A 57671-nucleotide genomic window follows, 5' to 3' on the forward strand; every position below is an offset into this window, starting at 1 on the left:
GCCGCAGTGGCGGGTCGACCTGATCCCGTCGTACAAGGCGCACCGGGTCGCCGAGGAGCACGAGGGCGGGCCGGACGAGGAGGAGGTGCCGGACACGCTCTCCCCGCAGGTGCCGGTCATCGAGGCCGTCCTGGACGCGCTCGGCATCGCACGCGTCGGCGTCGAGGGGTACGAGGCCGACGACGTGATCGGTACGTTCACCGCACGCGCCGACGGCCCGGTCGACATCGTCACCGGCGACCGCGACCTGTACCAGCTGGTCGACGACACGCGCGGGGTGCGGGTGCTGTACCCGCTCAAGGGCGTCGGCACGCTGCAGCTCACCGACGAGGCGGTGCTGCGCGAGAAGTACGGCGTCGACGGCGGCGGGTACGCGGATCTGGCGCTGCTGCGCGGCGACCCGAGCGACGGACTGCCCGGCGTGCCCGGCATCGGCGAGAAGACTGCGGCCAAGCTGCTGGCCGAGTTCGGCGACCTGGCCGGGATCATGGCCGCGGTCGACGACCCGAGGGCGAAGTTCACGCCGGCCCAGCGCAAGCGCCTGACCGAGGCCCGACCGTATCTCGCCGTGGCGCCGAAGGTCGTCCGAGTCGCGGGCGACGTGCCGCTGCCGGACGTCGACACGAAGCTGCCGCACACCCCGCGCGACCCGGCGGGACTGGACGCGCTGTCGGTGCGCTGGGGACTGGGCGGCTCGCTCCAGCGGCTGCTCACCACGCTGACCGCGTAAGCATTGTTGTTGTCCTTCACACAGAGAGCGGTGCTAACTTAGGTAAACCTAAGATGTGAGCGTGGGAGGCCCTCATGGCAGAACGTCCGGCACGCAAGCCGCGGAAGCCCCATTCCGCCCAGGTCGTGCGCACCGAGCGGCTGACCCCTCATATGCAGCGTGTGGTCCTGGGCGGGGAGGGTCTGGCCGGCTTCGGCGCGGACACCTGCACCGACCACTATGTGAAGCTGCTGTTCGGCGCCGAGGGCGTGACGTATCCGGAGCCCTTCGACATCCAGCGGATCCGGGACGAGTTCCCGCCCGAGCACTGGCCGGTGACCCGGACGTACACGGTGCGTGCCTGGGATGCCGAACACCTGGAGATGACCCTGGACTTCGTGGTGCACGGCGACGAGGGGCTGGCCGCGCCGTGGGCGTTGCGGACCCGACCGGGCGACACCGTGCGGTTCATGGGTCCCGGCGGCGCCTACGCGCCCGACGCGAGCGCCGACTGGCATCTGTTCGCCGGTGACGAGAGCGCGCTGCCCGCGATCGCCCGCTCTCTGGAGTCGCTGCCCGAGGGCGCCGTGGCGCACGCCTTCGTCGAGGTGTCCGGTCCCGAGGAGGAGCAGAAGATCGACTCCGATGTCCCGGTCGTCTGGCTGCACCGCGGGGACCGCCCGGTCGGCGCGGCATTGGTCGAGGCCGTACGGGCGCTGGAGTTCCCGGCGGGCCGGGTGCACGCGTTCGTGCACGGCGAGGCGGGCTTCGTGAAGGAGCTGCGTCATCTGCTGCGGGTCGAACGTGCGATCCCGCGCGAGGATCTGTCGATCTCCGGCTACTGGCGGCTCGGTCACAACGAGGACGGCTGGCAGGCCTCCAAGCGTGACTGGAACGCGCGCATCGAGGCGGAGCAGGAGGGCGGCGCGGCCGCTGCCGCGTGAGACGCCGGGAAGCGGCGGCACCCACGAGGGTGCCGCCGCTTCGTCGTTCACGCGCACGGCCGCCGGGTCACACCGACCGCTGGTAGGTCCGGAACGTGCGGATCGACAGCCATACGGCGGCCACCGCCAGCGCGAGCAGGCCCCCGCCGCGGGTGAGTACGGCGCCCCAGTCGGGGTGCTCGGACAGCGCCGAACGGCCCGCGACCATCGCCCAGTCGAGCGGGTTGAAGTCCGCGACGTGCCGGATCCAGCCTGGCATCTGGGACGGCGCCATGAAGGCGCTGGAGAGGAACGTGAGCGGCAGCAGCAGGAAGGTGTTGATGCCGATGATCGACTCACGTTCGCGCACCAGCATGCCCAGCGCGTTGGACAGCGCCCCGAACACCGTGCCGAGCAGCACCGAGGCGAGGACCAGGACCACGATGCCGACGACCCCACCCGGGTAGTCGGCGCCGCCGAGGAGGCCGAGCAGCACGATGATCACCGACTGCAGTGCGGTGACCAGGCCGTTGTGGACGACGTTGCCGTTCATCAGCGCGGCCCGGCTGACCGGGGTGGTCAGGAAGCGGTTGAGGGTGCCGCGCTGGATCTCCTCCAACGTGCCCATGCCCGCCCACATGTTGGAGCTCAGCGCGCTCATCACGACCACGCCCGGCACCAGGTAGTCGAGGTAGGAGGTGGTGCCGAAACCGCCGAGCTCGACGACCTTCTTGAACAGGGCGCCGAACAGGAACAGCCAGATGACCGGCTGGATCAGGGTGATGACCGCGTAGGCGGGCTGGCGGGCGAACACCAGCAGCTGACGTTGCGTCATGTACCAGGTCTGGGCAGGGGCGTTGCTGCTCATCGGGCACCTCCGGCGAGGGCGAGGGAGTCGGCACTGTCGGCGGTGGCCTCGGCTTCGGCCTCGGCGTAACGGCGGCCCGCGTAGCGGAGGTAGACGTCGTCGAGCGAGGGGCGGGCGACGGTGGCCGAGGCGACGCCGACCCCGGCGCGTTCGAGTGCGGCGAGCAGCGCGGGCATCGCGGCGGCGCCGTCGTCGGCGCGGGCGCTGATCCGGCGCCCGTCCATGAGCACTTCGTGCACGCCCGGCAGCCCGGTCAGCGTGCCGTCGAGCAGCGTGCGGCCGGCTTCGCCGAGCGGCGCGCGCAGCTCCAGGTGGACGGCGTCGCCGCGGAGTTCACCCTTGAGGGAGTCCGGGGTGCCGGTGACGACCACGCGACCGCGGTCGACGATGGCGATGCGCTCGGCGAGCCGGTCGGCCTCCTCCAGATAGTGCGTGGTGAGCAGGATGGTCAGGCCCTCGTCGCCGGCCAGTCGGCCGATCTCGTCCCACATCGCCGTACGGGCCTCGGGGTCGAGGCCGGTGGTCGGCTCGTCGAGGAAGAGCACCTCGGGCCGGTGCACCAGACCGAGGGCCACGTCGAGGCGGCGCCGCATACCGCCGGAGTAGACCTTGACCGGGCGCTTCGCGGCGTCGGCGAGTGCGAAGCGGTCCAGCAGTTCGTCGACCCGACGGCTGAGTGCGCCGCCTTGCAGGCCGTAGAGCCTGCCCTGCAGTCGAAGGTTCTCGCGGCCGGTGGCGACGGGGTCGGCGCCCGAGTTCTGGGCGACCACGCCGATCGCGCGGCGCACCCGGTCGGGGTGGCGCAGCACGTCGTGGCCGGCGACGGTGGCGGTGCCCGAGTCCGGGCGGGCCAGGGTGGTGAGGATCTTGACGGTGGTGGACTTTCCGGCCCCGTTCGGGCCGAGGAGTCCGAAGACGGTGCCCGGTTCGACGGTGACGTCCATGCCGTTCAGGGCGGTGACGTCGCCGGGGTAGGTCTTGATCAGCTGGCGCGCCTCCACTGCGGGCGCACGGGTGTTCATGACGACTGCTCTCCTGGGATCGAGCTGGTGAATGACAGCTGATCCACCTGAAGAGCGCCGGGCTATCCTGGGTGTGCCGCACCTCGATGGCCCGGAGCCCCCTCAGGGTGGATCCGACTCGGGGTTGGAGACCCCGGCAGGGCTGCTGGAACAGCCCGCCGGGGTCATTTCCTGTCAGGTGAACTCCGGTGGCAGCTCCCCCGTTTCATGGAAGTTCCGCCATGCGGCAAGCTCGGGGAGCGCGCCCTTCCTGAGCTCCTGCAGGAAGCCGCGGACCCACTCCGCCTGAGCCTCGACCATGTGCAACTGGTACTCGGTCTCGACGAGGAAGAGCCGCGGCAGCGTCTCGTACAGCTTCTCCAGCGCTCCGCGCCCGCTGGCCGCCTGCACCTCCAGGGCACCGAGCCGCTCCTCGAGGAGCCGCACCACCTCGTCGGGGTGCAGCGCACCCATCAGCGACAGGGCGGACTCGAAGATCGGGTACTCCTTCACCGGGACGGCGACGATGTCCGACAGCCACTCGGTCATCTCCTCACGGCCGGCCTCGGTGAGCCCGTACACGGTGCGCTCGGGGCGGTTGCCCTGCCGCTCCACGTCGGTGACCTCGACGAAGCCGTGCTTCTCGAGGCTCTGCACGACCGTGTAGAGGGAGCCGTAGTTGATCTTCGTGCTGGTGTCCTTGCCCTGACGGCGCAGGGTCTGGGCGATCTCGTACGGATGCATCGGCTTCTGCCAGAGGGTCACCATCACGGCGAGCGCCAGAGGGTTGCTGAGCTTGCGGCGCCGTATCGCCATGACCATCACCTCGCTTCCGAATATCCGTGCACGAACATATCGCGACTCACGCGGTGAGCACAACAGGCACGACATATCGCGATCGAGTGGCTGCGACAAGAGCGTGAGGACTTGGGTCCGGCGCGGACACGGCCGTGTGACGCGGGTGAAACAGCCCCTCCCTAATTTCTGTCACCCGACAGGAATCACGCGCCGAAGGCAGGTGCCCTCGTGACGACCACCGATGACCGCTCCCTGGAGGAGTTCGGCTACCGCCAGGAACTGCATCGCAGTCTGGGCCGGTACGCCTCGTTCGCCGCCGGGTTCTCCTTCATCTCCGTACTGACGACCGTCTTCCAGTTCTTCGCCTTCGGGTACTCCTTCGGCGGACCCGTCTTCTTCTGGGCCTGGCCCGCCGTGCTGATCGGGCAGTTGCTGGTCGCCGCCTGCTTCGCGGAGCTGGCCGGGCGCTATCCGATCTCGGGCGCGATCTACCAGTGGTCCTCGCGCCTGTCGAACGCCACCTTCGGCTGGTTCACCGGCTGGATCATGGTGATCGGCCAGATCGTGGTGGTCGCGGCGGCGGCCCTGGCCCTGCAGATGGTGCTGCCCGCGCTCTGGTCCGGCTTCCAGCTCGTCGGCGACGACCCCTCCCCCGTCTCCGCCGACGGCGCCGCCAACGCGGCGGTGCTCGGCGTCGTCCTGCTCGTGCTGACGACCCTGGTGAACATCCTCGACAACCGGGTGATGTCCGTGATCAACCGAGTCGGCGTGACCGCCGAGATCATCGGCGCGGCCCTGATCATCGTGCTGCTGCTGACCCACTCGAAGCGCTCCCCCGGCATCACCTTCCACACCGGAACCGCCGCCCAGAGTGGGCTGTTCGGCGCGCTGCTGGTGGGCTCGTTCACGGCGGCCTACGTGATGATCGGCTTCGACAGCGCGGGCGAGATGAGTGAGGAGACCCTGAGCCCCCGGCGTACGGCGCCGCGCACCATCCTCACCGCGCTCGGCGCCGCGGGCCTGCTCGGCGGCCTCGTCGTCCTCGGCGGACTGCTCGCCGCGCCCAGCCTGACCGACGGGCACCTGGCGGTCGACGGGCTCAGCTACGTCCTGACCAGCAGGCTCGGCGACGGGGTGGGCCGGGTGCTGCTCGCCGACGTGGTGGTGGCGATCGCCGTCGCGACGCTCGCGATCCAGACGGCCGCCTCCCGGATGCTCTTCTCCATGGCCCGCGACGGCCGCCTTCCCTTCGCCCCTCGCCTGGCCCGAGTGAACCCGCGCACCGGCATGCCCAGTGCCCCGGCGGTGGTCGTCGGCGTCCTCGCAGCGGCCCTGCTGCTGCTCAACTTCGCCTCGCCTGAGGCATTCCTGGCCATCGGCACCACCTGCATCGTGATGCTGTATCTGGCGTACGCCATGGTCACCGGCCCGCTCCTGTTCCGGCGGCTGCGCGGCGAGTTCACGACCGACGGCACCGACGAGAGCGGCGCCCGCCTCTTCTCCCTCGGCCGCTGGGGCGTCCCGGTCAACGCGCTCGCCCTCCTGTACGGCCTGTTCATGACGGTCGACCTGGCCTGGCCGCGGGCCGCGGTGTACGACCCGGCGGGCGGGCACTGGTACTTCCAGTGGTTCACCGTGCTGTTCCTGGCGGTGACGCTCGCGGCCGGGGTGGCGTACCGGGCCCGCCTCGCGCGCACGGCGCCGGTCGCGGTCGAGGCTCCGGAGGCGGTGCCGGCGTAGTCAGCGCCTACGCTGGGCCTGATGAGGCGCAGGAACTTCCCACCCTCCCCGCTCCCCCAGCGCGACGGGGTGGACGCGGTGCGGGTGCGGCTGCCCGCCGAGGGCCCGTGGACGACCGTGCGCGAGCATCTCGTGGCGCGGTTGTCCGGGGCCGGGCCCGGGGTGGTCGACGGGATGTTCGACTCGGGTCTGATCGTCGGGGGCGACGGGCTGGCGGTGGCGCCGGACGCGCCGTACGTGCCGGGGATGTTCGTGTGGTTCCACCGGGAGCGGGCCGCCGAGGTGCCGGTACCCTTCCCGCTGGAGGTCGTGTACCGCGACGCGCATCTCGTCGTCGCCGACAAGCCGCACTTCCTCGCCACCACCCCACGCGGCGGCCACATCACCGAGACGGCCCTGGCCCGGCTGCGCCGGGAACTGGACCTCCCCGCACTGTCCGCCGCGCACCGTCTGGACCGGCTGACGGCCGGGCTGGTGATGTTCACGGTACGGCCCGAGGAGCGCGGCGCGTACCAGACGCTGTTCAGCGACCGGCGGGTACGCAAGGAGTACGAGGCCGTCGCCCCGTACGATCCCTCGCTCGCCCTGCCCCGGACCCTGCGCAGCCGGATTGTGAAGGAGCGTGGGGTACTGGCCGCCCGGGAGGTCGAGGGCGAGCCGAACGCGGTGACCCGGGTCGAACTGGCCGAGCACCGGGAGCGGGACGGGCTCGGCCGTTACCAGCTGGTCCCGTACACCGGGCAGACCCATCAATTGCGGGTGCATCTGAACGCGCTGGGCGTGCCGATCCTCGGCGACCCCCTGTACCCGGAGGTCACCGGCCCCGTGCCGGCCGGTGACTTCCGGCGTCCGCTCCAACTGCTGGCGCGGAGGCTGGAGTTCACCGATCCGGTCACGGGGGTCGAGCACAGGTTCCGCAGCGGGCGGGAGCTGGAGGCCTGGTCCTCGTACCCGGAGTGGGCCGGCGCTCAGTGACCGAACCACCAGCGGCGCAGGCGCTGCCAGACGCCCAGCGGGCGGGCCGGTTCGGCCGCCGCGGGGGACTCGGGTGCCACCGGCTGCGCCTGGGCGGCGGCTGCGGGGGCGGCGGGCTGCGGGCGGTGGGTGCCGACCTGCCAGGTGGCGCGCTGGTGCGGGATCGGGGCATGGCTGGGCTTGTGGTTCACGTCCTGCTGCGGCTTCGGCTCGAAGCGCACCGGCAGCTCCACGAGATGGCGTGAGGCGATCGAGGCCCGCCACTCCAACTCGTCTTCATCGCAGTCGAGTTGCACGTCCGGCAGCCGCATCAGCAGCGCGTCGACGCCGACGTCGGCGATGGCGCGCCCGATGTCCTGTCCGGGGCACTCGTGCGGACCGCCGCCGAAGGACAGATGGGACCGGTTGCCCTGCATGCCGGCGGTCAGGTCGGGGCGCACCCGCGGATCGATGTTGCCCGGCGCCGGCGCGAACAGCAGTCCGTCGCCTTTGCGGATGCGCCGACCGCCCAACTCGGTGTCCTGCTTGGCGAAGTAGCCGAAGATGGTGCTGAACGGCGGCTCGTTCCAGAGGGACTGCTCGACCGCCTCCGGCACCGTCATCTGGCCGCCGTTGAGCTGGGCGCGGAAACCCGGCTCGGTGAGGACCATGCGCAGCGCGTTGGCGAGGAGGTTCGCGGTGCTCTCGTAGGCGGCGATGAGCACGAGCCTGAGGTGCTGGCCGATCTCGTCGTCGCTGAGCCGTGCCGGGTGGTTGATGAGATGGCTGGCGAAGTCCTCCTCGGGCCGGGCCCGGCGGCCGGCGGTGAGCCGCATCAGAGCGCCCATGATGTACTCGTTGCTGGCGATCGCGGTCTCGGTGCCCTTGAGCATGTCGCGCGCGGCCTGCACGATCCGGTCGTTGTACTCCTCGGGCATGCCGAGGATCTCGCACATCACCGCCATCGGCAGGTGCTCGGCGAACTGGGAGACTAGATCGGCCTCGCCCGCCTCGCAGAAGTCGTTGACCAGGCGCTGGGTGTAGCGGCCGATGTGCCGGCGGACGCCGCGGTGGTCGATGGTGGAGATGGCGCCGGTGACCGCGGCCCGCAGCCGCTGGTGCTCGTCGCCCTCGGCGTGCGCGCAGATGGGCTGCCAGGCGATGTGCGGCATGAGCGGATGGTCGGGCTTGACCATGCCCTCGAGCAGCGGGGTCCAGATGCGGCTGTCCTTGGTGAACTGCGAGGGGGTGCGCACCATGTGCAGGTTCTCGGTGTGCCCCAGGACCACCCACATCGGCACGTCGTCGTGCAGCAGCACGGGTGCCACGGGGCCGTGTTCCTCCCGCAGCCTCTCGTACAGGCCGCCCAGGTCCTGCGCGTCGGGGCCGTAGAGCCGGTGCAGTCCCCCGGGTCCCGCGGCGTGTGCCGGGCAGCCGGGGGGCGGGGCGAGCGCGGGATCGTGCGAACCGGTCGGGGAGTGGGGTTCAGGCGTCACAGTGGTCGCTCCGAAACTGAAGTATGTCCGAAGGGAGAAATTCCGAAGGAGGAAAAGGGGGGCGCGGGATCAGGTGAGCGCGCCGGTCATGGCGAGCGTGTGCAGGAAGCGCATCAGGGTCATCAGCACATCGCGGCTGGAGGACCGGCGGCGTGCGTCGCACTCGACGATGGGGATGTCCGGTGCGAGGTCGAGCGCCGTACGCAGTTCTTCGATGGGGTAACGGGGAGCGTCCGGAAAGGAGTTGATGGCGACGGCGAAGGGCACGCCACGCTCCTCGAGACGCCCTATGACGTCGAAGCTGACCTCCAGGCGCCGGGTGTCGACCAGGACGACCGCGCCCAGCGCCCCCTCGAACAGCCCGTTCCACAGGAACCAGAAGCGCTCCTGGCCGGGGGTGCCGAAGAGGTAGAGCACCAGCTTGTCCGTGATGCTGATACGGCCGAAGTCCATCGCCACGGTGGTGGCGGTCTTGGAGTCGGAGCCGTAGTTGTCGTCGACACCGACGCCGGCCTGCGTCATGGTCTCCTCGGTGGTCAGCGGCCTGATCTCGCTGACCGAACCGACCATGGTCGTCTTGCCGACCCCGAAGCCGCCCACAATCACGATCTTCACCGCGGCCTGCGCCGTCTGCGGAAGATGGTCCTCGGTCCGCGGGCCCGGGATGGTGTCAGAGCTTTTGAAGTCCATGCATCACCGCTTCGAGGAGGGAACGGTCGGGGAGCGCCTGGCGGACGATCGGGGCGCGCGCCTGCACCAGTCCGGCCGTGATCAGCTCGGTGATCAGTACCGTCATCGCGCTGAACGGCAGGCTCAGATAGGCGGAGAGTTCGGCCACCGACAGGGGGGAGGTGCACAGCCGGAGCAGCGTCGTCTGTTCGGGGGTGACGGAGGGCGGTGAGTCGGCGCGTGCCACGATCAAGGTCACGAGGTCGAGTTCCGCGCGGGCACCGTCGGGGCCGGTGATGACGTAGAGCCGTTCGGGGTTCTTGGTCCGGCGCTGCTCTTCGCCGGCCGGTTCGGCGGCCTTCGGGGGCGGGGGCGGCGCGGGCGGTTCCTGACTGGGGTGTCGCCGTTTGCGTTGCGGAGGAGTCATACGGTCTGCCCGTTCCGCCGCGGCGGTGAGGTGAGATGGGCGCCGATCCGGACGACGAGGTCGCGCATCCGGCCGCTCATCCGGCCGGGTTCGCAGACGACGTCGGCGAGGACTGCGAGATAGGCGTTGGCGCCGGCGGCCATGAGGTAGAAGTAGCCGCCGTTGATCTCGATGACGACCAATTTCATCTCGCCATCGCTGCCCGGAAGTTCGGAGGCCACTGCGCCCGCCAGGCTCTGCACTCCGGCGCAGGCCGCGGCGAGGCGGTCGGCGGAGTCGGGGTCGCCGCCGTAACGGGCGATACGCAGGCCGTCGGCGGAGAGCACCACGATCATCTCGATGCCCGGGACGCCGTCGGCGAGCTCCTTGAGCATCCAGTCGAAGTTGGCTCGTTGCTGGATCACTTGGCGTCCCCCTCGTCGTCGGCCTCGGTGCCGGCGGGCTCGTTGATGAGGTGCATGTAGGCAGTGGGGTTCTTCGTGAAGTCGGTGGGGTCCGCGGCCGGGTTGCCCTCCTTGAGGCCCTCCCAGAACGCCTCGACCCACAGGCCGGGTTCACGGTCCTTCAGCTTCTGGCGCTCCGGGTCGATCTCGGGCTCGGGTTCGGGCTTGGCTTGCGACCAGATGGTCGGCCTGCCCTCGCGCTCGGCCTTCTCGATGGCGGCCTGTTCGGCGATCCGCTGGCTGAGCGGGATCTTCATCTTGCTGCGACGCTGCGGCAGACCGTTCGCCGTCCACTCGGTGACCTCGGGGACGTCGTCCTCCATGGAGATCCCGGCCGGGATGCGCGGACTGGTGGGGCGGCGCTTCTTGGGCGGGCGCTTGGGGCCTTCGAGGGCGCCGAGCTCGGCCTTCGGCACGGCGGTGGCGCCGATGCCGTGGGCGAGTCCGGGAGCGGGTTCCGTGGTCATCATGCTGCTCGGCACGATGAGGACGGCCCGGACGCCGCCGTACGCCGAAGCACGCAGCGAGACCTGCATGTTGTACGTCGAGCAGAGCCGGCCGACGACCGCGAGGCCGAGGCGCGGGCTCTCGCCGAGGTCCTCCAGGTCGACGCCTGCCTTGGCGCGTTCCAGCATGCCCTCGACCCGGGCGCGGGCCTCCTCGCTGAGGCTGACGCCGCCGTCCTCGATCTCGATGGCGACGCCGGTCTGCACCTCGGTGGCGGTGACGTGCACCTTGGTCTGCGGGGGCGAGTACCGGGTGGCGTTGTCGAGGAGCTCGGCCGCGGCGTGGATGACCGGCTCGACCATGGTGCCCTTGATGTTGATCTTGGCGATGGAGGCCAGCTCGATGCGCCGGTACTCCAGGATCCGGGACATGGCACCGCGCAGCACGCTGTACAGGGCCACGGGGTTGGGCCACTGACGGCCGGGGCGGCCGCCGCCGATGACGGAGATGGAGTCCGCCAGGCGACCGATCAGCGCGGTGCCGTGGTCGATGCGGAGCAGGTCGTCGAAGACCTCGGGGTTGCGGCCGTGGTCCTCCTCCATCTCCCTGAGTTCCTTGGCCTGCTGGTGGACGATGGCCTGGACGCGCTGGGCGATGTTGACGAAGGAGCGCTGCGCGGCGTCGCGCATGGACTCCTCGTCGTCGATGATCTTCAGGACCTTGCGCAGCAGGTCGCGCTGCGAGTCGGGGATGTGGCGCAGTTCGGGGTCGGAGTCGATGACGGCGTGAACCACCTCGAGGGGCGATTCGCCGCCGCGCAGCCGGTACAACGCGGTCGGCACGATCTCCGCTGCGAACCGGACGATCCCCTCGTCGTGGGCGGCGATACGCCGCTCCAGATACTCGGTGTGACGGGCGCGCTCGGCCCGCTCGGCCTGGAGCCGGCGGCCGCGTCGTACCGCTTCCGCCGCCGTCACGGTCACCAGCAGCGTGGCGACGGCTCCGCACCAGACGACCGCGGCCCGGGCCGGCCCGGTCACCAGGGCGACGGCGGCCCCGGTCGCGGCGGTCATCACGATGGCCGGCAGCAACAACGCGCGTGCGTAAGGAAGTTCACGGCCACCGGGAGGCGATTGCACACTCACCATGTATGCCCTCTGAGACGTATCGGCTGGGTGTCGGGGTGCTCGTGGGGGGAAGAGTCATGGAGCTGTCGGGATCTTCCGCATGTTTGGGAACAAGCGCATGAATACATCTCAACTCGGTGCGCTGCGGGCGAGCTTAGTCCGACCGGAACATCGCCGTGTCATATTCCGCAAGCACCTGAAATGGCCCTGGGACAGGAGTACTCTCGGCCCCATTTGCACGCTGGGACATCATTCGTACACGATGGGTGATGGCGTACGGGTGTGCGAACACCACTCACCGTGACGGGCGAACGGGGTGACGGACCAGGCTCGGGGAGTGGGGTTCAGGTGCCCGCGATGCGCAGCGCCGCGTCGGCGGTGGAGCGGGCGAACTCCGAGACGGGGCGCTGCGGATCGGAGCGGTGCACGAGGATGACGCCTTCGATCAGCCCGAAGACCAGATCCGTCCGCACGTCCAGCTCGCTCTTGGCGAGCGCCCCGCCCGCCGCCGTCGCCGCGAGCAACTGCCGGTAGGCGTCCTTCAGTTCGGCGCGCACGGCATGGAACCCGGCGAACCGCTCGGTGCGCACCTCGGGCAGCAGATACAGGCCCCCCAGATTGTGCGGCCCCCCGCACAGCAGCTCGACGTCGGTCCGGCACAGCTCCCACAGCCGGTCCTCGGCCGGGGTCGCATCGTCCGCGAGGAGCTCACGGGCGCAGGTCAGCGACGGCGTGACGGTGGACTCCAGCAGCTCGGCGAGCAGTTCCTCCTTGCCGGAAACGTAGTGGTACATGGACGCCTGCCGCATCCCGGCACGCTCGGCGACGGCCCGGGTTGTCGTGGCGGCGTAGCCACGGGTGGTGAACAACTCCGCGGCGGCGACGAGCAGTTCGGCGCGCGGCTCGAGTCCGCTGTCGGGCCGCTGCGCGGCCCGCGGCCGGCCGACCCTGCGGCCACTGCTCGTCCCCATGCGTTCGATCCTCGCACACGGCGTCGTACGGCGATCTCCGTGAGGGCTCGGTAACCGGGCGGCAACGCCGGGGCAACGGCACCGACCCGGCCCGCCCCTAATTTCTGTCGCGCGACAGAAATAGTCGCACGGCGGAAATGGCGGAACGGCGTCGGAGGTCCAGGGATGGCGACAGCGACCACGTACGGAGCGCGTGCCCATGCACGGGCCCAGGAGGGCACGCGCGCGGAGGCGATGCCCGTCGTACCGGCACGGGAGTGGCCCGCGCCGCCCTGCGAGGCCGGACATCTGGTCTGGGCGGAGTCGGTGGCGGGCGGCAACTACACGCACCGCGTCCTGGCCCGCGGCACCGAACTGCGCCTGACCGACCTCAGCGGCGACGCCTGCGCCCATCTGCTCCTGTACGCCGCCGACCGGCCCTGGGAGCGTCTGAACGTCGCCGACACCGTCAAGGTGCAGTGGAACGCCTACCTCGGCGAGGGCCAGCTGCTGCTGTCCGACCAGGGCCGGGTGCTCGCGACCCTGGTCGCCGACACCTCCGGACGGCACGACGCGCTGTGCGGCACCTCCACCCTCGTCCGCAATACCGAGCGTTACGGCGACGGAACCCCGCAGTCCGCCTCCCCCGCCGGCCGCGAGCTGTTCAAGCTGGCCGCCGCCAAGAACGGACTGGAGCCCAGGGACCTGCCCCCGTCGCTCTCCTTCTTCCAGGGCGTCGAGGTCCGCGACGACGGCTCGCTGGACTTCACCGGCTCGGCCGGACCCGGCGGCAGCGTCACACTCCGCGCCGAACAGGACGTGACTGTCCTCGTCGCCAACGTGCCACATCCCGCCGATCCACGCACCGCCTACGTCAGCACCCCGCTGGAGGTCCTCGCGTGGCGCGCCGCCCCGACCGCCCCCGGCGACCCGCTGTGGGAGGCCACGCCCGAGGGCCGCCGCGCCTTCCTGAACACCGCCGAATTCCTCGCCGCGAGGGGGCTCGCATGAGCACGAGCACGCACACGACCGTCGTTCCCGCACGCGCAGCCTGGTCGTCCGTCGTCCGCGAGGGCGACACGCTCACCATCACCGATCTGCACGGCAACCAGGCCGTCGACTTTCTCGTGTACGACGCCCACGACACCTCGGTCCGCTACAGCGCCCCCGACACCATCCACGCACAGGGCGGCATCTTCCTGACCACGGGCAGCGTGCTGCTGTCCAACGAGCACACCCCGCTGATGACGGTGACCGAGGACGAGGTCGGCCGGCACGACACCGTCGGCGGTGCCTGCTCCAAGGAGTCGAACACACTCCGGTACGGCCATCACACCTGGTCGCAGCACGCCTGCGTGGACAACTTCCTCGCGGAGGGCGCCAAGTGGGGCCTGGGCAAACGCGACCTCGTTTCCAACATCAACTGGTACATGAACGTGCCTGTCGAGAAGGACGGCACCCTCGGCATCGTCGACGGCATCTCCGCGCCTGGTCTGAAGTTGACCCTGCGCGCCGAACGCGAAGTCCTCGTCCTGGTCTCCAACTGCCCGCAGATCAACAACCCCTGCAACGGCTTCGAGCCGACGGCGGTGGAGATGACGATCACCGGGACGGGTGCATGAGCTTCGACACGCTGCTCGTCGCCAACCGGGGCGAGATCGCCGTCCGGATCATCCGCACCGCCCGCGCACTCGGCCTGCGCACGGTCGCCGTCTACTCCGATCCCGACCGCTCCGCACCCCACGTACGGCTCGCGGACGAGGCGGTACGGCTCGGCCCGGCACCCGCGAAGGAGTCGTACCTCGACGCCGATCTCGTCCTGAAGGCGGCCAAGGACACGGCCGCGGGCGCGATCCACCCCGGTTACGGTTTCCTGTCCGAGGACGCGGCCTTCGCGCGGCGCTGCGAGGACGCCGGGATCGTGTTCGTCGGGCCGACGCCCGAGCAACTGGAGCTGTTCGGCGCGAAGCACACGGCGCGGGCGGCGGCCGAGGCCGCCGGGGTGCCGCTGGCGCCGGGCACCGGGCTGCTGTCCTCGGTCGAGGAGGCACGCGCGGCGGCCGCGCGCATCGGCTACCCGGTGATGCTCAAGGCCACCGGCGGAGGCGGCGGCATCGGTATGTCGGCATGTCACTCCGTCGATGAACTGACAGAGGCCTGGGAGCGGGTGCAGCGCGTGGCCGCCGCCTCCTTCTCCTTGGCCGGGCTGTTCCTGGAACGGCTAGTGGAGCACGCCCGCCATGTCGAGGTGCAGGTCTTCGGCGACGGCGCGGGCCGGGTCGTCACCTTCGGCGACCGCGACTGCTCCCTGCAGCGCCGCAACCAGAAGGTGGTCGAGGAGGCTCCGGCACCGGGCCTGCCCTTCCACATCCGCGAGCAACTGGCCGTGTCTGCCCGCGAGTTGTGCGCCTCGATCGACTACCGGTCCGCGGGCACGGTCGAGTTCGTGTATGACGCCACCCGCGAGGAGGCCTACTTCCTCGAGGTCAACACCCGTCTCCAGGTGGAGCATCCGGTCACCGAGGAGATCCACGGCGTCGACCTGGTCGCCTGGATGCTGCGTCTGGCCCGCGGTGAGACGGACGTCGTCCGCGACCCCGGCAACCCGCGCGGCCACGCCGTCGAGGCCCGCCTCTACGCCGAGGACCCCTCACGCGAACACCGGCCAAGCGCCGGGCTGTTGACGCGGGTGGAGTTCCCGGAGGGGGTACGCGTGGACGGCTGGGTGGAGACCGGCACCGAGGTGACGACGTCGTACGACCCGATGCTCGCGAAGGTGATCGCCCACGGCACCGACCGGGCCGACGCGCTGCGCCGCCTGGACGAGGCGCTGGCCCGCACCCGCGTCGACGGCATCGAGACGAACCTGGGACTGGTCCGCGCAGCCCTGGCCCAGCCCGAGTTCCGTACCGCCGCCCACTCCACGGCGACCCTCGCCGACGTCACCGACCCGACCCCGCGCATCGAGGTCGTCTCCGGCGGCACGCTCACCACGGTCCAGGACTGGCCCGGCCGTACCGGCCACTGGCAGGTCGGGGTCCCTCCGTGCGGCCCGATGGACGACCTGTCCTTCCGGCTCGGCAACCGCGCCCTGGGCAACCCCGAGGACGCCCCCGGTCTCGAATGCACGCTCCAGGGACCGTCGTTGAGGTTCACCCACGCCACGACCGTGTGCGTGACCGGCGCCCCGGCCCCCGTCACCGTCGACGGCACGCCGGTCGTGCAGTGGGAGCCGGTGACCGTCCCGGCAGGCTCGGTGCTGGCGCTCGGCGCCCCGGTCGAGCACGGCCTGCGGACGTACGTCCTCTTCGCGGGCGGCGGCCTGGACGTGCCGGCGTTCCTGGGCAGCGCGAGCACCTTCACCCTGGGCCGTTTCGGCGGACACGGCGGCCGGGCGCTGCGCTCGGGCGACGTCCTGCACGGCGGGACGGTCACCGAGGGCACCCCCGTACCGGCGCCCCCCGGATTCACCTCCGTCTGGCACATCGGCGCCGTCGAAGGCCCTCACGCCGCACCGGAGTTCTTCACCGAGGACGACATCCGCGACTTCTACGCGGCCGACTGGAAGGTCCACTTCAACTCGGCGCGCACCGGAGTCCGCCTGGTCGGCCCAAAGCCCCGCTGGGCGCGCACCGACGGCGGCGAGGCGGGCCTGCACCCCTCGAACATCCACGACACCCCCTACTCGGTCGGCGCCGTCGACTACACCGGCGACATGCCGGTCCTCCTCGGCCCGGACGGCCCCTCGCTCGGCGGCTTCGTCTGCCCGGCGACCGTGCTGAGCGGCGAGCGCTGGAAACTCGGCCAGTTGCGCCCGGGCGACACCGTGCGGTTCGTCCCGGTGGACGTGACGGGCGCGCCGCGCGCGGAGATCGTCGACGGCGGTGTGCTCGCCCGGGACGGCGACGTGACGTACCGCCGCAGCGGCGACGACAACCTGCTCGTCGAGTTCGGCCCGATGCAACTGGACCTGGCCCTGCGCATGCGCGTCCACGCCCTGATGGAGGCGGTGACGGCGGCGGACCTCGCCGGTGTCACGGACCTCACGCCGGGCATCCGCTCCCTGCAGATCCAGACGAACCCGCGGGTGCTCCCCCAGCACGAACTCCTGGATGCGGTACAGCAGATCACGGCAGCCCTCCCACCCACCGACGCCCTGGTCGTCCCCTCCCGCACGGTCCACCTCCCCCTGTCCTGGGACGACCCGGCCACCCGCGAGGCGATCGCCCGCTACATGGCCGGCGTCCGCGACGACGCCCCGTGGTGCCCGTGGAACATCGAGTTCATCCGCCGGATCAACGGACTGGAGTCGCCGGAGGACGTCCACCGCACGGTCTTCGACGCCGAGTATCTGGTCCTGGGCCTGGGCGACGTCTATCTCGGCGCCCCCGTGGCCACCCCGCTCGACCCGCGCCACCGCCTGGTCACCACCAAGTACAACCCGGCCCGCACCTGGACCGCCGAGAACTCCGTCGGCATCGGCGGGGCGTACCTCTGCATCTACGGCATGGAGGGCCCCGGCGGCTACCAGTTCGTGGGCCGTACCACCCAGGTGTGGTCGCCATGGCAGCAGCGCGGCGCCTTCGAACCGGGCGCGCCCTGGCTGCTGCGCTTCTTCGACCGCATCAGGTGGTACCCGGTGTCGGCGGACGAACTCCTCGACCTGCGCGCCGACATCATCTCCGGCCGCTTCGTGCCCCGCATCGAGGAGGGCACCTTCTCGCTCGCCGAGTACGAAGCCTTCCTCGCCGAACACGTCGCGTCCATAGCGGAGTTCAGGGCCCGGCAGGGGACGGCGTTCGCCGCGGAGCGGGACGCCTGGGAGGCGGCGGGCGAGTTCGCGCGGGCGGAGGTGGCGGCGGCGCCCGCGGCGACACCGGCCGAGGTGACGGTCCCCGAGGGCGGGCACCTGGTCGAGGCCGAGTTCGCCGCCTCGGTGTGGCAGGTGAACGTCTCACCGGGCGACGAGGTGCGGGCCGGCCAGCCCCTGCTCGCGCTGGAGGCGATGAAGATGGAGTCCAGGGTGCACGCGCCGGTCGCGGGCGTGGTCACGCAGATCCTGGCGAGCCCCGGCGACCAGGTCGAGGCGGGCACGGCCCTGATCGTCCTGGCACCGGCAGCGGCCTGAGAGCGCTGCGCACGTCGCGAGCGCACACTGAAAGTCGAGGAGCACGTATGACCACCACCGTCTCCCGGGTGCGGGCCGCGTACGCGCGGATCGAAGCCGTGGACCGCCCCGAGATCTGGATCGACCTCCGCCCACAGGAGGAGGCCGAAGCCGAGGCACGGGCGATCGACGCCCGCGTGGCCGCCGGGGAGCACCTCCCGCTCGCGGGACGCCTGCTCGCCGCGAAGGGCAACATCGACGTGTACGGCCTTCCGACGACCGCGGGCTGCCCGGCGTACGCGTACGACCCCGAGGCCGACGCACCGGTGGTCGCCCGCCTCCGCGCGGCGGGGGCGCTCGTCCTCGGCACGACCAACCTCGACCAGTTCGCCACGGGCCTGGTCGGCACCCGCTCCCCGTACGGCGCGGTCCGCAGCGCGCACGACCCGGAGCGGATCAGCGGCGGCTCCAGCTCCGGCTCGGCGGTCGCCGTGGCGCTAGGCCTCGTCGACCTGGCCCTGGGCACCGACACCGCGGGCTCGGGCCGGGTCCCGGCCGCCTTCAACGGCATCGTCGGCCTCAAGCCCACCCGCGGCCTGGTCCCGACATCCGGGGTGGTCCCGGCCTGCGCCTCGATCGACTGCCTGACGGTGTTCGCCCGCACCCTGCCCGAGGCCGAGCAGGCCCTGTCCTTCATGGCATCACCGCCCGTCCGCACCCTGCCCGCCCTCCCCCAGCGCACCCCCGGCCCCTGGCGCATCGCGGTACCGCCGCTCTCCCAGCTCGGCGAACTGGACGAGGGCTGGGCCGAGGCGTACGAGACGGCGGTGGCGCACCTGACCGAGGCCGGCGCCTCACTACGCGAGATCGACCTGACCCCCTTCACGGAGGCGGCCTCGATGCTCTACGAGGGCGCGTTCGTGGCCGAGCGCTACACGGCCGTAGGAAGCTTTATCGACAAGTTGCTCTCAGCAGGCGGTGACGGCCTCGACCCCACGGTCGCCGGCATCATCACCCGCGCCCGGGACATCCCGGCCCACCGCCTCTTCGCCGACCAGGACCGACTGGCCACCCTGCGCACCCGGGCCCTCACCGAACTGTCCGACGCGGACGCCCTCCTCCTCCCCACCACCCCGGGTCACCCCACCCTCACGGAGGTAGCCGGCGATCCCCTGGGCGCCAACGCCCGCCTGGGCCGCTTCACCAACTCCACGAACCTCTTCGACCTGGCCGCGGTGGCCATCCCGGCGGGCGAGGTGAACGGCCTCCCGTTCGGCGTGATGCTGATGGGCCCGGCGTTCACGGACGACCACCTGACCCGAATCGCCGCCCTGCTGCAACCCCGGACCCGCCTGGCGGTAGTGGGAGCCCACCTGACGGGCGAGCCTCTGAACCCCCAACTACTCGCACTCGGCGCCCACTTGGACCGCACGACGACCACGGCTCCCGTGTACCGCCTGCACGCCCTGCAAACGACCCCACCGAAACCGGGCCTGGTGCACGTCGGCGAGGGCGGAGCCGAGATCGAGACAGAGGTGTGGTGCCTACCGGCGGAGGGCCTGGGCAAGTTGCTGACGGCTCTCCCCCGCCCGATGACCCTGGGCACGGTGGAACTGACGGACGGCACCCGGGTCCCAGGCTTCCTGTGCGAACCGGAAGCCCTGAAAATGGCGGAAGACATCACACTGTACGGCAGCTGGCGGAGCTACTTGAAGCACCGCTCAGCTGCAACTCACCCCACAGACGAGTAGGCCACCACACCCCGCAGCAACTGATCAACCGCCTTACGCGCAGCCTTCCCCACAGTCGAGCCCTCGGCAGCAGTACCGGCGGCAGCAATCTGCCCGAGCACATCAATCACCTGCTTGCACCACCGCACAAAGTCCCCCGCAGGCATCTCCGCCTCACGCAGCACCTCGTCCAGCCCCTTCCCACTGGCCCACTGGTACGCGGCCCAGGCGAAGCCGAGGTCCGGCTCACGCTGCCCGACTCCCTCGGTCTGCGTGATCCGGAAGTCCTCCTCCAGAGCGTCCAGCCGCCCCCAGATCCGCACCATCTCACCGAGCGCGGCCTTGGCCTTGCCCGAGGGCAGCTTGGGTGCCATCGCGTCGTCACCCACCCGCGACTCGTACACCAACGCGGAGACGCACGCGGCGAGTTCGGCGGGACCGAGCCCCTCCCACACCCGCTCGCGCAGGCATTCACTCGCCAGCAGGTCCAGCTCGCCGTACAGCCGGGCGAGCCGCTTGCCGTCCTCGGTGACCTCGTCGCCGCGCAGATAGTCCAGCTCGGTCAGCAGCGCGACGATCCGGTCGAAGGTTCGCGCGATGGTGTTCGTACGGCCCTCGATACGGCGCTCCAGCTGCGAGGTGTCCCGCATCAGCCGGTGGTAGCGCTCGGCCCAACGGGCGTGGTCCTCACGGTCGTTGCACCCGTGGCACGGATGCGCCCGGATCGCCGTGCGCAGCCGCGCGATCTCGCGGTCGTCGGCGGCCTGCGAGCGCTTCTTGCGGGCCCGCTCCGGCGGGATGTGCCCGGCCTTGGTGCGCAGCGCGGAGGCGAGGTCGCGACGGGACTGCGGGGAGCGGGGGTTGAACGTCTTCGGGATGCGCATTCGCTCCAGCGGTTCGACCGGCACCGGGAAATCTATCGCCCCCAGCCGCTTGACCTGCCGTTCGACGGTGAGGACCAGCGGACGGGGCCCGTCGTGGTACTCCATGCCGCGGTGGCCGTTGGAGCGGCCGGCGGGCAGACCCGGGTCCAGCACCAGTGCCAGACCGGCGTACTTGCCCGTCGGCACGTGGATGACGTCGCCCGGCTTCAGCTTCTCCAGGGCGACCGCGGCCTCGGCACGCCGCTGGTTCGCGCCCTGCCGGGCCAACTCGGTCTCGCGGTCCTTGAGTTCGCGGCGCAGTCGCGCGTACTCCTCGAAGTCGCCGAGGTGGCAGGTCATGGAGTCCTTGTAGCCCTCCAGGCCCTCCTCGTTGCGCTGCACCTGCCGGGAGATGCCGACGACGGACCGGTCGGCCTGGAACTGCGCGAAGGACGTCTCGAGCAGCTCGCGCGAGCGGTGCCGACCGAACTGGTCGACCAGGTTGACCGCCATGTTGTACGACGGCTTGAAGCTGGAGCGCAGCGGATAGGTGCGCGTGCCCGCGAGACCCGCGAGGTGCTCGGGGCTCAGCGCCCGCTGCCACAGCACCACGGCATGACCCTCGACATCGATGCCACGCCGGCCCGCACGACCGGTGAGCTGGGTGTACTCGCCGGGCGTGATGTCGGCGTGCTGCTCGCCGTTCCACTTGACGAGCTTCTCCAGCACCACGGAACGCGCGGGCATGTTGATGCCCAGCGCGAGCGTCTCCGTGGCGAAGACGGCCTTCACCAGGCCCCGCACGAAGAGTTCCTCGACGACCTCCTTGAACGTCGGCAGCATGCCGGCGTGGTGGGCGGCGATACCGCGCTCGAGGCCCTCCAGCCACTCGTAGTAGCCGAGGACGTGCAGGTCCTCGGGCGGGATGGAGGCGGTGCGCTCCTCGACGAGGGCGCGCACCTGTTCGCGCGCCTCCTCGTCGTTGAGGCGCAATCCGGCGTACAGGCACTGCTGGACGGCGGCCTCGCAGCCGGCGCGGCTGAAGATGAAGGTGATGGCGGGCAGCAGGCCCTCGGAGTCGAGCCGCTCGATGACCTCGGGGCGGCCCGGGGTCCACACCCGGGAGCGCTGCCGGCGCTCGCGCTCACGGTCGGCCTCGCGCATGGCGCGGCCGCGTCTGCGGTCCTGGTAGGAGGGCCGGGTGGCCTCCATCCTGGCGAGGCGGGTGAGGTCGGGGTTGACGGCCTTCTTCTGGCCCTCGCCCTCCTCGAAGAGGTCGTACATCCGGCGTCCCGCGAGCACGTGCTGGAACAGCGGCACGGGCCGGTGCTCGGAGACGATCACCTCGGTGTCGCCGCGGACGGTGTCGAGCCAGTCGCCGAACTCCTCGGCGTTCGACACGGTCGCCGACAGTGACACCAGGGTCACGGACTCGGGCAGGTGGATGATCACTTCCTCCCAGACGGCGCCGCGGAAGCGGTCGGAGAGGTAGTGCACCTCGTCCATCACCACGTACCCGAGGCCGAGGAGGGTCTGGGAGCCGGCGTACAGCATGTTCCGCAGCACCTCGGTGGTCATCACGACCACCGGGGCCTCGGAGTTGACGCTGTTGTCTCCGGTGAGGAGGCCGACCTTGTCCGTGCCGTAGCGGCGGCACAGGTCGGCGTACTTCTGGTTCGACAGCGCCTTGATGGGTGTCGTGTAGAAGCACTTCTTGCCCTGCTGGAGAGCGAGGTGGACGGCGAACTCGCCCACGATCGTCTTGCCGGAGCCCGTGGGGGCGGCCACCAGCACGCCCTTGCCGGCCTCGAGTGCCTGGCAGGCCTCGATCTGGAAGGGGTCGAGGCCGAAGTCGTACATCTCGCGGAAGGACGCGAGCGCGGTGGCCTGCTCGGCAGCCCGCAGACGGGCTGCCGCGTACCGCTCGGCCGGTGAGAGGTCCTCTGTCATCGTGCTTTCGAGCGTACCGGGCCGCACTGACAACAGGACGATCATTATCCGGAACGTGCGACGAGGTGCCCGCTTCCCGGGCGGAAGCGGACACCTCGGTGCCGTGGTGGGACAGGAACCGTCAGGTCACGTCGTCGTAGCCGTTGACCCGGTCCGTGCCGGACTGCTCGGGCAGCGAGCGGCTGGCGGAGACGGTCTCGACCTCGCCGATGTCCTCCGGGGTGAGGTCCAGGTCGGAGGCCTCGTCGTCGCCGGGGCCCGCTTCGTCACGACGACGCCGGCGCCTGTCGTTGACCAGCGAGAAGGCGACCGCGCCGAAGTACAGCACCCAGATCGGTCCGGCGAGCGCCAGCATGGAGAGGGGGTCGGTGCTGGGCGTGGCCACGGCCGCGAAGACCGTGATGCCCAGGATCATGGCCCGCCACCAGCCGAGCATGCGCCGGCCGGTGATGATGCCGGTGAGGTTGAGCATGACCAGCAGCAGCGGCAGCTCGAAGGAGAGCCCGAAGACGAGCACCATGCGCGTGACGAGCTGGAGCAGGTCGTCGAGCGGCAGCAGGTTGTCGACGCCCTGCGGCGTGAAGTCGATGAGTACCTTCGCGGTGGTGGGCAGCACCTTGTACGCGAAGTATCCGCCGCCGAGGAACAGCGGGACGCCGGTGCAGACGAACGCGTAGGCGTACTTCTTCTCGTGCCGGTGCAGACCCGGCGCGACGAAGGCCCAGAGCTGGTAGAGCCAGATCGGGGAGGCGAAGACGACACCGGCCATCAACGAGACCTGGAGGGCCAGCGTGAACGGGGCGAGGAGGCCGTTGATCGTGATCCGGGCACACTGCTGGGAGTTGTCGCTGGACCGGGCCAGTTGCTCGAAGGTCTTCCCGCAGCCGACGGAGTCGAGGATCGGCTTGGTCAGGAAGTTGATGATGTCGTTGTAGAAGAAGGCGGCGATCACCGTCACGATGACGATGGCGAGCATCGCCTTCGCGAGCCGGTTGCGGAGCTCACGAAGGTGATCCGCAAGGGGCATCCGCCCCTCGGGATCCTTCTCCTTATTGCGGGCAGACTGTGGCAACCCACGTCCTCATCTCGTGCGGCAGGCCGGGGGCTTCCGGCCGTGCGTCAGCGCTGGGTGGTGTCCGTCGGCTCGTTGACCGGGCGCGAGCTGGTCACGTCGCCGGGGGCCGCCTGGATGGTGCGCTGCGCGGGGGGCTGCTCGCCGGTGTTCGGCGGGGCCGCCGGAGCGGACGCGTTGCTGCTGCCCTCTTCCTTCATCGCCTTGGCCTCGCTCTTGAGGATGCGCGCGGACTTGCCGAGCGAGCGGGCCATGTCCGGAAGCTTCTTCGCGCCGAACAGCAGGATGATGACGACGAGGATGAGAATGATCTCGGGAGCGCCGAGCCTTCCGAACATAAGTCTTTACCTTCTCACCGAGGCGGCTGGGTGGGGTGCTGTCCGACCAGTCGGACAAGTGTCCGATGTGATCGTGCTGACAGCGATCGTAACGCTCAGGGGTAAACGTGAGGCAATCCCCGTGCGTCCTCCCGGTCAGCGGTTCAACGGTACGGGCCTCGTTCGCCGTACCGAGATCTGCAGCGTACCCGTCCGGCCCGCCGACGTGACAGGGCGAAGTGACGCAAACCGCTTGCGACACCGCATTCACCCTGCTCCGGGACGGGTCTCACAGGGTGTCCACGGTGCGGGCCGCGCTCACGGCCGCCCGCTCCAGGTCCTCGGCCGCCCGGTTGATACGACGCGCGGAGTCCGCGACCTGCTGCCCGAGCCGCCGCGCCTCCAGAAAGACCCGGACGGCGAGCACCCCGAGGACGGCGAGTCCCACAAAACCCACGGCTACCGCGAACATCGGCCAGAACATGCGCCGAGCCTAGACGGTGGAATGCAGCCTCAGGGTCCTGACCCCGCCCCCGGTGAGCAGTTCCACGATGCGTTCGCCCGCCGGCTTGCGGACGGCGGCGCCGCAGTCCGGGCAAGTGAACGAATAGAACGTCGTACGACTCGTGGCGCCGATGGCGAGCCGCAGGGCGCCCGGGGAGAGCTCGAAGCGGCCCCGGCAGTCCGGGCAGCCCGCCCGGAACACCACGGGAGCCACCCTCCTCATTCCCGCGAAAGCGGCCGCGACCGTCATGTCCCCCGTACCGGACACCGGAGACTCGCTCAACGCCCCAGCTCTCCTTTCAATTGGTCGATCGCCTTAGGGGCGCTCTCGGCTTTGTCCTACGCCCCATCACGCATCGCGCCCCGCGCCGCGTCCCTGGCCGCCTCCACCCCGTCGTACGCGGCCAGCGCCTCGCGGGCGGACCGCCGGGCGCTGTCGGCCAGCTCGGGCGGCGACACGATCCGGCCGTCGCGGCCCAGCCGCAGCGCCAGCCGTCTCAGCGAGGTCGGATCGGGGGTGCGCAGAGTGATACGCAGCCCGCCGTCGGACAGCTCATCGGCACTGTCGTGCGGGTAGTACTCGGCGACCCAGCGGCCACCCGGCCCGACCTCGACGACCACCTCGGGGTCCTCGACGGCCGGCTGCACCAACGCCTCCGACAGATCCCGCAGCTCGACCTCCGGCGGCGCCGACGGCTCGTCGAGGATCCTGATCTCGGCGACCCGGTCGAGCCGGAACGTACGCCGCGCCTCGGAGCGCCGGCACCAGGCCTCCACATAGGTGTGGCCGACGCTGACCAGGCGGATCGGGTCGATCTCGCGCTCGGTGAGCTCGTCACGGGCCGGCGAGTAGTACCGGATCCACAGCCGTCGGCGCTCGGAGATCGCACGGTCCACGTCGGCGAAGACACCGCCCTCGGACTCGAACGTCACCGAGAGGCGAGAGCTGGCGCCCGCCGCCTCACCGGCCGCTGCCTCCACCTTCGCCGTCGCCCGCAGCAGCGCCTGCCGGTCGCCCTCCCGCAGCCCCGGCAGGGTGGCCACGGCGCGCGCCGCCACCAGCAGCGCGGTCGCCTCGTCGGCCGCCAGCCTCAGCGGCTCGGCCGCCTCCTCGCCCAGAGCGGCAGGGTTGTGCCACCAGATGCGCTCACCGTCGGTGTCGATGTCCAGCAGATCGCCGCCGCGGAAGCTGGTGCCGCACATGGGCAGCACATCGAGGTCGGAGACCAGCTCGTCCTCGGTGATGCCGAAGGCGCGCGCGACGTCCGCGACCCGTGCACCGGGACGCTCCCTCAGATACGTCACCAGGGAGAGCATCCGCCGCGTCTGGTCGATGGCGTTCACGGGCCTGACCGGTTTGCCTGCCACTGTCTTGCTCCGCTCCCCCTCAGCCCTTGGCCACGGCGCGCAGCCGGTCCACCACGTCCGCACGCAGCTCCGTCGGCTCCAGCACCACCACGTCGGGCCCGAACTCCACCAGCCAGGCATCGAGCCCGTGCCCGTACGGAATCTCCAACTCGTCCCAGCCGTCCCCTAGTTCCCGCACGGAGGTAGCCTTCGCCCGAAGGGGGTACCCGGAGCCCGAGCGCAGCCGTATCAGCGCCGACCGGTCGGCGATCTCGCCCGCCCACCCGGCGACGGTCTCGCGGACGGTGACCACGTCCGGCACCGCCACCGTGAAGCCGCTCCCGCGCGAACGCACCCTGCCGGTGATCCGGGACAGCCGGAACACCCGCTCCGCACCCCGGTCGCGGTCCCAGCCCGCCAGATACCAGTGGCCGCGCCAGCACTCGAGGGCCCACGGCTCCACATGCCGAGGCTCGGGGTGCGCGGCGGTGGCCTTGCGGTAGTCGAAGACGACAGGACGGCGGTCGCGGCAGGCCAGCATCAGCGGCTCGAAGGCGGCCTCGTGCACCGGGATGCGAGGCTCCAGAGCGCCGTGCGCCTCGTACGGATCGACGTGCTCGGGCAGTCCGGCCGCGCGCAGCTTCTGCAACGCGCCGCTGGCCGCGCCCGCGAGCCGGGCCTGCTGCCACACCTTGGCGGCCAGCCCCAGCGCGGCGGCCTCCTCGGCGTCCAGGGTGATGGCGGGGAGACTGTTGCTGTCGCGGCGGGCCAGATAGCCGACCTCGCCGTCGAGGTTCTCCACGGTCTCGATGACCAGGCCGAGCTCGCGCAGGTCGTCCTTGTCCCGCTCGAACATCCGGTTGAAGGAGTCGTCGCTGCCCGCTTCGAGGTAGGCCTCAATGGACTCACGCAGCTCACGCTTGCTGAGCGGCCGCCGCGTCCCGAGCAGACACAGCGCCAGGTTCATCAGCCGCTCGGCCTTGGCAATCGCCATCGACGCCCTTCGCCTCCCTTTGATGCTTACGACCGTTGACCGTACCGCTCCCCCATGGCGCGGCAAAAGCCGAGGGCCCATGCCCGGACAGGCATGGGCCCCAGGTGATCGGATGCGATCAGACCGCGACCAGGTCACAGACGAAGATCAGCGTCTCGCCGGGCCCGATCCGGCCACCGCCGGCGCCACGGTCGCCGTACGCGAGATGCGCGGGAATGGTCAGCTGGCGGCGACCGCCCACCTTCATGCCCTGCACACCCTGGTCCCAGCCGGCGATGACCTGGCCGACACCGAGCTGGAACTGCAGCGGCGTGCCACGGTTCCAGGACGCGTCGAACTCCTCGCCCGTGGAGAAGGCCACGCCCACGTAGTGGACGGAGACGGTGTCGCCCGCCTTGGCCTCAGGGCCGTCACCCTCCCAGATGTCCTTGATCTCGAGGTCCGCCGGGGGCTCGCCGCCCGGGAAATCGATCTCGGGCTTGTCGATGCTCACGTCTCTAGCTCCTGCTTGTGTACGACACGGAAACCCCGACATTCTTTCATCCCCGCCCCCGTCACGCCCGCCACGGGCGAACACGCCCACCGGACTACATGGCCGCCAGGATGTCCACGGAGAACACCAGCGTGGCGCCCTTCTTGATCAGACCACCGCTCGGCGGCGTGTCCCCGTACCCCAGCTCCGGGGGCACCACGATCAGGACCCGGCTGCCGATCTTCTTGCCGGTCACTCCCTGCGCCAGCCCCTTGATGATCTGCTGCATCTGCCCGACCGAGAACTGGCTCAGCCGACCCGAGCCGTACGTCTGCTCGAAGGTCTTGCCGCCGTCCCAGACCACGCCCTTGAACTGGCACAGGATCGTCTGCTCCGCCTTGACCTCGGCGCCGTCGCCCTCCAGGACGTAGTTCGACACCAGCTCCTTCGGCGGGTCGCTCTTCGGGATGCCGATCGAAGGCGCTTCGCCGTTGGTGTTCGTGCCGACCTTCGGCAGGGCCGCGTCGGACTGCGCGACAGCCTTGCCCTGGGCGGAACTCTTCGAGTTGAAGGAATTCAGCAGGTCGACGACGAACACCAGCGTGTCCGAGCCCTTGATACCCGCCTGCGAGTTGCCCGACTTGCCGTAGCCCCAGGTCGGCGGCACCGCCATCAGGACCCGGCTGCCGACCTTCCTGCCCGCCAGCGCATACCGCCAGCCGTCGATGACACCGCCCTGGGCGAGCTGGAGCACCAGCGGGGTGCCCCGGTCGTAGGAGTTGTCGAAGACCTTCGCCGTGGCCCAGATCTGGCCCAGGTAGTTCGCCTGCACGAAGTCGTTCTCGGCGACCGTCTTACCGCCCCCCGCGATCACCGTCTTCACGGCCAGATTCGCCGACGGATCCCCCGGACCCTTGGCGACCGTCGGCTTCTCGTCGAACTTCGTGCCCGCCGTGATCGCAGGGAGGGGACCGCCCACGATCTTCGGCGGCGGCGCGGCCGACGCGGAGCCCGACGGCGACGGCGACGGTGACGGCGACTCGCTCGCCTTGCTCGAGTCGGACTTGTCGTCACCACATGCGGCGAGAGTGACGAGTCCTGCGGGTACGGCAGCGAGGAGGACGGAGCGACGGCGCACGGTGGGGGCCTCGTAATCGGTCGATCTTGTTGATGGCGTGCGCGCAACTCTACGACGCGAGAAGGGCGCCGTACGGGAAACGTACGGCGCCCGTGTGGCGTTCCGGCACAGCACCGGAACGCTTCTCTCACATTCCGGCGATCAGCTTTTCCACCCGGTCGTCCACCGAACGGAACGGGTCCTTGCACAACACCGTGCGCTGAGCCTGGTCGTTGAGCTTGAGGTGCACCCAGTCGACCGTGAAGTCCCGGCGCTGCTCCTGCGCCCGGCGGATGAAGTCACCGCGCAGCCGGGCCCGAGTGGTCTGCGGAGGAACCGACTTGCCCTCGAAGATCTTCAAGTCGTTGCAGATCCGCGCGGCTTGACCTTTCTTCTCCAGCAGGTAGTACAGACCACGACGACGGTGGATGTCGTGGTACGCGAGGTCTATCTGGGCGACCCGCGGATGCGACATCGTCATGTTGTGCTTGGCCCGGTACCGCTCGATGAGCTGGTACTTCATGACCCAGTCGATCTCCGTGCCGATACGGTCGAGATCCTCCGCCTCGATCGCGTCCAGCGTGCGGCCCCACAGCTCCAGGACCTGCTCGACCACGCCCGTGCGGATACCGCGGCGCTCACAGAAGTCCACGGCCTTCTCGTAGTACTCGCGCTGCACCTCAAGGGCGGAGGCCTCACGGCCGCTCGCCAGACGGACCTTGCGCCGGCCCGTGATGTCGTGACTGACCTCGCGGATCGCCCGGATCGGGTTCTCCAGCGTCAGGTCACGCATCACCGTGCCCGCCTCGATCATGCGCAGCACCAGATCGGTCGCGCCGACCTTCAGCAGCATCGTCGTCTCAGACATGTTCGAGTCGCCGACGATGACGTGGAGACGGCGGTAACGCTCCGCGTCCGCGTGCGGCTCGTCGCGCGTGTTGATGATGGGCCGGGAGCGGGTCGTCGCCGAGGAGACGCCCTCCCAGATGTGCTCAGCCCGCTGACTCACGCAGTACACGGCGCCGCGCGGGGTCTGCAACACCTTGCCCGCGCCGCACAGCAGCTGCCTCGTCACCAGGAACGGAATGAGGATGTCCGCGAGCCGGGAGAACTCCCCGTGCCGCGCCACCAGATAGTTCTCGTGGCAACCGTAGGAGTTGCCCGCCGAGTCTGTGTTGTTCTTGAAGAGGTAGACGTCGCCCGCGATTCCCTCCTCGTGCAGGCGTCGTTCCGCGTCCACCAGAAGTCCTTCGAGAATGCGCTCGCCGGCCTTGTCGTGGGTGACCAGTTCGATCACGTTGTCACATTCGGGTGTCGCGTATTCCGGATGTGACCCCACGTCGAGATAGAGCCGGGCGCCGTTTCGCAGAAAGACATTGCTGCTACGGCCCCATGACACGACACGGCGGAAGAGGTATCGCGCCACCTCGTCAGGCGACAGGCGGCGCTGTCCCCTGAACGTGCACGTGACGCCGTACTCGTTCTCCAGCCCGAAAATGCGGCGGTCCATGAGTGAACATTACGCCCGATCCCCTGAGCTGAAACGGGGTTCGACAGCACGATCTGGATCATTTTCCGATGAAGCCGCAACCACCGCACCCCGCGCGGGAGCTGCGAGGACCCGCCCCGTGGCCAGCAGAACCAGCAACGACACGGCCCCCGCGGCGCCCGGCAGAGCAAAGCCCCACAGCGCGCCACCCGCCTGGACCACCGGGCCCGCGAGCCCCGTTCCGACCGACGCGCCCACTGTGAATGTCGTCACAAGCCAGGAGAACGCCTCGGTGACCGTGCCCGTCGGCGCGTGCCGGTCCACGATGACGAACGCGCAGGCGATGGCCGGGGCCAGGAACACCCCCGCGAGCACCGTGAGCAGCACCATCGCCGCCGCGCCGGGCATCAGCATCAGCGGCAGATAACACACCGCCAGAAGCCCCACCAGCACACGCAGTCGCCGCTCGGGCACACCGGCCCACCGCCGGGCCCCGTACACCATCCCGCCCACAAGCGCACCGAGCCCCAGCGCGGCCATCAGCCAGCCGTACACCGCGTCGCCACCATGGTCGTCCGCGTACGGCACCGAAGCCACGGTGATGGAGCCGAGCGCCATCCCCACGAACAGGAACGCCGCCAGAAGCGCGAGCAGGCCGGGCGACCTGAGCGCACCCAGCCAGTGTGCCTCGCGCGGCGCCGAACGCCACGCGCGCGAAGGCGGCGACACCACCACGGAAAGCGCCCCCAGCACACCCACGACGTTCAGAACCAGCAGCGCGGCACGCTCCGACCACAGCGACACGCACAGCGTCACCAGCAACGGGCCCACCGTGAACATGACTTCCTGCGCCACCGCGTCCATGGCGTACGCCGTGTGCACCTGCTCCTCCCGGCGCAGCACCGAAGGCCACAGCGCCCGCAGCCCCCCCTCCAGAGGCGGCGTGAACAGGCCGGCGGCCGCGACGGCGGCGTACGCGAGGGGCAGCGGGTCGGTGCCGGAGAACGCGAAGACGGTCATGGAGAGCGCCGACAGAACGGCCGCGGGCAGCTGCACCCGCGGTTGACCGCGCAGGTCCACCAGCCGCCCCAGGACTGGCTGCCCCACGGCGTTCGCGATGCCGTACACCGCCGCCAGCGCACCGGCCAGGCTGTAGGTCCCGCCCTCCGCACGGACGAACAGCACCAGCGCGATCGCGGCCGTGGCATTCGGGAGCCGGCCCACCAGCGTGCCCACCAGCAGCCGGGCCGCGTGCCTCGCCCTGAGGATCTCCAGGTATCCCGCGGCCATGTCCCGCCCTCCACGTGTTACGTATAACCACCTCTGCCATACGTACCATGTGCGCTGTTCGCAGTCCAGACGAAGGCCAGACCAAGGAGCGCACCACGGTGGCACGCAGCAGCACGCGCCCGACGAGCCGTGACGTCGCCCAGGCAGCCGGAGTCTCCCAGGCAGCCGTCTCACTCGTCCTCGGCGACAAATGGCGCGGCCGCGTCTCGGAAACCACCGCCGAACGCGTACGACAAGCCGCACGCGACCTCGGCTACCGGCCCAACCTCGCCGCACGCAACCTCCGCATGGGCAGCACCAGAACCATCCTGCTCGTCGTCCCCGCACTCACGACCGAATTCTTCGCCGGCGTCTACACCGGAGCCGCCCGCGTCGCCGCCCAGCACGGCTTCGGCGTCGTCCTCTACCCTTCCCCCGAAGGTATCGGCCCCGCCCGCAACCCCTTCGCCTCCGCCCAGGCCGCCCTGGACGGCGTCATCGCCTCCTCCATGGCCGCCGACGCCCTCACCGCCATCCGCGGCGACCAGCTCCCCCTCGTCATGCTCGACAGCGACCCCCACGGCAGCCTCGGCGCGGCAACCGTGAACCTCGACATCGCCGACGGCGTACGCCAGGTCGCCGAACACCTCCTCAACCTCGGCCACCGGCACTTCCTGCACCTCGCAGCCGACGTCGCATCCTGGACCTTCGACGTTCGCGCACGTGAGCTCGCCGCCCGGATCGACGTGGTCCCGGGCACCTCGCTGCGCACCGCCCGCGCCCCGATCTCCATCGAGGGCGCCGTGGCCGCCGCCGAAGCCGCCCTGAGCGGCCCCCGACCCACCGCAGTGGTCTGCGACGACGACATGCTCGCCGCAGGCGCCTACAAGGCCGTACGCCGCCTGGGACTCCACGTCCCCGTCGACATCTCCGTCACCGGCCTCGACAACCTCGCCCTCGCCACCGCCCTCGACCCCGAACTGACGACCGTACGTCTCGACGCGGAGCTCTTCGGCGAACGCGGCATGCAGGCCCTGCTCGCCGTCCTGGAGGGCCGCGAGCCCGAAGGCGGCGACATCCCCGTCGAACTGGTCGTACGAGGCTCCACGGCACCACCACGCCAGTCCTGAACGCCGTATGCCCCGGCCGTAACGTCGGCCGGGGCACACAAGGGCGAGGGGTGAGGCGGGGTTACTCCTCCTCGGAGCTCTCGGCCTCCGTGGCCGCGCCCTCCGCCTCCAACAGGCGGGAAAGCTGACGGCCGACGATGCGCTTGAACTTCCGCTGCTGCGGACGCGTACGGTCCAGCACCGCGACCTCCAGGCGCTCGGCGGGGATCTCCCGCTCACTGCCGTTCGTGTCCCGGGACAGAGCCTGCACGGCCAGCTTGAGCGCCTCCGCGAGACTCATACCGTCCTGATGACGCTGATCCAGGTAGCTACCGATCTGCTCGGCATTGCCGCCGACCGCGACCGAACCGTGCTCGTCCACGATCGAACCGTCATGCGGCAGCCGGTAGATCTGATCACCCTCCGGCGTGTCACCCACCTCCGCGACCACCAGCTCCACCTCGTACGGCTTCTCGGCCGCACTGGAGAAGATCGTGCCCAGCGTCTGCGCATAGACGTTGGCAAGACCACGGGCAGTCACGTCATCACGGTCATAGGTGTACCCACGCAGATCCGCATAGCGGACACCACCGATGCGCAGATTCTCGTACTCGTTGTACTTACCGGCCGCCGCAAAGCCGATCCGGTCATAGATCTCGCTGAACTTGTGCAGCGCGCGGGACGGGTTCTCGCCGACGAAGACAATGCCGTCGGCGTACTGCAGCACAACCAGGCTGCGGCCACGGGCGATGCCCTTACGGGCGTACTCCGCCCGGTCGGCCATGGCCTGCTGGGGTGAGACATAGAACGGCGTCGACACCGGTTATCCGTCCCTTTCAGTCGAAGTCACAGGGCACCTGGACAAGAATCGCCGCCCGACTACAGCAGCGCGGCCCGCGGGCCGTCGGGCTGCTCCAACCGGCGCGCCAGCACCGAGCGGGCGATCTCGGAGGACTCGTCATCGGTCAGCCGACGGAAACCGTCCTCCGTGATCACGGTGACGATCGGATAGATCCGGCGGGCCACATCCGGACCACCCGTCGCCGAGTCGTCATCAGCCGCGTCATACAGGGCCTGCACCACGAGCGTCGTGGCCTGGTCCTCGGTCAGGTCCTCACGGAACAGCTTCTTCATCGCACCACGCGCGAAGATCGAACCAGAGCCGGTGGAGGCGAATCCATGCTCCTCCGAGCGGCCACCGGTGACGTCGTACGAGAAGATCCGCCCCTTGCCCCGGTCAACATCGAAACCGGCGAACAGCGGCACGACCGCCAGCCCCTGCATGGCCATGCCCAGGTTGGACCGGATCATCGTCGACAGCCGGTTCGCCTTGCCCTCCAACGACAGCTGCGCGCCTTCGACCTTTTCGAAGTGCTCCAGCTCCAGCTGGAAGAGTTTGACCATCTCCACGGCGAGACCGGCGGTGCCGGCGATACCCACGGCCGAGTACTCGTCCGCCGGGAACACCTTCTCGATGTCCCGCTGCGCGATGACGTTGCCCATGGTGGCCCGCCGGTCACCGGCCAGCACGACACCACCCGGGAAGCCCACGGCCACGATGGTGGTGCCGTGGGGCGCCTCGATGACCCCCTGGGTCGGAGGCAGCTGCCGCTTGCCGGGCAGCAGCTCGGGCTGATGGTCGGAGAGAAAGTCCATGAACGAGGAGGACCCAGGCGTCAGGAAGGCAGCTGGTAGACGCCCGGTGCCACGAGTATTGGCTTCCACGAGTTTCCTTCCAAGTAGGAAGCGGCCCGGCGAACGGCGTCGGGGTCGTCCCCCAACTTGCCGATGGCCGAATTGCAGTTGAAGCACAGTACGCCAGGGACCCTACCCGTCTTGTGGCAGTGATCCACATGAACGGCGGGGGCTCGCAGACAGATCACACAGAGACCCCGCTGGGAGGCGACCATCGCGTCTCGCTCGGCTTCGGTGAGACCGTAGTGACGCTTCAGGTGCCCCACGCGCCCTTCGACGGCCCTACAAGCCTTGCAGCGCGTCGACAGACCGTCCGAAGCAGTCGCGTTGCGATGCCATTCGCTATGCGGCTTGACCTCGCCACACGTCCTACAGAGCTTGTGGTCGGCCGGGGCATCCACCTTCTCCCGGAGCGGCTTACCCATGGCCTCCCGGCGGCGCCGGTAGTGCGCGGCGCTGTACTCCGCCACGCACTCCCGGCAGTGCACCTGGAGGCCGTCCCGCCGGTTCCCGTCCCGTGCAAATGCGGCAAGAGGCAGCTCTCGCTCGCATTTCCTGCACTGCTTCGCGTTCGGCTCGTCAGCCACTTTCACCCCCGCCACCTTCAATTCGAAGGCAAAAGCAGCTCAGAGGCCTTCACTGTCCGCCTTTTTGCACGAAGGACCTCACGAAGTCCTCGGCATTCTCCTCGAGCACATCATCGATTTCGTCCAGCACAGAGTCCACGTCGTCGGACAGCTTCTCGTGTCGTTCCTTCAGGTCCTCCGAAGCCTGCGCATCCTGCGCCTGCTCCTCGACCTCCTCGGTGGAGCGCGTCGCCTTCTGCTGGCCGCCGCCGGTGTCCTTGGTCGCCATAACCCTCACCCCGCTCAGTTCGCCCGACATGGTCGACAGGTCGGCATTCCTGCCGATCGGTGATGATCAGACCCTACAAGCCAGGTCCGACATCGGCCCCGCAGTTTCTCCAACGTACGGGGGCCACCTCGATGATTCCCGGGCGCCGAGGTTTCCACCCCGGTCGCCCGGTACGGTCCGACGTTTCGGTCAGTTGCCGGAGAGCACCCTGACCAGGTCTTCCGCCGTGCGGCAGCGGTCCAAGAGCTCCTTGACGTGATTTCGCGTTCCGCGTAGCGGTTCGAGGGTTGGAACGCGCTGGAGGGAGTCCCGGCCGGGCAGGTCGAAGATGACCGAGTCCCAGGAGGCGGCCGCGACGTCGTCGGCGTACTGCTCGAGGCAGCGGCCGCGGAAGTAGGCCCGGGTGTCCTCCGGTGGCTTTGTGCGGGCCCGGTCGACCTCGGTCTCGTCCAGGAGGCGCTTGATGCGGCCGCGGGCCGCCAGACGGTTGTAGAGGCCCTTCTCGGCCCGTACGTCGGCGTACTGGAGGTCGACGAGGTGCAGCCGGGCGGCGTCCCAGTCGAGGTCGTCGCGGCGGCGGTAGCCCTCCATGAGCTCGCGCTTTGCCACCCAGTCCAGCTCGCCGGCCAGGCTCATCGGGTCGTTCTCGAGCCGGTTGAGTGTGTCCTCCCAGCGGACCAGGACGTCCTTGGTCTGGTCGTCGGCGTCCGCGCCGTAGCGTTCTTCGACGTATTTGCGGGACAGCTCGAAGTACTCCATCTGGAGCTGGACCGCGGTGAGTGTCCGGCCGCTGCGGAGGGTGACCAGGCGCTTGAGCGTCGGGTCGTGGGAGACCTGGTGGAGTGTGCGTACGGGCTGGTCGACGGCCAGGTCGACGGCGATGAAGCCGTCTTCGATCATGGAGAGGACCAGGGCGGTGGTGCCCAGTTTGAGGTAGGTGGAGATCTCGGAGAGGTTCGCGTCGCCGATGATCACGTGCAGTCGGCGGTATTTCTCCGCGTCTGCGTGCGGTTCGTCGCGGGTGTTGATGATGGGGCGCTTGAGGGTGGTCTCGAGGCCGACCTCGACCTCGAAGTAGTCGGCGCGCTGGCTGAGCTGGAAGCCGTGTTCGTGACCGTCCTGGCCGATGCCGACGCGGCCGGCGCCGGTGACGACCTGGCGGGAGACGAAGAAGGGCGTGAGGTGGCGCACGATGTCGGAGAAGGCGGTTTCCCGCTTCATCAGGTAGTTCTCGTGCGTGCCGTAGCTGGCGCCCTTGTTGTCGGTGTTGTTCTTGTAGAGGTGGATGGGCTGGGCGCCTGGGAGCTGGGCGGCTCGTTCGGCGGCCTCGGCCATGATCCGTTCGCCGGCTTTGTCCCAGAGGACGGCGTCGCGGGGGTTGGTGACCTCGGGGGCGCTGTATTCGGGGTGGGCGTGGTCGACGTAGAGGCGTGCGCCGTTGGTGAGGATGACGTTGGCGAGGCCGATGTCCTCGTCGGTGAGCTGGCTGGCGTCGGCGGCTTCGCGGGCGAGGTCGAAGCCTCGGGCGTCCCGCAGGGGGTTCTCCTCTTCGAAGTCCCAGCGGGCCCGGCGGGCCCGGTGCATCGCCGCCGCGTAGGCGTTGACGATCTGGGACGAGGTGAGCATGGCATTGGCGTTGGGGTGGCCGGGGACGGAGATGCCGTACTCCGTCTCGATGCCCATTACTCGCCGTACGGTCATGCGGCCCTCCTTGCCCGGCGGCGCCCTCGGTCGTGGGCGCCGCTTAGTACCGCTGGCGCTCCGGTGCGTGTGCGGTGCCCGTCCCCGCACTGCGCGACTCGGCGGTACCGAAGAGCCTAGAACGCCTTTGCGCTGGTGGGGAGATCATTTGCGTCATTGCCTTGGTCCGGCGTGGCCTGAAAAACAGTTGGCTGCGGGTACCCGGTGTGGGCACCCGCAGCCGCCCCGCCTTTACAGGTACTGACCGGTGTTCGCCACCGTGTCGATGGAGCGTCCGGTGTCGGCGCCCTGCTTTCCGGTGATGAGGGTACGGATGTAGACGATCCGTTCGCCCTTCTTGCCGGAGATTCGGGCCCAGTCGTCGGGGTTGGTGGTGTTGGGCAGGTCCTCGTTCTCCTTGAACTCGTCCACGCAGGCCTGGAGGAGGTGGGAGACCCGGAGGCCCTTCTGGTTGTTGTCGAGGAGTTCCTTGATCGCCATTTTCTTGGCGCGTCCGACGATGTTCTCGATCGTGGCGCCGGAGTTGAAGTCCTTGAAGTAGAGGACTTCCTTGTCGCCGTTGGCGTAGGTGACTTCCAGGAAGCGGTTCTCCTCGGATTCGGCGTACATGTGTTCCACGGCCGCCTGGATCATGCTCTGGACGGTGAGGGTCTTGTCGCCGCCGTGTTCGCCGAGGTCGTCCGCGTGGAGCGGGAGGCGCTCGGTGAGGTACTTCTGGAAGATGTCCTTGGCCGCTTCGGCGTCCGGGCGCTCGATCTTGATCTTCACGTCGAGCCGGCCGGGCCGGAGGATGGCGGGGTCGATCATGTCCTCGCGGTTGGAGGCGCCGATGACGACCACGTTCTGCAAGCCTTCGACGCCGTCGATCTCGGCGAGCAGCTGGGGGACGATGGTGTTCTCGACGTCCGAGCTGACGCCGGAGCCCCGGGTGCGGAAGAGCGACTCCATCTCGTCGAAGAAGACGATCACGGGGGTGCCTTCGCTGGCCTTCTCGCGGGCACGCTGGAAGACCAGGCGGATCTGCCGCTCGGTCTCGCCGACGTACTTGTTGAGGAGCTCGGGGCCCTTGATGTTGAGGAAGAAGCTCTTGCCGGCGGCCTGGCCGGTGACTTCGGCGACCTTCTTGGCGAGTGAGTTGGCCACGGCCTTGGCGATGAGGGTCTTGCCGCATCCGGGCGGGCCGTAGAGGAGGACTCCCTTGGGCGGGCGCAGTTCGTGCTCTTTGAACAGGTCCGGGTAGAGGTACGGGAGCTCGACTGCGTCGCGGATGGCTTCGATCTGGCCGGCGAGGCCGCCGATCTGCTCGTAGCCGATGTCGGGGACCTCTTCGAGGACGAGTTCTTCGACCTCGCTCTTGGGGACGACCTCGTAGACGTAGCCGGAGCGGGGTTCGAGCAGGAGGGCGTCGCCGGGACGGATGGTGACGTCCAGCAGCGGCTCGGCGAGCCGTACCACCCGTTCCTCGTCGGTGTGCCCGAGCACGAGGGCGCGCTCGCCGTCCTCAAGGATCTCCTTGAGGGTGACGATGTCCCCGACGCGCTCGTACTCCATGGCCTCGACCACGTTGAGCGCTTCGTTGAGCATGACTTCCTGGCCGCGCCTGAGGTCGTCGACCTCGACGCTTGGGCTGACGTTCACGCGGAGTTTGCGGCCGCCGGTGAAGATGTCGGCAGTGCCGTCCTCGTTCGCCTGTAGGAAGACTCCGAAGCCGGCCGGTGGCTGGGCGAGCCGGTCGACTTCTTCCTTGAGGGCCACGATCTGGTCTCGGGCCTCGCGGAGCGTGTTGGCGAGTCGCTCGTTCTGGGCGGACACGCCGGCCAGGTTCGTCTGCAGCTCGACGATCCGCTCTTCGAGAATCCTCGTGTGTCGCGGAGAGTCGGCGAGCTTGCGTCGCAGGACGGCGATCTCCTGCTCAAGGTAAGCGATCTGCCCGGCCGGGTCGTCGGACCCTCGTCCCGGGCGGATGCCGCGGTTCATGTCGTCGTCGTGGGCTGCCACGGTCCTCACCTCCTCCAAGGGGAGCTGGACGCTTCCAGACCCTACCTGGGTGGGTGTCGATTGAAACCCCTAGATCACAGAGACTGTCAAGAGGTGTCCGATCTTCACCCTTGCGCTCTCCCTCACGCCAGGGGAATACCCAGTGAACATGATTGGGAAGCGGCTGCGGGTAGGGTCGGAGTGTTCAACACCCGTCAGAGCTGGCCGGATTCCCGTTCGGCTCGACGTATTACCGGCAGGAGAGATGACCGTGCAGCAGGAGGCCCCGGGCGACGAGGCGCTGGAGGTCTGGATCGACCAGGATCTGTGTACGGGCGACGGGATCTGCGCCCAGTACGCGCCTGAGGTGTTCGAGCTGGACATCGACGGGCTGGCCTATGTGAAGGGCCCGGACGACGAGCTGTTGCAGGCCAAGGGGGCAGTGACTCCGGTGCCGTTGCCGCTTCTCGTGGATGTGGTCGACTCGGTGCGGGAGTGTCCCGGTGAGTGCATCCATGTACGTCGGGTTTCGGACAGGGTGGAGATCCACGGTCCTGACGCGGAGTGATGTGCCGGGTGCACTCGGTAACTATTGTCTGATTTCTCACATGCCCTGCGCGGTCCATAGTGTGGGCGGCGTATGCCCGGTGCCGCGCACGGCATGTCACACGCTGTGGGCAGCGGCCGGGGTGGAGCGGACGAACGCGTGCCCGTTCCACTGCCACTTGGCCGCGGTCTTCACGTCGGGGCAGCAACTCGGCACATCGGACGTGGAGTAGCCGAGGAGTGTGGCGGTGACGGTTCCGGCACGGACGGCGAAGTCGGTGACGGTGAGCCGGTCCTTGGGGTCGACGAGGGTGGCGACGACTCGGGGCCGTGTCGCCTCGGCGGCCTGGGTGAGGACGTAGACGGCGTCGGGTGGGGTGCCCATGGGGGCGTCGCAGTGGACCACGGCCACGGTCTCGGGTATGCCGTCACCGTCGAGGTCCCCGCTGGCCTTCTTCTGCACGAGGACCTTCACGGGCCCGCATTCGAGGGGGAAGTCGACGCCCGTGGTGCTGGGTGCGGTGGCCGCAGGGGCGGACTTCGGCTGTGTGCCGGCAGCGGGCTGGGCGGCTTTGGCCGAGCCGGGCTGCAGCACGGAGGAGAGCGCCACGACGCCGGCGACAGCGGTTGCCGTGGCGACCCAGTGGATGGGGCGGGTGTGTGCGTGAGCGAGTTCGTGAGCGAGTTCCGGGACGGCGGAGTGCTGCACTAGGAGTGTCTCCTGTGAGGGCTGTGCCGGTGGGGGTGGCCAGCATGGTGCCACACGTCACAGTGCGGGGGAACGGCGGGGTCCGGGTTTTCGCGGGCGTTGGTGGAGCGGGGGTCTGCGGCCTGTGTCTTCCGGTGTGGTGTCAACGTGCGGGCGCCGTGGCGGAGTTCCGGATCCGTCCCGGGAACTCGGCCACGGCGCCTGCGCGTTGGTGGTGGTGCGGGGCCGGGTCAGCGGCCGGTGCCGCCGTCGGCGTTGGGGCCGGCGTAGTCCTCGCCGTAGGCGCCCTTGGCGGGGCGGCGGCGGCGCAAGGGCGGTTCGACGCCGTCGGCGAGGCGGCGTGCGGTCAGCAGGAAGCCGGTGTGGCCGATCATCCGGTGGTCGGGGCGGACGGCCAGGCCCTCGACGTGCCAGTTGCGGATCATCGTCTCCCAGGAGGTCGGCTCGTTGAAGCAGCCGATCTCGCGGATGGACTCGACGGTCCGGGCGAGCTGGGTGGTGGTGGCGACGTAGCAGCAGAGGATGCCGCCGGGCACCAGGGCCTTGGAGACGGCCTCGAGGCACTCCCAGGGGGCGAGCATGTCGAGGATGACGCGGTCGACGTCGGTGTCGGAGAGGTTGTCCTGGAGGTCGCCGACGGTGAGCTGCCAGGCCGGGTGCGGTCCGCCGAAGTAGCGCTCGACGTTCTGCTGGGCGATCTCGGCGAAGTCCTCGCGGCGCTCGTAGGAGTGCAGCACGCCCTGGTCGCCGATGGCGCGCAGCAGGAAGCTGCTGAGCGAGCCGGAGCCGACGCCGGCTTCCACGACGCGGGCGCCGGGGAAGATGTCGGCGAAGGCGAGGATCTGCCCCGCGTCCTTGGGGTAGACGACGGCTGCCCCGCGGGGCATGGACAGGACGTAGTCGGGGAGCAGGGGGCGCAGCGCGAGGTAGGCGACGTTGCCGGTGGTGCGGACAACGCTGCCCTCGGGAGCACCGATCAGTTCGTCGTGCGGGAAGGACCCCTTGTGGGTGTGGAAGTTCTTCCCGGCTTCGAGCGTGAACGTGTAGTGGCGGCCCTTGGGGTCGGTCAGCTGTACCTGGTCCCCGACCTTGAAGGGCCCGCGCCTGCGGGCGGCACCGGTCGGTTCGGACATGTGACCAGCCTACCGGCGTTTGAGATGGCCACCGACCACCGCTTCGGGAGAGCGGTGCTCAGGGATTGGGGCGGGCCATGGCGTTCACGAAGGCCCGCTCTACGTCGGCGGCGGACAGGACGCCGTAGATCTCGCCGGTCTCCTCGACGACGAGGTATTCGGTGGCCGGGGTGGCGCGCAGGACGTCCAGGAGGTCTTCTCCGGCGAGTTCGGCGGAGACGCACATGCCGTCGGTGAGTTCCTGGGCGAGGCCGCTGACGGCGACCCAGGGGCGGCGGTGTTCGGGTACGCCGACGATGGCGGCCTCGCGGACGAGGGAGCGGGGGTTGCCGTCGGCGTCGACGACGACGAGGGCGCGCGCGCCGGCGGCGTTGGCGCGGCGCAGGGCTTCGGAGAGGGGGGTGTCGCTCTCGACCGGGACGGCGCGGCGGGTGAGGGTGCGGGCGCGGAGCTCGGGGAGGTGTTCGCGGAGCCGGGCCATGCGGAGGCTGTTGCCGGCGCCGGTCCAGATGATCGCGGCGAGGATGGCGGCGAGCAGGGCGTCGGTGACGGTGTCCATGCCGCTGATGTCCTCGCTGCCGGAGCCGAGAACGCCGGACTGGTTGAGCAGCGGGAGGCCGATGAGGACGGTGATGGCGAGGGCGCGGCCGACCCAGGCGGCGGCGACGGTGCCGCTCATCGGGCGGCCGGTGATCTTCCAGACGACGGCGCGGAGCATGCGGCCGCCATCGAGGGGGAGGCCGGGCAGGAGGTTGAAGGCGGCGACGATGAGGTTGGAGACCATGAGGCCGGCGAGCAGGACTCCGGGGACGGTGCCGGGCCGGACGGGCTGCATGGCGAGGTAGAACAGCCCGGCGAGGACGAGGGAGAGCAGGGGGCCGACGAAGGCCAGCATGAACTCGCGTCCGGGGGTCTCGGCCTCCTTCTCGATCTCGGAGACGCCGCCGAAGAACTGGAGCTGGATGCGGCGGACCGGGAGCTGGTAGCGGATGGCGGCGACGGTGTGGGCGAGTTCGTGGATGAGGACGGAGGCGTAGAAGGCGACCGCGAAGAAGAGGGACACGAGGTAGCGGGCAGCGCCGAGTTCGGGCAGTACGCGGTCGAGCTGGCCGCCGAACACCCAGGTGATGAGTGCGGCGACGAGGAACCAGCTGGGCGCGACGTATACGGGCACCCCGAAGGGCCGCCCCATGAGCAGCCCACCGCCGGGCTCCTTGGCGCGCTGCGGGGGGCGTCCCTTGGCGGTGCCGGAGTCGGCGTGGGAGCGGGCGTGGTGGGGAGGGGTGGGGGTGGGGGTGGGCGCGGATGGCTCGGGCGTCGATGGGGTGGGGGTGTGCGGTACGGCGTCGTCGGGCTCGCCGTTTCCGCTGTGCGATGCGGCGTCAACGGCAGTGACGTGCACGGCGTCGGAGCTCGTGGGCGCGTCTGCGGCATCCGGCTCGGCCTCTGGAGGCGCGGCGGCGTGACCGTGGGCCTCCTCGCTGAGGCGAGCGGACATCGGCCCGGTCGTCCGGCCCTCGGTCTCTGCATCGTCGCGACCGAGCACTGTCTCACCCGGCTCGGCATCCTGGGACGGCTCACCGGACGGCTCACCGACGGGTTCGTCGACGCTCGTCGGGGCCGTTTCAGCGGGCTCGTCCGAGGAGGGGTTCGTCGTGTTCTCGGCCGGTGCGGTGCCGTTGTGGTGTGGCTCCTGGTGGGCGTCGTGGGGTCGCGGCCCGGGGGGTTCGGGGGCCGGCGTCGTAGGAGTTGCGGGGTGCTCGGTCGGCCTGTCGTTGCCGGGCTGCGGGTGCCCGTTCCCGCCGCTCACGTCCACGGTGTCCCCTCGTTCGAAGCGTCCTCCGCGCCAGCCGGGCGGAAGGGTCTGGGGTCGATGGTATGCGGCCGTCGTGACTCGTTCCGCCCCGGCACCCCCCGTGTTTGCCCCGCCGTCGTCCGGGGCCCGAGCCTGCGGCTGGGTCACTGTCAGTGGTGGCACGTATGGTCTGTGGTCATGGACAGCAGCATCGAGGGTGCCACGGAGCCCCGGCCCAACGATACGGCGGCGGTCGGTACGGCCGCGAGCGCGACGCCCCTTGCCATAGCGCCCGCGTCCCTGTCGCCCTCGCGTGCCGGTGACTTCATGCAGTGCCCGTTGCTGTACCGGTTCCGGGTGATCGACCGGCTCCCGGAGAAGCCGAGCGAGGCGGCGACGAGGGGGACGTTGGTGCACGCGGTCCTGGAGCGGCTCTTCGACGCGCCGGCCGCCGAGCGTACGGCGCCGCGCGCCAAGTCGCTGATCCCGGGCCAGTGGGACCGTCTGCGGGAGTCGAAGCCGGAGGTCGTGGAGCTGTTCGCCGACGATCCGGAGGGCGAGCGGCTGGCGCGCTGGCTCGGCGAGGCGGAGCGGCTGGTGGAGCGGTGGTTCACGCTGGAGGATCCGACTCGGCTGGAGCCTGCGGAGCGGGAGCTGTTCGTCGAGGCGGAGCTGGATTCGGGGCTGCGGCTGCGCGGGATCATCGACCGGGTGGATGTGGCGCCGACCGGCGAGGTGCGGATCGTCGACTACAAGACGGGCAAGGCGCCGCGGCCGGAGTACGCCGAGGGCGCGCTGTTCCAGATGAAGTTCTACGCGCTGGTGGTGTGGCGGCTGAAGCGGGTGATCCCGCGGCGGCTTCAGCTCGTGTATCTGGGCAGCGGAGATGTGCTGACGTACGACCCGGTCCTGGCCGATCTGGAGCGGGTGGAGCGCAAGCTGCTGGCGTTGTGGGAGGCGATCCGGGCGGCGACGGAGTCGGGTGACTGGCGGCCGCGTCCGACGAAGCTGTGCGGCTGGTGCGACCATCAGGCGCACTGCCCGGAGTTCGGGGGCACTCCCCCGCCGTATCCGCTGCCGGTGAGAGCGGCCGAGTCGCTTTAGCGCCCTTGAGGCGAACCGACAAACACGCTCAGGGCAGAATGGGCCCGGACTAACGAAGGAGACTTTCGTGGCCATCCGCGTCCTACTGGTCGATGACCAGCCGCTGCTGCGTACCGGCTTCCGGATGATCCTGGAGGCGGAGCAGGACATCGCGGTCGTCGGCGAGGCCGGAGACGGCCTTCAGGCTCTCGATCAGGTCCGTGCCCTGCAGCCGGATGTGGTGCTGATGGACATCCGCATGCCACGGATGGACGGGGTGGAGGCGACCCGGCAGATCTCCGGACCGGGGCGGGACGGCCCGGCGAAGGTGCTGGTGCTGACCACGTTCGATCTGGACGAGTATGTGGTGGAGGCGCTGCGTGCGGGAGCCAGTGGGTTCCTGCTGAAGGATGCGCCCGCCAATGAGCTGGTGCAGGCGATCCGGGTGGTGGCCTCGGGCGAGGCGATGCTGGCGCCGAGCATCACGCGGCGGCTGTTGGACAAGTATGCGACGCATCTGCCGTCCGGCGAGGAGCCGGTGCCGGACACGCTGCACACACTCACCGACCGTGAGGTCGAGGTGCTGAAGCTGGTGGCACGCGGGCTGTCGAACGCGGAGATCGCCGCCGACCTGTTCGTGAGCGAGACGACCGTCAAGACGCATGTCGGGCATGTGCTGACGAAGCTGGGCCTGCGTGACCGGGTGCAGGCGGCGGTGTACGCGTACGAGAGCGGGCTGGTGCGCCCCGGCGCGCAGTAGGGCGGCCCGGGCCCGTGGCAGGGGTCGTACGACGGCCGCGAGGGCGCCCTCTTCCGGAGTCCGCGGAGTCCGGTTCAGGGGGCGCCCTCAGCGTGGGCGGGGTGGGTCGTCAGCTCTTGCTGAGTTCCCAGAAGCGGAACACGGTCGAGGCGTCGAGGCAGTACTCGAGGCCGTAGACGCCGTCGCGGACGACCGCGTACTGCTTGGCCTGCCAGACGGGCAGGACGGGCAGTTCGTCGGCGACGATGTCCTGGAGCCGGCCGAAGTCCTTGTCGGTGGCGGCGCGGTCGCTCTGGGCGGCGGTGCCGGGGATGAGCGCGCCGGTGATCGTGCTGTTGGCGTAGTTGTTGCCGAGCACGTTGTCCTTGCCGAAGAAGGGGGCCGTGAAGTTGTCGGCGTCCGGGTAGTCGGGCACCCAGCCCTTCACGTACACGCCGTACTTGCCCTTGGCGATGTCCTTCTCGTACTGGCCGAAGGCGACGGACTTGACGTCCGCGTCGAACAGGCCGCTGGCGTTGAGCTGGTTGGCGATGGTCCTGAGCTCCTGGTCGGTGGCCGGGCCGTAGCGCGACGGGGTGGACCAGAGGGTGAGCTTGACCTTGCCGGTGATGCCTTCGGCCTGGAGAGCCGCCGCTGCCTTGGCCTTGGAGGGGCGGGCGCCGTAGGTGTCGAAGAAGGCGGTGTTGTGGCCCGCGATACCGGCCGGGACGATGGAGTACAGGGGGGTTGCGGTGCCCTGGTAGACGTCCTTGATCAGGGCGTCGCGGTCGAGCAGGTAGGCCATGGCCTTGCGGACGCCGAGCTTGCCGGCGACCGGGTCGTTCATGTTGAAGACCAGGTGCTGGACCTCGGCGCTGCTGCCCTCGACGACCCCGACCCCCTTGCTGTCGTCCTGCTGGTCGATGTCGGTGATGTCGGCCGCGGTGAGGCCTCGGTAGGCGATGTCGACCTTGTCGTCGAGGAGTGCCTTCTTCAGTGCGCTGCGGTCGTCGTGGAAGAACTTGAGGGTGACGCCGGAGTTGTTGACCTTGGCGGTGCCCTTGTAGCCGGGGTTGACCGAGAAGACGGCCTCGTCGTCGCTGAAGGAGTCCAGCTTGTACGGTCCTGAGCCGACGGCCTGCTTGTCGTCGCGGAGGCTGTTCGCATCGTACTGGCGGTGGTCGACGATGGATCCGGCACCGGAGGCGATCTTGCTGGGGAAGGTCGCGTCGGAGGCCTTCAGCCGGAAGACGACGGTCTTCGTGTCCGGTGTCTCGACCTTGTCGAGCATCGGGAACATGATCGCGGGACCGCCGGCGTCGTTGATCTTCAGCATGCGGTCGAAGGAGAACTTCACGTCCTCGGCGGTGAGCGCGTCGCCGTTGCTGAACTTGAGGCCGTCCTTGAGGGTGCACCGGTAGACCTTGGCCGCGCCGTCGGTGAAGCCGCATTCCTTGGCGGCCTCCGGCTCGGGTTCGGTGCCGCCCTTGGGGAAGCTCATCAGCGACTGGAACACGTTGTTGAACAACAGCCAGGAGCCGGGGTCGTATCCGGAGGCGGGGTCGGTGGCGAGGACGTCGTCGGACATTCCCACGACCACGCTGGAGCCGTTGCCCGCACTCCCGCCGGTCTCGCTGCCGCAGCCGGTCAACAGGCTGGAGGCCAGCCCTGCCACGACCGGGAGGACCGGCCACTGGTTGCGCATGTTCACTTCATGTGCCTTCTCGTCGGTTCTCAAGATCCCGGGGCCCCTTCTCCCGGGCCCCGGGCTGAAGAGGGCTGTCAGCCGCTCACACCGCGGCCGAGCTCCCACAGCTGAAGCGTCGAGGAGGAGTTGAGCGCGTACGAGGCGCCCGTGATGTCGTCCCGTGCGGCGACGTACTGCTTGCCCTGCCACAGCGGCAGCACGGGGACGTCCTCGGCGACGATGTCCTGGATGGTGGTGAGGCTCTTGGCGGCGGCGAGCCGGTCGGCCTCGCGGCGGGACTGCGGAATCAGGGTGCCGCGGATGACGTTGTTGGTGTACGGCGAGCCCAGGAAGTTGTCCTTGTCGAGGAACGGCGCGAGGTAGTTGTCCGCGTCCGGGAAGTCCGGGAACCAGCCCATGCCGTAGACGTCGTACTGGCCCTTCTGCTCGGCGGGCCGGAAGGCGTCCCAGGGCGTGCCCTTGATGTCGACCTGGAACAGGCCGCTGTCGTTGAGCTGCTTCTGCAGGACCTCGAACTCCTGCTTGGTGGCGGCGCCGTAGTGGTCCGTCGTGTAGTGCAGCGTCACCTTCACCGGGGTGGTGATACCGGCCTTCTCGAGCAGCGACTTGGCCTTGTCCGGGCTCGGGTCGCCGTACTTGTTGAAGAACGAGTTGGAGTGGCCGGTGATGGTGGCCGGGACCAGCGAGTACAGCGGCTCGGCCTGGGAGCCGTACACCTTGGAGACGAGTTCGCCGCGGTTGACGATCTGGGCCATGGCCTGGCGGACGGCCTTCGTCTTCACGGTGGGCGCGTTGGTGTTGAAGGCCAGGTAGCGGATCTCCAGGCCGGGCATCTCAACGAGGTCGACGTTCTGGTCGGAGCCGGCGTCGAGCTTCTGGATCTGCGACGGCGTCATGCTGCGCGTCATGACGTCGATGTCGCCCTTGTCGATGGCGGTGCCCATCGCGTCCGCGTCCGTGAAGGAGCGCATCTGCACCTTGTCGTTGTTCACCTTCAGACTCCCCTTGTAGTTGGGGTTCTTGGTGAAGGTGGCGACGTCGATCGCGTCGTCCTTGACGCCGGCCTGGAAGGTGTAGGGGCCGGAGCCGTCCACGTCGAAGCCGTCGCGCAGCTTGTCCTTCTCGTAGTCCTTGGGGTTGACGATGCCCGCGACCGGAGTGGACAGCTTGTACGGGAAGGTGGCGTCGGCGGTCTTGAGGTGGAAGATCACCTCGCGGTCGCCCTGGGTCTCGACGGTGTCGATGGTGGACAGCAGGGCGAACACACCGGAGTCGGCCTTGATGCGCAGGGCCCGCTCGATGGAGTACTTGACGTCCTCGGCGGTGATGGCGTCGCCGTCGGCGAACTTCAGGCCGTTGCGGAGCTTGCAGGCGTAGCGCTCGTTGCCGGTGTCGGTGAAGCCGCAGCTCTCGGCGGCCTCGGGTACCGGGTCGCCCTCGCCCTTGGGCTGGATCATCAGGGTCTGCACGGTCTGGCGCAGGATGTTCCAGGTGCCGACGTCGTAGGCGTAGGCGGGGTCGAGCGGCGCCGGGGCGTCCTTGGTAGTGGTGAACCGGTCCGTGGTGCCGACGACGATCGCGTCGCCGCTGTTGCTGCCACTGTCGGATCCACCGCACGCGGCGAGAACCGGCGCGAGCAGGCCGACCATGGCCGGCAGCACCAAAGTCTTACGGTTCATGCTCGAGTTTCTCCAGAGCTGTTCGATCCGTGTACCCGACATGCAGGGGTGTTGCGGCGGAACACGGGGTAAGGGCGATGTTCTCGCGATGACATTAGTCGGCACCGGCACGAGCGTTCACGGCCGCCGGAGTTGAGGTCCCATCACGCAGTGAAACCGGGTGTGGACGCACCGAAAACCCGACAGCGGCAGGATTAGTGCAGCGTTCCATCAATCAGGACACAAGGGCACGCCAACTGCCCCCGATCGGGGGTGTTACGCACACCTCGGTAGCGATGTCGACCCCCAGCGGCGTGTCGAACGTCACACCGTCAACTCGGTTGGTCGGCACCGGAATTCGGCCAGGCGGCCTGCTTTGAATTACGTGGGTGTACTGCGGCGGATTTTTGTCCAGTCGACTGCAATGGACTTTGCACGCTGGGTGAACGGCTAGTGCATTTCCGTCATCAGGCCGCGCAGAAATGTCAGGTCCACCTCTTCGAGGGAGGACACCACGGTGCGCCGGACGGCCGGGGCGATGGGCGCGACGGACGGCACCGCGACCACGTGGCAGCCGGCGGCCTCGGCCGAGGCGACGCCGGTGGCGGTGTCCTCGACGACGGCGCAGCGGACCGGGTCCACGCCGAGACCGGTGGCGGCGAGCAGATACGGGTCCGGGTACGGCTTGGTGCGGGAGACCTCGTCGCCGGCGACGGAGAGGGCGAAGTGATGGGGGCCCAGGGTGGTGAGCACGCGGTCGATGATGCGGCGGTGCGAGGCGGAGACCAGGGCGGTGGGGATCTCCTGCTCGTGCAGTTCGGCGAGGAGCCGGGCGGCGCCGGGCATCAGCGGCAGGGCGCGGCCGATCCGGTCCTCGAAGCCGTCGTTGAGCAGGGTGCAGAGCTCGTCGAGGAGGATGTCGGCGCCCGTGGCCTCGATCAGGAAGCCGGCGCTGCGGGTCATGGGGCCGCCGACCACGACATGCCGCCAGGAATCGTCCAGGCGGTGGCCCAGGGCGGCGAAGACCTCGACCTCGACGTCCCACCAGAAGCCCTCGGTGTCCACCAAGGTGCCGTCCATGTCGAGGAGGACGGCCTGCAGGGCAGACCCTTCCGCCGTACGGGTTCCGAGCGCGGGGACCGTGGTGGTCATCCGGCGCACCTCCTTGGGGGACGACCAGGCCGGTTCCCTGACGGGGAACCGGCCTGCGGTGGACCGACCAGTGTACGTCGCCCACCACGCAAACGCCTCGCGCACCGCCCGTGGCCCGGGTCACGTCGGAAAACGGCGGGGGGAGTGGGGCCGGGGCGGACTCCAGGCGGGGTCCGAGGCGGAGCACCCCGCCGCCCCGGACCATGGCGGACGCGCAACCGTCCTCGAAGCCCAACGTCCCGCACCGCCCGAGAACGCTCCACAGCGGCGAACCCGGGAGCCGGCCCCGCATCCCGGCGCCACCCCGAAACGGGAACACCGCACCACCCCCGAACCACGCCGGACGCGCAACCGCCCCCGAGACCCCACCCCCGCACGGCCCCGGAAGGCCCCGCGCCGAAACACAGCAGGTTCGGGAGCGACGCCGAAGGCCGCGCTACGGCGGCCTCCCGGGAACCTTGGCCCAGACATGCCCCGGGGCTGTACCCGCGGCCCCGACGGGCCGCCGGCAAAACCCGCCCGGACATGACCATGCGGAAGCCCACGCCCCGCCCAGACACGCCCGGGCCGAAGCCCGCGCCCCAACCGCCCCTGCGAGCCCCGCTCAAGCACGCCCAGGCCGAAGCCCACGCCCCGGCCGGCCCCGCAGGCCCGCACCGCCCAGACACGCCCAAGCCGAAGCCCACGCCCCGGCCGGCCCCGCAGGCCCGCACCGCCCAGACACGCCCAAGCCGAAGCGCAGGCCCCGCCCCCGGGGAAACCCCACCCAGACGTACCCCGGGCGAAGCCCCACCCGAACGCACCCCGGGCGAAGCTCAGGTCCCGGATCGGTTCCGGTTCAGGTGGGTCTTCCGGCAAACCCCCGGAGGGTTCAGCGGGCGTTGAAGTACTTTGCCTCCGGGTGGTGGATGACGATCGCGTCCGTGGACTGTTCGGGGTGGAGCTGGAACTCCTCCGAGAGGTGGACGCCGATGCGTTCCGGCTGCAGGAGTTCGGCGATCTTGGCGCGGTCCTCGAGGTTGGGGCAGGCGCCGTAGCCGAGGGAGAAGCGGGCGCCCCGGTACTTCAGGGCGAACATGTCCTCGATGTCGTCCGGGTCCTCACCGGCGAAGCCCAGCTCCGAACGCACGCGCGCGTGCCAGTACTCGGCGAGTGCCTCGGCCAACTGCACGGACAGACCGTGCAGTTCGAGGTACTCGCGATACGAGTTCGCCTCGAACAGCTTCGCCGTCTGCTCGCCGATGCGTGAGCCGACGGTGACGACCTGGAGGCCGACCACGTCCGTCTCCCCCGTCTCCTCCGGCCGGAAGAAGTCCGCGAGGCACAGGCGGCGGCCGCGGCGCTGGCGCGGGAAGGTGAAGCGGGTGCGTTCGTTGCCGCGTTCGTCCAGGATGATCAGGTCGTCGTCCTTGGACACGCAGGGGAAGTAGCCGTAGACCACGGCGGCTTCGAGGAGGTTCTCCGTCTGGAGCCGGTCCAGCAGGCCGCGCAGGCGCGGTCGGCCCTCGGTGTCGACCAGTTCCTCGTACGTCGGCCCGTCGCCGGTGCGGGCCTGCTTCAGCCCCCACTGCCCCTTGAACAGCGCGCCCTCGTCGAGCCAGCTCGCGTACTCCTTGAGCTGGATGCCCTTGATGACGCGCGTGTCCCAGAACGGCGGCGTCGGCACCGGGTTGTCGGTCGCGACGTCGGAGCGGATGTGTCCTTCCTCCGGCCGCTCCTCGACCTCGACCGCGGCCGCCGCGCGGACCCGGCGCTGCTTGAGGTCGGGCAGCTTCGCCCCGGGCACGCCTCGCTTGACCCCGATGAGGGCGTCCATCAGGCGCAGTCCCTCGAAGGCGTCGCGGGCGTAGCGCACCTCGCCCTCGTAGAGCTCGTGCAGGTCCTGCTCGACATAGGCCCGGGTGAGCGCCGCGCCGCCGAGGATGACGGGGTAATTCGCCGCCAGGCCGCGCTGGTTGAGCTCCTCCAGGTTCTCCTTCATGATCACCGTGGACTTGACCAGGAGTCCGGACATGCCGATGACGTCGGCCCGGTGCTCCTCGGCAGCCTCCAGGATGGCGGAGACGGGCTGCTTGATGCCGAGGTTGACGACGTTGTAGCCGTTGTTGGACAGGATGATGTCGACGAGGTTCTTGCCGATGTCGTGCACGTCTCCGCGCACGGTCGCCAGCACGATGGTGCCCTTGCCCTCGGCGTCGGACTTCTCCATGTGCGGCTCGAGATAGGCGACGGCCGACTTCATGACCTCGGCGGACTGGAGCACGAACGGCAACTGCATCTGGCCGGAACCGAACAGCTCACCGACGACCTTCATCCCGTCCAGCAGCGTCTCGTTGACGATGTCCAGGGCGGGGCGTGTCGCGAGCGCCTCGCCCAGGTCGGCCTCCAGGCCGTTCTTCTCGCCGTCGATGATGCGCCGCTTGAGTCGCTCCTCCAACGGCAGCGCGGCCAGTTCCTCGGCCTTGCCCGCCTTCAGGGACTTGGCGGTGGCGCCCTCGAACAGGGCCATCAGCTTCTGCAGCGGGTCGTAGCCCTCGCTGCGGCGGTCGTAGACGAGGTCGAGGGCCGTGGTGACCTCTTCCTCGGTGAAGCGTGCGATCGGCAGGATCTTCGACGCGTGGACGATGGCCGAGTCCAGGCCCGCCTTCACGCATTCGTCGAGGAAGACGGAGTTGAGCAGGATGCGGGCGGCCGGGTTGAGGCCGAAGGAGATGTTCGACAGGCCCAGCGTGGTCTGCACGTCGGGGTGGCGGCGCTTGAGCTCGCGGATGGCCTCGATGGTGGCGATGCCGTCCTTGCGGGACTCCTCCTGACCGGTGCAGATCGTGAAGGTCAGGGTGTCGATCAGGATGTCCGACTCGTGGACGCCCCAGTTCCCGGTCAGATCGGCGATCAGCCGTTCGGCGATCTCGACCTTCTTCTGAGGGGTGCGGGCCTGGCCCTCCTCGTCGATGGTCAGCGCGATCAGCGCAGCGCCGTGTTCCCGGGCCAACTCCGTGACCTTGGCGAACCGGGACTCCGGCCCGTCGCCGTCCTCGTAGTTGACCGAGTTGATGACAGCGCGGCCGCCGAGCTTCTCCAGGCCGGCGCGGATGACGTCGACCTCGGTGGAGTCGAGGACGATCGGCAGCGTCGAGGCGGTGGCGAAGCGTCCGGCCAGCTCCTCCATGTCGGCGACACCGTCCCGGCCGACGTAGTCGACGCACAGGTCGAGCATGTGCGCGCCCTCGCGGATCTGCTCGCGCGCCATCTCCACGCAGTCGTCCCAGCGGCCGTCCAGCATGGCCTCGCGGAACTTCTTGGAGCCGTTGGCGTTGGTGCGCTCACCGATGGCCAGGTACGAGGTGTCCTGCCGGAACGGGACCGTCTGGTAGAGGGAGGCCGCGCCGGGCTCGGGCCGCGGGTCGCGATTGGGCGGTGTGACGTCCCGGACGCGCTCGACGACCTGTCGCAGGTGCTCGGGGGTGGTGCCGCAGCAGCCGCCGATGAGGGAGAGGCTGTACTCGCGTACGAAGGTCTCCTGGGCGTCGGCCAGCGCCGGGGCCGTCAGCGGGTAGTGGGCGCCGTCCTTGCCCAGCACCGGCAGGCCGGCGTTCGGCATGCACGACAGGGGGATGCGGGAGTGGCGGGCGAGATAGCGCAGGTGCTCGCTCATCTCGGCCGGGCCGGTCGCGCAGTTCAGGCCGATCATGTCGATGCCGAGTGGCTCCAGGGCCGTCAGTGCAGCGCCGATCTCCGAGCCGAGCAGCATCGTGCCGGTGGTCTCGACGGTCACCGAGACGATCAGCGGCACCTCCAGGCCGAGAGCCTCCAGGCCGCGACGGGCGCCGAGCACGGCGGCCTTGGTCTGCAGCAGGTCCTGGGTGGTCTCGACAAGCAGCGCGTCGGCGCCACCGGTGACCAGGCCTTCAGCATTGCGCTGGTAGGCGTCGCGCAGGGTCGTGTACGGGGCGTGGCCCAGGGTGGGCAGCTTGGTGCCGGGGCCCATGGAGCCCAGGACCCAGCGCTGCCGACCGTCGCGGGCGCCGAACTCGTCCGCGACCTCCCGGGCCACCCGGGCGCCCGCCTCGGACAGCTCGTACACGCGGTCGGCGATGTCGTACTCGCCGAGGGCGGAGTGGTTGGCCCCGAACGTGTTCGTCTCGACGCAGTCGACGCCCACGGAGAAGTACGCCTCGTGGACGGAGCGGACGATGTCCGGGCGGGTGAGGTTGAGAATCTCGTTGCAGCCCTCGAGGTTCTCGAAGTCCTCGAGGGTGGGTTCCTGGGCCTGGAGCATGGTGCCCATCGCTCCGTCGGCGACCACCACTCGGGTGGCGAGCGCTTCTCGGAGCGCGGACACGCGGGTCCGGCTGTCGGCGGAAGGGGTCGGCGGCAACGAGGCCATGAAGGGTCTCCCTGGGATGCGACGGCTGTCGGCTTTGCGGCTTCCCGGAACGGGTCCGAGCGGCACACACGGCGTCAGGGTAACCGGGAGTGGGCTTGGATGGGCAGGGCGTCCACGGGGCGGACGGGTTTGGCGAGGGGGCCGCGCCCGTGCCAGGTGTGACGTAACAGGAATCGACCGACCGTTAGCGGTAGGTCGTCATGGACCGGTAGTGTTCGACATTGCCGAACAATGGCAGCGCGGCTTCGCGTGTCGACACGCGAAGGGACGGAGGCAGTACGGCGATGGCACGGAACATCCAGTCGCTCGAGCGGGCGGCCGCGATGCTGCGGCTGCTGGCGGGCGGCGAGCGACGGCTCGGACTCTCGGACATCGCCTCGTCGCTGGGTCTCGCCAAGGGCACGGCCCACGGCATTCTGCGCACCCTCCAGCAGGAGGGCTTCGTGGAGCAGGACGAAGCCTCCGGGCGCTATCAGCTGGGCGCGGAGCTGCTGCGGCTGGGCACCACGTACCTCGACGTGCACGAGCTGCGGGCGCGGGCGCTGGTGTGGACGGACGACCTGGCCCGTTCCAGCGGGGAGAGCGTCTATCTGGGGGTCCTGCACCAGCATGGCGTTTTGATAGTGCACCACGTCTTCCGGCCCGACGACAGCCGGCAGGTGCTGGAGATCGGCGCCATGCAGCCCCTGCACTCCACCGCCCTGGGCAAGGTGCTGGCGGCCTACGACCCCGTGGCGCACAGCGAGGCCCTGGAGGCCGACCGCAAGGCGTTCACTGACCGTACGGTGTGCGAGCTGGAGGGCTTCGAGCACATCCTCGACATCACGCGCGCGCGTGGGTACGCGGCCGACATCGAGGAGACCTGGGAGGGCGTGGCGTCGCTCGCCGCACCCATCCACGACCGGCGGCGCATGCCGGTCGGGGCGGTCGGCATCACCGGCGCGGTGGAGCGGCTGAGCCGGGACGGGGAGCTGCGCTCCGAGCTGATCGCGGCGGTGCGGGACTGTGCCCGCGCGGTGTCGCGGGACCTGGGCGCGGGGCGGTTCTGAGCCCCGCCGATACGTGTCCGCAGATGCCTGACGGCTGAGGCCGGTTCGCCTGACGGCGTTCCGGCCTCACTCGTGTTCCGAGCTGGACAAAGCCACACGAAAATACAGATCGACACTCTGGGTGCATACGCCGCCGCGACGCGTTCCGACGCGCGGCGATCTACAGCTCGCGGCAATCAATAACGATCAGGTTTTCGATAACCAAACTCTTGACGCACGCGTGACGCCGGAGCAAGACTCGCGTCCATCGGTCGGCATTGTCGAACGCGTAACGGAAATACACGCTAGAGTGCGACAACGCCAGAGCCGGCACAGCTCTCATCCCCGAGGGCGCCAGAACCCCCGGAGGAACCCGGGGGTTCGGCTTACCTGGACGAAGGACAAAGGAGTCGCGGGTGTCCAGCTCCGACATCTTCATCGGCGAGACCATCGGTACCGCCATACTCATCCTGCTGGGCGGTGGCGTCTGTGCCGCCGTCACGCTGAAGGCCTCCAAGGCCCGCAACGCCGGCTGGCTCGCCATCGCCTTCGGGTGGGGTTTCGCCGTTCTGACGGCGGTGTACATCTCCGGGCCGCTCTCCGGCGCCCATCTCAACCCCGCCGTCACGCTGGCCCTCGCCATCAAGGACGGCGAGTGGAGCAACGTTCCGGTCTACTTCGCCGGCCAGCTGCTCGGCGCGATGATCGGCGCCGCCCTGGTCTGGGTCGCCTACTACGGCCAGTTCCAGGCGCATCTCACCGACAAGGAGATCGTCGGCGGTCCCGGCGCGCAGGCCACCGTCGCCAAGAGCGTCGAGGCCGAGGAGACCGGCGCCGGCCCGGTGCTCGGCATCTTCTCCACCGGTCCGGAGATCCGGAACGCGGTGCAGAACCTCCTCACGGAGATCATCGGCACCATCGTGCTGATCCTCGCGGTCCTCACGCAGGGCCTGAACGACAAGGGCAACGGCCTCGGCGTCCTGGGCGGTCTGATCACCGCGCTGGTGGTCGTCGCCATCGGCCTGTCCCTCGGCGGCCCGACCGGCTATGCCATCAACCCGGCCCGTGACCTCGGCCCGCGCATCGTGCACGCCCTCCTGCCGCTGCCCAACAAGGGCGGCTCCGACTGGAGCTACGCCTGGATCCCGGTCGTCGGTCCACTGATCGGCGGCGCGATCGCTGCAGGCATCTACAACGTCGCATTTGCTTAGAGAGAACCTCGCCTGCAAGCACCTTCGACGCCATCGGGCATCGAGTCCATCGAGCACCGAGCCTCACAGCACGCGCCGTACGTACAGCCCCAAGACCACGGAACCCCAGGAGCACACAGTGACCGACGCCCACACGGCAGGCCCGTTCATCGCCGCGATCGACCAGGGCACGACCTCCAGCCGCTGCATCGTCTTCGACCGGGACGGCCGTATCGTCTCCGTCGACCAGAAGGAGCACGAGCAGATCTTCCCGAAGCCGGGCTGGGTCGAGCACAACGCCAACGAGATCTGGACCAACGTCCAGGAGGTCGTCGCAGGAGCCGTCGAGAAGGCCGGCATCACGCGCGACGACATCAAGGCCATCGGCATCACCAACCAGCGCGAGACCACCGTGCTGTGGGACAAGAACACCGGTGAGCCCGTCCACAACGCCATCGTGTGGCAGGACACCCGCACCGACACCCTGACCAAGGAACTGGGGCGCAACGTCGGCCAGGACCGCTTCCGCCGCGAGACGGGCCTGCCGCTGGCCTCGTACTTCTCCGGCCCCAAGGCCCGCTGGCTGCTCGACAACGTCGAGGGCCTGCGTGAGCGCGCCGAAGCGGGCGACATCCTCTTCGGCACCATGGACACCTGGGTCATCTGGAACCTCACCGGCGGTGTCGACGGCGGCAAGCACGTCACCGACGTCACCAACGCCTCCCGCACCCTCCTCATGAACCTGCACACGATGCAGTGGGACGAGAAGATCGCCGAGTCCATCGGCGTGCCGACGCGGATCCTGCCCGAGATCCGTTCCTCCGCCGAGATCTACGGCGAGGTCGCGGGCGGCCGGCTCGGTGAGCTGCTCGGCGGCATCCCGGTGGCGTCCGCGCTCGGCGACCAGCAGGCGGCCCTGTTCGGCCAGACCTGTTTCTCCGAGGGCGAGACCAAGTCGACGTACGGCACCGGCACCTTCATGGTGATGAACACCGGCGACAAGATCATCAACTCGTACAGCGGGCTGCTGACGACCGTCGGCTACAAGATCGGCGACCAGAAGACGGTCTACGCCCTGGAGGGCTCGATCGCCGTCACCGGCTCCCTGGTGCAGTGGATGCGCGACCAGATGGGCCTGATCTCCACCGCCGCCGAGATCGAGACGCTCGCGCTGACGGTCGAGGACAACGGCGGCGCCTACTTCGTACCTGCCTTCTCCGGTCTGTTCGCCCCGTACTGGCGCTCGGACGCCCGCGGTGTGATCGCCGGTCTGACCCGGTACGTCACCAAGGCGCACCTCGCCCGCGCCGTCCTGGAGGCCACCGCCTGGCAGACGCGGGAGATCGCGGACGCGATGACCAAGGACTCCGGCGTCGAGCTGGCCACGCTGAAGGTGGACGGCGGCATGACCGCGAACAATCTGCTGATGCAGACCCTCGCCGACGTGCTGGACGCCCCCGTGGTGCGCCCGATGGTCGCCGAGACCACCGCCCTGGGCGCCGCCTACGCCGCCGGTCTCGCCGTCGGCTTCTGGACCAACACCGACGACCTGCGCGCCAACTGGCGCCGGGCCGCCGAGTGGACCCCCCGCATGGACGCGGAGACCCGCGACCGTGAACACAAGAACTGGCTCAAGGCGGTCGATCGGACCATGGGCTGGATCGAGCACGAGGAGTAAGAACCCGACATGACCAGTCAGCCAACCCTGCAGTCCGTGCCTGCCCTGGGGACGCACCCGGCCTCCGGCTCCAACCCGAGCCGCGCCGAGACCCGGGAGCAGCTCGCCAAGGCGTCGTACGACCTTCTCGTGATCGGCGGCGGCATTCTGGGCATCTCCACCGCCTGGCACGCCGCGCAGTCCGGCCTGAGGGTGGCCCTGGTCGACGCCGGCGACTTCGCCGGCGCCACCTCGTCCGCCTCCTCCAAGCTGCTCCACGGCGGTCTGCGCTATCTGCAGACCGGCGCGGTGAAGCTGGTGGCGGAGAACCACTTCGAGCGCCGTGCGGTCTCCCGCCAGGTGGCCCCCCATCTGGCGAACCCGCTCACCTTCTACCTCCCCGTGTACAAGGGGGGACCGCACGGGGCGGCGAAGCTCGGGGCGGGCGTCTTCGCCTACTCCGCGCTCTCCGCGTTCGGTGACGGCGTGGGCCACCTGCTCTCCCCCGCGAAGGCGGCGCAGGACGTTCCCGAGCTGCGCACCGAGAACCTCAAGGCCGTGGCCGTGTACGGCGACGACCAGATGAACGACGCGCGCATGGCGCTGATGACGGTCCGCGCGGCCGTCGAGTCGGGCGCCGTCGTCCTCAACCACGCCGAGGTCACCGGCCTGCGGTTCACCAAGGGCCGGGTCACCGGCGCCGAGCTGCGCGACCGGTTGTCCGGCGACGAGTTCGGTGTCGACGCCCGCCTGGTGCTGAACGCGA

The 57671-nt window shown here is 69.6% G+C and carries 49 protein-coding genes (2 of these 49 running past the window's edge); 16 read left to right on the plus strand and 33 right to left on the minus strand.

Going from position 1 to position 57671, the window contains the following annotated elements:
* Positions 1-730, plus strand: the 3' portion of a protein-coding gene (locus ACFYXB_RS13285) for a 5'-3' exonuclease H3TH domain-containing protein (protein WP_389581522.1). It extends 200 nt beyond the left edge of the window; 730 of the gene's 930 nt are visible here — the last part of the coding sequence; its start codon lies beyond the left edge, outside the window; its stop codon occupies positions 728-730.
* Positions 731-804: 74 nt separating this feature from the next.
* Positions 805-1653 (plus strand): siderophore-interacting protein, encoded by an 849-nt coding sequence (locus tag ACFYXB_RS13290; protein WP_389581158.1) that lies wholly within the window; start codon positions 805-807, stop codon positions 1651-1653.
* Between the two features lie 67 nt (positions 1654-1720).
* Here the strand turns inward: ACFYXB_RS13290 and ACFYXB_RS13295 are convergent, their stop codons facing one another.
* The 3 genes from ACFYXB_RS13295 to ACFYXB_RS13305 form a co-directional block, all read right to left on the minus strand.
* A complete protein-coding gene (locus tag ACFYXB_RS13295; RefSeq protein ID WP_389581160.1) occupies positions 1721-2500 on the minus strand; it encodes an ABC transporter permease in 780 nt (259 codons plus the stop codon).
* On the minus strand, positions 2497-3522 hold the full coding sequence (locus ACFYXB_RS13300; RefSeq protein ID WP_389581163.1) for an ATP-binding cassette domain-containing protein: 1026 nt from the start codon (positions 3520-3522) through the stop codon (positions 2497-2499). Before ACFYXB_RS13300 ends, ACFYXB_RS13295 begins: the two co-directional genes overlap by 4 nt.
* Positions 3523-3696: 174 nt before the next feature.
* On the minus strand, positions 3697-4317 hold the full coding sequence (locus ACFYXB_RS13305; RefSeq protein WP_389581166.1) for a PadR family transcriptional regulator: 621 nt from the start codon (positions 4315-4317) through the stop codon (positions 3697-3699).
* A gap of 210 nt (positions 4318-4527) precedes the next feature.
* Between ACFYXB_RS13305 and ACFYXB_RS13310 the strand changes: the two genes are divergently transcribed.
* Together ACFYXB_RS13310 and ACFYXB_RS13315 are read left to right on the plus strand one after the other, a co-directional pair.
* Positions 4528-6039, plus strand: a complete 1512-nt coding sequence (locus ACFYXB_RS13310; RefSeq protein WP_389581169.1) for an amino acid permease — start codon at positions 4528-4530, stop codon at positions 6037-6039.
* Positions 6040-6060: 21 nt separating this feature from the next.
* Positions 6061-7014 (plus strand): RluA family pseudouridine synthase, encoded by a 954-nt coding sequence (locus ACFYXB_RS13315; protein WP_389581172.1) that lies wholly within the window; start codon positions 6061-6063, stop codon positions 7012-7014.
* On the opposite strand, the gene ACFYXB_RS13320 is transcribed toward ACFYXB_RS13315, so the two are convergent.
* From ACFYXB_RS13320 to ACFYXB_RS13345, 6 genes are all read right to left on the minus strand, one after another.
* Positions 7008-8489 (minus strand): cytochrome P450, encoded by a 1482-nt coding sequence (locus ACFYXB_RS13320; protein WP_389581174.1) that lies wholly within the window; start codon positions 8487-8489, stop codon positions 7008-7010. The two genes, ACFYXB_RS13315 and ACFYXB_RS13320, sit on opposite strands and share 7 nt — an antisense overlap.
* Before the next feature lie 69 nt (positions 8490-8558).
* On the minus strand, positions 8559-9179 hold the full coding sequence (locus tag ACFYXB_RS13325; protein WP_351353215.1) for an ATP/GTP-binding protein: 621 nt from the start codon (positions 9177-9179) through the stop codon (positions 8559-8561).
* A complete protein-coding gene (locus ACFYXB_RS13330) occupies positions 9160-9585 on the minus strand; it encodes a DUF742 domain-containing protein (RefSeq protein ID WP_351353212.1) in 426 nt (141 codons plus the stop codon). Before ACFYXB_RS13330 ends, ACFYXB_RS13325 begins: the two co-directional genes overlap by 20 nt.
* The gene (locus ACFYXB_RS13335) at positions 9582-9989 is read right to left on the minus strand and encodes a roadblock/LC7 domain-containing protein (protein WP_351353209.1); all 408 of its coding nucleotides are present in this window, start codon (positions 9987-9989) and stop codon (positions 9582-9584) included. The genes ACFYXB_RS13330 and ACFYXB_RS13335 overlap by 4 nt, the downstream gene beginning before the upstream one ends.
* Positions 9986-11623 carry a sensor histidine kinase gene (locus tag ACFYXB_RS13340; RefSeq protein ID WP_389581177.1) on the minus strand — a complete coding sequence of 546 codons (1638 nt, stop codon included), beginning with the start codon at positions 11621-11623 and terminating at the stop codon, positions 9986-9988. The genes ACFYXB_RS13335 and ACFYXB_RS13340 overlap by 4 nt, the downstream gene beginning before the upstream one ends.
* A 323-nt stretch (positions 11624-11946) precedes the next feature.
* A complete protein-coding gene (locus ACFYXB_RS13345) occupies positions 11947-12573 on the minus strand; it encodes a helix-turn-helix domain-containing protein (RefSeq protein ID WP_351353203.1) in 627 nt (208 codons plus the stop codon).
* A 165-nt stretch (positions 12574-12738) separates the two neighbouring features.
* Between ACFYXB_RS13345 and ACFYXB_RS13350 the strand changes: the two genes are divergently transcribed.
* The 4 genes from ACFYXB_RS13350 to atzF are packed head-to-tail and all read left to right on the plus strand — an operon-like array spanning position 12739 to position 19410.
* On the plus strand, positions 12739-13563 hold the full coding sequence (locus ACFYXB_RS13350) for an urea amidolyase associated protein UAAP1 (RefSeq protein WP_389581180.1): 825 nt from the start codon (positions 12739-12741) through the stop codon (positions 13561-13563).
* Entirely contained in the window at positions 13560-14174 is a 615-nt protein-coding gene (locus ACFYXB_RS13355; protein ID WP_351353197.1) for an urea amidolyase associated protein UAAP2, read from the plus strand. The genes ACFYXB_RS13350 and ACFYXB_RS13355 overlap by 4 nt, the downstream gene beginning before the upstream one ends.
* On the plus strand, positions 14171-17680 hold the full coding sequence (locus ACFYXB_RS13360) for a 5-oxoprolinase/urea amidolyase family protein (protein WP_389581184.1): 3510 nt from the start codon (positions 14171-14173) through the stop codon (positions 17678-17680). The genes ACFYXB_RS13355 and ACFYXB_RS13360 overlap by 4 nt, the downstream gene beginning before the upstream one ends.
* Positions 17681-17727: 47 nt before the next feature.
* Positions 17728-19410, plus strand: coding sequence for an allophanate hydrolase (gene atzF, locus ACFYXB_RS13365; protein WP_389581187.1), 1683 nt, complete (start codon positions 17728-17730; stop codon positions 19408-19410).
* Here atzF and ACFYXB_RS13370 read toward each other — a convergent pair.
* The 11 genes from ACFYXB_RS13370 to ACFYXB_RS13420 form a co-directional block, all read right to left on the minus strand.
* Positions 19392-22247 (minus strand): DEAD/DEAH box helicase, encoded by a 2856-nt coding sequence (locus ACFYXB_RS13370; RefSeq protein WP_389581190.1) that lies wholly within the window; start codon positions 22245-22247, stop codon positions 19392-19394. The two genes, atzF and ACFYXB_RS13370, sit on opposite strands and share 19 nt — an antisense overlap.
* A gap of 76 nt (positions 22248-22323) precedes the next feature.
* A complete protein-coding gene (tatC, locus tag ACFYXB_RS13375) occupies positions 22324-23274 on the minus strand; it encodes a twin-arginine translocase subunit TatC (protein ID WP_389581192.1) in 951 nt (316 codons plus the stop codon).
* A 47-nt stretch (positions 23275-23321) separates the two neighbouring features.
* The gene (gene tatA / locus ACFYXB_RS13380; RefSeq protein ID WP_351353183.1) at positions 23322-23612 is read right to left on the minus strand and encodes a Sec-independent protein translocase subunit TatA; all 291 of its coding nucleotides are present in this window, start codon (positions 23610-23612) and stop codon (positions 23322-23324) included.
* A 268-nt stretch (positions 23613-23880) separates the two neighbouring features.
* Positions 23881-24075 carry a hypothetical protein gene (locus ACFYXB_RS13385; RefSeq protein ID WP_351353180.1) on the minus strand — a complete coding sequence of 65 codons (195 nt, stop codon included), beginning with the start codon at positions 24073-24075 and terminating at the stop codon, positions 23881-23883.
* Positions 24076-24084: 9 nt separating this feature from the next.
* Positions 24085-24345: a hypothetical protein gene (locus ACFYXB_RS13390; RefSeq protein ID WP_388499706.1), complete on the minus strand. Its 261-nt coding sequence runs from the start codon at positions 24343-24345 to the stop codon at positions 24085-24087.
* 89 nt (positions 24346-24434) lie between these two features.
* Complete coding sequence (locus tag ACFYXB_RS13395) at positions 24435-25463, minus strand: WYL domain-containing protein (protein ID WP_351347674.1); 1029 nt, start codon at positions 25461-25463, stop codon at positions 24435-24437.
* A gap of 19 nt (positions 25464-25482) precedes the next feature.
* Entirely contained in the window at positions 25483-26436 is a 954-nt protein-coding gene (locus ACFYXB_RS13400; protein ID WP_389581197.1) for a helix-turn-helix transcriptional regulator, read from the minus strand.
* A 118-nt stretch (positions 26437-26554) separates the two neighbouring features.
* Entirely contained in the window at positions 26555-26929 is a 375-nt protein-coding gene (locus ACFYXB_RS13405; RefSeq protein ID WP_389581199.1) for an FKBP-type peptidyl-prolyl cis-trans isomerase, read from the minus strand.
* Between the two features lie 94 nt (positions 26930-27023).
* Positions 27024-28046 (minus strand): FKBP-type peptidyl-prolyl cis-trans isomerase, encoded by a 1023-nt coding sequence (locus ACFYXB_RS13410; protein WP_389581201.1) that lies wholly within the window; start codon positions 28044-28046, stop codon positions 27024-27026.
* A 127-nt stretch (positions 28047-28173) separates the two neighbouring features.
* On the minus strand, positions 28174-29535 hold the full coding sequence (gene pafA, locus ACFYXB_RS13415) for a Pup--protein ligase (protein ID WP_351347666.1): 1362 nt from the start codon (positions 29533-29535) through the stop codon (positions 28174-28176).
* Positions 29536-29544: 9 nt separating this feature from the next.
* The gene (locus ACFYXB_RS13420; protein WP_389581205.1) at positions 29545-30804 is read right to left on the minus strand and encodes an MFS transporter; all 1260 of its coding nucleotides are present in this window, start codon (positions 30802-30804) and stop codon (positions 29545-29547) included.
* 98 nt (positions 30805-30902) lie between these two features.
* On the opposite strand from ACFYXB_RS13420, the gene ACFYXB_RS13425 reads away from it, so the two are divergent.
* Positions 30903-31913 carry a LacI family DNA-binding transcriptional regulator gene (locus ACFYXB_RS13425; protein WP_389581207.1) on the plus strand — a complete coding sequence of 337 codons (1011 nt, stop codon included), beginning with the start codon at positions 30903-30905 and terminating at the stop codon, positions 31911-31913.
* Positions 31914-31974: 61 nt separating this feature from the next.
* Here the strand turns inward: ACFYXB_RS13425 and prcA are convergent, their stop codons facing one another.
* The 6 genes from prcA to arc all read right to left on the minus strand — a co-directional run bounded on the left by prcA (position 31975) and on the right by arc (position 38141).
* Positions 31975-32712: a proteasome subunit alpha gene (gene prcA, locus ACFYXB_RS13430; RefSeq protein WP_351347660.1), complete on the minus strand. Its 738-nt coding sequence runs from the start codon at positions 32710-32712 to the stop codon at positions 31975-31977.
* Between the two features lie 59 nt (positions 32713-32771).
* The gene (gene prcB, locus ACFYXB_RS13435) at positions 32772-33617 is read right to left on the minus strand and encodes a proteasome subunit beta (protein WP_351347658.1); all 846 of its coding nucleotides are present in this window, start codon (positions 33615-33617) and stop codon (positions 32772-32774) included.
* Positions 33569-34174, minus strand: a complete 606-nt coding sequence (locus tag ACFYXB_RS13440; protein WP_389581211.1) for an endonuclease VII domain-containing protein — start codon at positions 34172-34174, stop codon at positions 33569-33571. The genes prcB and ACFYXB_RS13440 overlap by 49 nt, the downstream gene beginning before the upstream one ends.
* 49 nt (positions 34175-34223) lie before the next feature.
* Positions 34224-34442 (minus strand): ubiquitin-like protein Pup, encoded by a 219-nt coding sequence (locus ACFYXB_RS13445; protein WP_030608326.1) that lies wholly within the window; start codon positions 34440-34442, stop codon positions 34224-34226.
* A 189-nt stretch (positions 34443-34631) separates the two neighbouring features.
* Positions 34632-36143 (minus strand): depupylase/deamidase Dop, encoded by a 1512-nt coding sequence (gene dop / locus ACFYXB_RS13450; protein WP_351347654.1) that lies wholly within the window; start codon positions 36141-36143, stop codon positions 34632-34634.
* 231 nt (positions 36144-36374) lie between these two features.
* On the minus strand, positions 36375-38141 hold the full coding sequence (arc, locus tag ACFYXB_RS13455; protein WP_389581216.1) for a proteasome ATPase: 1767 nt from the start codon (positions 38139-38141) through the stop codon (positions 36375-36377).
* Between the two features lie 244 nt (positions 38142-38385).
* On the opposite strand from arc, the gene ACFYXB_RS13460 reads away from it, so the two are divergent.
* Positions 38386-38688 carry a ferredoxin gene (locus ACFYXB_RS13460; RefSeq protein WP_389581219.1) on the plus strand — a complete coding sequence of 101 codons (303 nt, stop codon included), beginning with the start codon at positions 38386-38388 and terminating at the stop codon, positions 38686-38688.
* Between the two features lie 96 nt (positions 38689-38784).
* On the opposite strand, the gene ACFYXB_RS13465 is transcribed toward ACFYXB_RS13460, so the two are convergent.
* From ACFYXB_RS13465 to ACFYXB_RS13475, 3 genes are all read right to left on the minus strand, one after another.
* On the minus strand, positions 38785-39375 hold the full coding sequence (locus ACFYXB_RS13465) for a hypothetical protein (RefSeq protein ID WP_389581222.1): 591 nt from the start codon (positions 39373-39375) through the stop codon (positions 38785-38787).
* Positions 39376-39605: 230 nt separating this feature from the next.
* Positions 39606-40508: a tRNA (adenine-N1)-methyltransferase gene (locus ACFYXB_RS13470; RefSeq protein ID WP_389581225.1), complete on the minus strand. Its 903-nt coding sequence runs from the start codon at positions 40506-40508 to the stop codon at positions 39606-39608.
* A 58-nt stretch (positions 40509-40566) separates the two neighbouring features.
* Complete coding sequence (locus ACFYXB_RS13475) at positions 40567-42324, minus strand: site-2 protease family protein (RefSeq protein WP_389581228.1); 1758 nt, start codon at positions 42322-42324, stop codon at positions 40567-40569.
* A 177-nt stretch (positions 42325-42501) separates the two neighbouring features.
* Between ACFYXB_RS13475 and ACFYXB_RS13480 the strand changes: the two genes are divergently transcribed.
* On the plus strand, positions 42502-43407 hold the full coding sequence (locus ACFYXB_RS13480) for a RecB family exonuclease (RefSeq protein WP_351347642.1): 906 nt from the start codon (positions 42502-42504) through the stop codon (positions 43405-43407).
* A 67-nt stretch (positions 43408-43474) separates the two neighbouring features.
* A complete protein-coding gene (locus ACFYXB_RS13485; protein ID WP_389581232.1) occupies positions 43475-44146 on the plus strand; it encodes a response regulator in 672 nt (223 codons plus the stop codon).
* 109 nt (positions 44147-44255) lie between these two features.
* Here the strand turns inward: ACFYXB_RS13485 and ACFYXB_RS13490 are convergent, their stop codons facing one another.
* The 4 genes from ACFYXB_RS13490 to metH form a co-directional block, all read right to left on the minus strand.
* Positions 44256-45836, minus strand: coding sequence for an ABC transporter substrate-binding protein (locus tag ACFYXB_RS13490; protein ID WP_389581525.1), 1581 nt, complete (start codon positions 45834-45836; stop codon positions 44256-44258).
* Positions 45837-45907: 71 nt separating this feature from the next.
* Positions 45908-47512: an ABC transporter substrate-binding protein gene (locus ACFYXB_RS13495; RefSeq protein WP_389581235.1), complete on the minus strand. Its 1605-nt coding sequence runs from the start codon at positions 47510-47512 to the stop codon at positions 45908-45910.
* 429 nt (positions 47513-47941) lie between these two features.
* Complete coding sequence (locus tag ACFYXB_RS13500) at positions 47942-48643, minus strand: HAD family hydrolase (protein WP_389581238.1); 702 nt, start codon at positions 48641-48643, stop codon at positions 47942-47944.
* An 871-nt stretch (positions 48644-49514) separates the two neighbouring features.
* Positions 49515-53030: a methionine synthase gene (metH, locus tag ACFYXB_RS13505; RefSeq protein WP_389581241.1), complete on the minus strand. Its 3516-nt coding sequence runs from the start codon at positions 53028-53030 to the stop codon at positions 49515-49517.
* A gap of 284 nt (positions 53031-53314) precedes the next feature.
* Between metH and ACFYXB_RS13510 the strand changes: the two genes are divergently transcribed.
* From ACFYXB_RS13510 to ACFYXB_RS13525, 4 genes are all read left to right on the plus strand, one after another.
* Positions 53315-54079 carry an IclR family transcriptional regulator gene (locus ACFYXB_RS13510; RefSeq protein ID WP_389581244.1) on the plus strand — a complete coding sequence of 255 codons (765 nt, stop codon included), beginning with the start codon at positions 53315-53317 and terminating at the stop codon, positions 54077-54079.
* A 395-nt stretch (positions 54080-54474) separates the two neighbouring features.
* Positions 54475-55269 carry an MIP/aquaporin family protein gene (locus ACFYXB_RS13515; RefSeq protein WP_351347632.1) on the plus strand — a complete coding sequence of 265 codons (795 nt, stop codon included), beginning with the start codon at positions 54475-54477 and terminating at the stop codon, positions 55267-55269.
* A gap of 118 nt (positions 55270-55387) precedes the next feature.
* The gene (gene glpK / locus ACFYXB_RS13520; protein ID WP_351347630.1) at positions 55388-56926 is read left to right on the plus strand and encodes a glycerol kinase GlpK; all 1539 of its coding nucleotides are present in this window, start codon (positions 55388-55390) and stop codon (positions 56924-56926) included.
* A 9-nt stretch (positions 56927-56935) separates the two neighbouring features.
* A protein-coding gene (locus ACFYXB_RS13525) for an FAD-dependent oxidoreductase (RefSeq protein ID WP_389581249.1) crosses the window boundary here: on the plus strand, positions 56936-57671 show its beginning. Its footprint extends 884 nt past the window's final position; only the first 736 of its 1620 coding nucleotides appear in the window; it begins with the start codon at positions 56936-56938; its stop codon lies off the right edge, out of view.

The sequence above is a fragment of the Streptomyces sp. NPDC002619 genome, assembly GCF_042889305.1.
Taxonomy (GTDB): Bacteria; Actinomycetota; Actinomycetes; order Streptomycetales; family Streptomycetaceae; genus Streptomyces.

What these genes read in the sequence shown, in the direction of transcription:
- ACFYXB_RS13290 (WP_389581158.1), top strand. Translation starts at nt 805, where the DNA reads ATGGCAGAACGTCCGGCACGCAAGCCGCGGAAGCCCCATTCCGCCCAG.
- ACFYXB_RS13295 (WP_389581160.1), bottom strand. Translation starts at nt 2,500, where the DNA reads ATGAGCAGCAACGCCCCTGCCCAGACCTGGTACATGACGCAACGTCAG.
- ACFYXB_RS13300 (WP_389581163.1), bottom strand. Translation starts at nt 3,522, where the DNA reads ATGAACACCCGTGCGCCCGCAGTGGAGGCGCGCCAGCTGATCAAGACC.
- ACFYXB_RS13305 (WP_389581166.1), bottom strand. Translation starts at nt 4,317, where the DNA reads ATGGCGATACGGCGCCGCAAGCTCAGCAACCCTCTGGCGCTCGCCGTG.
- ACFYXB_RS13315 (WP_389581172.1), top strand. Translation starts at nt 6,061, where the DNA reads ATGAGGCGCAGGAACTTCCCACCCTCCCCGCTCCCCCAGCGCGACGGG.
- ACFYXB_RS13325 (WP_351353215.1), bottom strand. Translation starts at nt 9,179, where the DNA reads ATGGACTTCAAAAGCTCTGACACCATCCCGGGCCCGCGGACCGAGGAC.
- ACFYXB_RS13330 (WP_351353212.1), bottom strand. Translation starts at nt 9,585, where the DNA reads ATGACTCCTCCGCAACGCAAACGGCGACACCCCAGTCAGGAACCGCCC.
- ACFYXB_RS13340 (WP_389581177.1), bottom strand. Translation starts at nt 11,623, where the DNA reads ATGGTGAGTGTGCAATCGCCTCCCGGTGGCCGTGAACTTCCTTACGCA.
- ACFYXB_RS13345 (WP_351353203.1), bottom strand. Translation starts at nt 12,573, where the DNA reads ATGGGGACGAGCAGTGGCCGCAGGGTCGGCCGGCCGCGGGCCGCGCAG.
- ACFYXB_RS13350 (WP_389581180.1), top strand. Translation starts at nt 12,739, where the DNA reads ATGGCGACAGCGACCACGTACGGAGCGCGTGCCCATGCACGGGCCCAG.
- ACFYXB_RS13355 (WP_351353197.1), top strand. Translation starts at nt 13,560, where the DNA reads ATGAGCACGAGCACGCACACGACCGTCGTTCCCGCACGCGCAGCCTGG.
- ACFYXB_RS13360 (WP_389581184.1), top strand. Translation starts at nt 14,171, where the DNA reads ATGAGCTTCGACACGCTGCTCGTCGCCAACCGGGGCGAGATCGCCGTC.
- atzF (WP_389581187.1), top strand. Translation starts at nt 17,728, where the DNA reads ATGACCACCACCGTCTCCCGGGTGCGGGCCGCGTACGCGCGGATCGAA.
- ACFYXB_RS13370 (WP_389581190.1), bottom strand. Translation starts at nt 22,247, where the DNA reads ATGATCGTCCTGTTGTCAGTGCGGCCCGGTACGCTCGAAAGCACGATG.
- tatA (WP_351353183.1), bottom strand. Translation starts at nt 23,612, where the DNA reads ATGTTCGGAAGGCTCGGCGCTCCCGAGATCATTCTCATCCTCGTCGTC.
- ACFYXB_RS13385 (WP_351353180.1), bottom strand. Translation starts at nt 24,075, where the DNA reads ATGTTCTGGCCGATGTTCGCGGTAGCCGTGGGTTTTGTGGGACTCGCC.
- ACFYXB_RS13390 (WP_388499706.1), bottom strand. Translation starts at nt 24,345, where the DNA reads ATGACGGTCGCGGCCGCTTTCGCGGGAATGAGGAGGGTGGCTCCCGTG.
- ACFYXB_RS13400 (WP_389581197.1), bottom strand. Translation starts at nt 26,436, where the DNA reads ATGGCGATTGCCAAGGCCGAGCGGCTGATGAACCTGGCGCTGTGTCTG.
- pafA (WP_351347666.1), bottom strand. Translation starts at nt 29,535, where the DNA reads ATGGACCGCCGCATTTTCGGGCTGGAGAACGAGTACGGCGTCACGTGC.
- ACFYXB_RS13420 (WP_389581205.1), bottom strand. Translation starts at nt 30,804, where the DNA reads ATGGCCGCGGGATACCTGGAGATCCTCAGGGCGAGGCACGCGGCCCGG.
- ACFYXB_RS13445 (WP_030608326.1), bottom strand. Translation starts at nt 34,442, where the DNA reads ATGGCGACCAAGGACACCGGCGGCGGCCAGCAGAAGGCGACGCGCTCC.
- dop (WP_351347654.1), bottom strand. Translation starts at nt 36,143, where the DNA reads ATGACCGTACGGCGAGTAATGGGCATCGAGACGGAGTACGGCATCTCC.
- ACFYXB_RS13460 (WP_389581219.1), top strand. Translation starts at nt 38,386, where the DNA reads ATGACCGTGCAGCAGGAGGCCCCGGGCGACGAGGCGCTGGAGGTCTGG.
- ACFYXB_RS13470 (WP_389581225.1), bottom strand. Translation starts at nt 40,508, where the DNA reads ATGTCCGAACCGACCGGTGCCGCCCGCAGGCGCGGGCCCTTCAAGGTC.
- ACFYXB_RS13480 (WP_351347642.1), top strand. Translation starts at nt 42,502, where the DNA reads ATGGACAGCAGCATCGAGGGTGCCACGGAGCCCCGGCCCAACGATACG.
- ACFYXB_RS13495 (WP_389581235.1), bottom strand. Translation starts at nt 47,512, where the DNA reads ATGAACCGTAAGACTTTGGTGCTGCCGGCCATGGTCGGCCTGCTCGCG.
- ACFYXB_RS13500 (WP_389581238.1), bottom strand. Translation starts at nt 48,643, where the DNA reads ATGACCACCACGGTCCCCGCGCTCGGAACCCGTACGGCGGAAGGGTCT.
- metH (WP_389581241.1), bottom strand. Translation starts at nt 53,030, where the DNA reads ATGGCCTCGTTGCCGCCGACCCCTTCCGCCGACAGCCGGACCCGCGTG.
- ACFYXB_RS13510 (WP_389581244.1), top strand. Translation starts at nt 53,315, where the DNA reads ATGGCACGGAACATCCAGTCGCTCGAGCGGGCGGCCGCGATGCTGCGG.